Origin of the sequence: Nocardioides kribbensis, from assembly GCF_015070375.1 — a bacterium.
Classification (GTDB): Bacteria; Actinomycetota; Actinomycetes; order Propionibacteriales; family Nocardioidaceae; genus Nocardioides; species Nocardioides kribbensis.
Genome location: NZ_JADCLL010000006.1, coordinates 55,953 through 112,719, shown reverse-complemented (window position 1 = coordinate 112,719; position 56,767 = coordinate 55,953). Strand labels below are relative to the sequence as shown.

At 73.2% G+C, this 56,767-nt stretch carries 52 protein-coding genes (2 of these 52 only partly in view); 32 read left to right on the top strand and 20 right to left on the bottom strand.

Annotated elements, in window-relative coordinates; genetic code table 11:
- Positions 1-175, bottom strand: partial view of a hypothetical protein gene (locus tag IR170_RS13760; protein ID WP_193664936.1) — the 5' end (the start) only. It extends 857 nt beyond the left edge of the window; 175 of the gene's 1,032 nt are visible here — the first part of the coding sequence; it begins with the start codon at positions 173-175; the stop codon falls past the left edge of the window.
- A gap of 145 nt (positions 176-320) precedes the next feature.
- Here IR170_RS13760 and IR170_RS13755 point away from each other — a divergent pair, with 145 nt between their 5' ends.
- The 3 genes from IR170_RS13755 (at position 321) to IR170_RS13745 (ending at position 3,978) form a co-directional block, all read left to right on the top strand.
- A complete protein-coding gene (locus IR170_RS13755; RefSeq protein ID WP_193664934.1) occupies positions 321-2,102 on the top strand; it encodes a proline--tRNA ligase in 1,782 nt (593 codons plus the stop codon).
- A gap of 14 nt (positions 2,103-2,116) precedes the next feature.
- Complete coding sequence (locus IR170_RS13750; RefSeq protein WP_193664932.1) at positions 2,117-2,830, top strand: HAD family hydrolase; 714 nt, start codon at positions 2,117-2,119, stop codon at positions 2,828-2,830.
- Positions 2,831-2,997: 167 nt separating this feature from the next.
- The gene (locus tag IR170_RS13745; RefSeq protein ID WP_193664930.1) at positions 2,998-3,978 is read left to right on the top strand and encodes a zinc metalloprotease; all 981 of its coding nucleotides are present in this window, start codon (positions 2,998-3,000) and stop codon (positions 3,976-3,978) included.
- 402 nt (positions 3,979-4,380) lie between these two features.
- Here the strand turns inward: IR170_RS13745 and IR170_RS13740 are convergent, their stop codons facing one another.
- Both IR170_RS13740 and IR170_RS13735 read right to left on the bottom strand, forming a co-directional pair.
- A complete protein-coding gene (locus IR170_RS13740) occupies positions 4,381-4,854 on the bottom strand; it encodes a DUF4439 domain-containing protein (protein WP_193664928.1) in 474 nt (157 codons plus the stop codon).
- Positions 4,851-5,438, bottom strand: a complete 588-nt coding sequence (locus IR170_RS13735; protein ID WP_193664926.1) for a hypothetical protein — start codon at positions 5,436-5,438, stop codon at positions 4,851-4,853. Before IR170_RS13735 ends, IR170_RS13740 begins: the two co-directional genes overlap by 4 nt.
- Before the next feature lie 160 nt (positions 5,439-5,598).
- On the opposite strand from IR170_RS13735, the gene rimP reads away from it, so the two are divergent.
- The 8 genes from rimP (at position 5,599) to IR170_RS13695 (ending at position 14,123) form a co-directional block, all read left to right on the top strand.
- Positions 5,599-6,177: a ribosome maturation factor RimP gene (gene rimP, locus IR170_RS13730; RefSeq protein ID WP_193664924.1), complete on the top strand. Its 579-nt coding sequence runs from the start codon at positions 5,599-5,601 to the stop codon at positions 6,175-6,177.
- The gene (gene nusA / locus IR170_RS13725) at positions 6,177-7,169 is read left to right on the top strand and encodes a transcription termination factor NusA (RefSeq protein ID WP_056904576.1); all 993 of its coding nucleotides are present in this window, start codon (positions 6,177-6,179) and stop codon (positions 7,167-7,169) included. The genes rimP and nusA overlap by 1 nt, the downstream gene beginning before the upstream one ends.
- A gap of 57 nt (positions 7,170-7,226) precedes the next feature.
- Entirely contained in the window at positions 7,227-7,661 is a 435-nt protein-coding gene (locus tag IR170_RS13720; RefSeq protein ID WP_308196082.1) for a YlxR family protein, read from the top strand.
- A gap of 90 nt (positions 7,662-7,751) precedes the next feature.
- A complete protein-coding gene (infB, locus tag IR170_RS13715; RefSeq protein ID WP_193664922.1) occupies positions 7,752-10,643 on the top strand; it encodes a translation initiation factor IF-2 in 2,892 nt (963 codons plus the stop codon).
- Positions 10,644-10,715: 72 nt separating this feature from the next.
- Complete coding sequence (gene rbfA, locus IR170_RS13710; RefSeq protein WP_193664920.1) at positions 10,716-11,252, top strand: 30S ribosome-binding factor RbfA; 537 nt, start codon at positions 10,716-10,718, stop codon at positions 11,250-11,252.
- Complete coding sequence (gene truB, locus IR170_RS13705) at positions 11,249-12,166, top strand: tRNA pseudouridine(55) synthase TruB (protein ID WP_193664918.1); 918 nt, start codon at positions 11,249-11,251, stop codon at positions 12,164-12,166. Before rbfA ends, truB begins: the two co-directional genes overlap by 4 nt.
- A 23-nt stretch (positions 12,167-12,189) precedes the next feature.
- Positions 12,190-13,122: a bifunctional riboflavin kinase/FAD synthetase gene (locus IR170_RS13700; RefSeq protein WP_193664916.1), complete on the top strand. Its 933-nt coding sequence runs from the start codon at positions 12,190-12,192 to the stop codon at positions 13,120-13,122.
- Positions 13,122-14,123 carry a hypothetical protein gene (locus tag IR170_RS13695; protein ID WP_193664914.1) on the top strand — a complete coding sequence of 334 codons (1,002 nt, stop codon included), beginning with the start codon at positions 13,122-13,124 and terminating at the stop codon, positions 14,121-14,123. Before IR170_RS13700 ends, IR170_RS13695 begins: the two co-directional genes overlap by 1 nt.
- A gap of 143 nt (positions 14,124-14,266) precedes the next feature.
- On the opposite strand, the gene IR170_RS13690 is transcribed toward IR170_RS13695, so the two are convergent.
- Genes IR170_RS13690 through IR170_RS13675 form a run of 4 tightly spaced genes read right to left on the bottom strand, consistent with a single transcriptional unit; the run spans position 14,267 to position 18,418 of the window.
- Positions 14,267-14,524 carry an HPr family phosphocarrier protein gene (locus tag IR170_RS13690; protein WP_056862421.1) on the bottom strand — a complete coding sequence of 86 codons (258 nt, stop codon included), beginning with the start codon at positions 14,522-14,524 and terminating at the stop codon, positions 14,267-14,269.
- A 45-nt stretch (positions 14,525-14,569) separates the two neighbouring features.
- Entirely contained in the window at positions 14,570-16,693 is a 2,124-nt protein-coding gene (locus IR170_RS13685) for a PTS fructose transporter subunit IIABC (RefSeq protein WP_193664912.1), read from the bottom strand.
- Complete coding sequence (locus IR170_RS13680) at positions 16,686-17,654, bottom strand: 1-phosphofructokinase family hexose kinase (protein WP_193664910.1); 969 nt, start codon at positions 17,652-17,654, stop codon at positions 16,686-16,688. Before IR170_RS13680 ends, IR170_RS13685 begins: the two co-directional genes overlap by 8 nt.
- On the bottom strand, positions 17,651-18,418 hold the full coding sequence (locus IR170_RS13675) for a DeoR/GlpR family DNA-binding transcription regulator (RefSeq protein WP_056862424.1): 768 nt from the start codon (positions 18,416-18,418) through the stop codon (positions 17,651-17,653). The genes IR170_RS13680 and IR170_RS13675 overlap by 4 nt, the downstream gene beginning before the upstream one ends.
- Before the next feature lie 138 nt (positions 18,419-18,556).
- Between IR170_RS13675 and ptsP the strand changes: the two genes are divergently transcribed.
- From ptsP to IR170_RS13650, 5 genes are all read left to right on the top strand, one after another.
- The gene (gene ptsP, locus IR170_RS13670) at positions 18,557-20,239 is read left to right on the top strand and encodes a phosphoenolpyruvate--protein phosphotransferase (RefSeq protein ID WP_193664908.1); all 1,683 of its coding nucleotides are present in this window, start codon (positions 18,557-18,559) and stop codon (positions 20,237-20,239) included.
- Between the two features lie 100 nt (positions 20,240-20,339).
- Positions 20,340-23,312 (top strand): NHL repeat-containing protein, encoded by a 2,973-nt coding sequence (locus IR170_RS13665; protein WP_193664907.1) that lies wholly within the window; start codon positions 20,340-20,342, stop codon positions 23,310-23,312.
- Positions 23,313-23,520: 208 nt separating this feature from the next.
- Complete coding sequence (gene rpsO / locus IR170_RS13660) at positions 23,521-23,796, top strand: 30S ribosomal protein S15 (RefSeq protein WP_056862426.1); 276 nt, start codon at positions 23,521-23,523, stop codon at positions 23,794-23,796.
- A 325-nt stretch (positions 23,797-24,121) separates the two neighbouring features.
- Positions 24,122-26,368: a polyribonucleotide nucleotidyltransferase gene (locus tag IR170_RS13655; protein WP_193664904.1), complete on the top strand. Its 2,247-nt coding sequence runs from the start codon at positions 24,122-24,124 to the stop codon at positions 26,366-26,368.
- Positions 26,369-26,374: 6 nt separating this feature from the next.
- Positions 26,375-27,811, top strand: coding sequence for a M16 family metallopeptidase (locus IR170_RS13650; protein WP_193664902.1), 1,437 nt, complete (start codon positions 26,375-26,377; stop codon positions 27,809-27,811).
- A gap of 52 nt (positions 27,812-27,863) precedes the next feature.
- Here IR170_RS13650 and IR170_RS13645 read toward each other — a convergent pair whose 3' ends face one another.
- Entirely contained in the window at positions 27,864-28,379 is a 516-nt protein-coding gene (locus IR170_RS13645; protein ID WP_056862428.1) for a class I SAM-dependent methyltransferase, read from the bottom strand.
- A 102-nt stretch (positions 28,380-28,481) separates the two neighbouring features.
- On the opposite strand from IR170_RS13645, the gene dapB reads away from it, so the two are divergent.
- Together dapB and IR170_RS13635 are read left to right on the top strand one after the other, a co-directional pair.
- Positions 28,482-29,225: a 4-hydroxy-tetrahydrodipicolinate reductase gene (gene dapB / locus IR170_RS13640; RefSeq protein WP_193665218.1), complete on the top strand. Its 744-nt coding sequence runs from the start codon at positions 28,482-28,484 to the stop codon at positions 29,223-29,225.
- 231 nt (positions 29,226-29,456) lie between these two features.
- Positions 29,457-31,115, top strand: coding sequence for a M4 family metallopeptidase (locus IR170_RS13635; RefSeq protein ID WP_193664900.1), 1,659 nt, complete (start codon positions 29,457-29,459; stop codon positions 31,113-31,115).
- A gap of 178 nt (positions 31,116-31,293) precedes the next feature.
- On the opposite strand, the gene IR170_RS13630 is transcribed toward IR170_RS13635, so the two are convergent.
- Positions 31,294-32,352: a zinc-dependent dehydrogenase gene (locus tag IR170_RS13630; RefSeq protein WP_056862430.1), complete on the bottom strand. Its 1,059-nt coding sequence runs from the start codon at positions 32,350-32,352 to the stop codon at positions 31,294-31,296.
- 264 nt (positions 32,353-32,616) lie between these two features.
- Here IR170_RS13630 and IR170_RS13625 point away from each other — a divergent pair, with 264 nt between their 5' ends.
- Positions 32,617-34,611 carry a PTS mannitol transporter subunit IICBA gene (locus IR170_RS13625; protein ID WP_193664898.1) on the top strand — a complete coding sequence of 665 codons (1,995 nt, stop codon included), beginning with the start codon at positions 32,617-32,619 and terminating at the stop codon, positions 34,609-34,611.
- Between the two features lie 99 nt (positions 34,612-34,710).
- On the opposite strand, the gene IR170_RS13620 is transcribed toward IR170_RS13625, so the two are convergent.
- The 3 genes from IR170_RS13620 to IR170_RS13610 are packed head-to-tail and all read right to left on the bottom strand — an operon-like array spanning position 34,711 to position 36,351.
- A complete protein-coding gene (locus IR170_RS13620; RefSeq protein ID WP_056862432.1) occupies positions 34,711-35,019 on the bottom strand; it encodes an AzlD domain-containing protein in 309 nt (102 codons plus the stop codon).
- Positions 35,016-35,786 carry an AzlC family ABC transporter permease gene (locus IR170_RS13615; RefSeq protein ID WP_319805078.1) on the bottom strand — a complete coding sequence of 257 codons (771 nt, stop codon included), beginning with the start codon at positions 35,784-35,786 and terminating at the stop codon, positions 35,016-35,018. The genes IR170_RS13620 and IR170_RS13615 overlap by 4 nt, the downstream gene beginning before the upstream one ends.
- 10 nt (positions 35,787-35,796) lie before the next feature.
- Complete coding sequence (locus IR170_RS13610) at positions 35,797-36,351, bottom strand: GNAT family N-acetyltransferase (RefSeq protein WP_193664895.1); 555 nt, start codon at positions 36,349-36,351, stop codon at positions 35,797-35,799.
- A gap of 63 nt (positions 36,352-36,414) precedes the next feature.
- Here IR170_RS13610 and IR170_RS13605 point away from each other — a divergent pair, with 63 nt between their 5' ends.
- Positions 36,415-37,428, top strand: a complete 1,014-nt coding sequence (locus IR170_RS13605) for an aldo/keto reductase family protein (protein WP_193664893.1) — start codon at positions 36,415-36,417, stop codon at positions 37,426-37,428.
- A 117-nt stretch (positions 37,429-37,545) separates the two neighbouring features.
- On the opposite strand, the gene IR170_RS13600 is transcribed toward IR170_RS13605, so the two are convergent.
- Positions 37,546-38,130, bottom strand: a complete 585-nt coding sequence (locus tag IR170_RS13600; protein WP_056862435.1) for a DUF3043 domain-containing protein — start codon at positions 38,128-38,130, stop codon at positions 37,546-37,548.
- Positions 38,131-38,397: 267 nt separating this feature from the next.
- Here IR170_RS13600 and IR170_RS13595 point away from each other — a divergent pair, with 267 nt between their 5' ends.
- From IR170_RS13595 to IR170_RS13575, 5 genes are all read left to right on the top strand, one after another.
- Positions 38,398-39,192: a PspA/IM30 family protein gene (locus IR170_RS13595; RefSeq protein WP_193664891.1), complete on the top strand. Its 795-nt coding sequence runs from the start codon at positions 38,398-38,400 to the stop codon at positions 39,190-39,192.
- A complete protein-coding gene (gene pspAA, locus IR170_RS13590) occupies positions 39,189-39,467 on the top strand; it encodes a PspA-associated protein PspAA (protein ID WP_056862437.1) in 279 nt (92 codons plus the stop codon). Before IR170_RS13595 ends, pspAA begins: the two co-directional genes overlap by 4 nt.
- Positions 39,468-39,542: 75 nt before the next feature.
- Positions 39,543-40,460 (top strand): zinc metalloprotease HtpX, encoded by a 918-nt coding sequence (htpX, locus tag IR170_RS13585; RefSeq protein ID WP_193664889.1) that lies wholly within the window; start codon positions 39,543-39,545, stop codon positions 40,458-40,460.
- Positions 40,460-41,032 carry a PspA-associated protein PspAB gene (gene pspAB / locus IR170_RS13580; RefSeq protein WP_193664887.1) on the top strand — a complete coding sequence of 191 codons (573 nt, stop codon included), beginning with the start codon at positions 40,460-40,462 and terminating at the stop codon, positions 41,030-41,032. Before htpX ends, pspAB begins: the two co-directional genes overlap by 1 nt.
- Positions 41,033-41,156: 124 nt before the next feature.
- The gene (locus tag IR170_RS13575; protein WP_319805077.1) at positions 41,157-42,461 is read left to right on the top strand and encodes a sensor histidine kinase; all 1,305 of its coding nucleotides are present in this window, start codon (positions 41,157-41,159) and stop codon (positions 42,459-42,461) included.
- A gap of 64 nt (positions 42,462-42,525) precedes the next feature.
- On the opposite strand, the gene nadA is transcribed toward IR170_RS13575, so the two are convergent.
- The gene (gene nadA / locus IR170_RS13570; RefSeq protein WP_193664884.1) at positions 42,526-43,710 is read right to left on the bottom strand and encodes a quinolinate synthase NadA; all 1,185 of its coding nucleotides are present in this window, start codon (positions 43,708-43,710) and stop codon (positions 42,526-42,528) included.
- Positions 43,711-43,801: 91 nt separating this feature from the next.
- Positions 43,802-44,560, bottom strand: a complete 759-nt coding sequence (locus IR170_RS13565; protein WP_193664883.1) for a GNAT family N-acetyltransferase — start codon at positions 44,558-44,560, stop codon at positions 43,802-43,804.
- Positions 44,561-44,753: 193 nt separating this feature from the next.
- On the opposite strand from IR170_RS13565, the gene IR170_RS13560 reads away from it, so the two are divergent.
- Positions 44,754-45,839, top strand: a complete 1,086-nt coding sequence (locus tag IR170_RS13560) for a glycerate kinase family protein (RefSeq protein ID WP_193664881.1) — start codon at positions 44,754-44,756, stop codon at positions 45,837-45,839.
- Positions 45,840-45,951: 112 nt separating this feature from the next.
- On the top strand, positions 45,952-46,314 hold the full coding sequence (erpA, locus tag IR170_RS13555; RefSeq protein ID WP_056862443.1) for an iron-sulfur cluster insertion protein ErpA: 363 nt from the start codon (positions 45,952-45,954) through the stop codon (positions 46,312-46,314).
- Between the two features lie 515 nt (positions 46,315-46,829).
- On the opposite strand, the gene IR170_RS13550 is transcribed toward erpA, so the two are convergent.
- Positions 46,830-47,072, bottom strand: a complete 243-nt coding sequence (locus IR170_RS13550; RefSeq protein WP_193664879.1) for a hypothetical protein — start codon at positions 47,070-47,072, stop codon at positions 46,830-46,832.
- 145 nt (positions 47,073-47,217) lie between these two features.
- Between IR170_RS13550 and IR170_RS13545 the strand changes: the two genes are divergently transcribed.
- Entirely contained in the window at positions 47,218-48,159 is a 942-nt protein-coding gene (locus IR170_RS13545) for a carbohydrate kinase family protein (protein WP_193665213.1), read from the top strand.
- A gap of 33 nt (positions 48,160-48,192) precedes the next feature.
- Here IR170_RS13545 and IR170_RS20395 read toward each other — a convergent pair whose 3' ends face one another.
- Positions 48,193-48,492, bottom strand: coding sequence for a sulfurtransferase TusA family protein (locus IR170_RS20395; RefSeq protein ID WP_319805076.1), 300 nt, complete (start codon positions 48,490-48,492; stop codon positions 48,193-48,195).
- Positions 48,489-49,640, bottom strand: coding sequence for a cysteine desulfurase family protein (locus IR170_RS13535; RefSeq protein ID WP_193664877.1), 1,152 nt, complete (start codon positions 49,638-49,640; stop codon positions 48,489-48,491). The genes IR170_RS20395 and IR170_RS13535 overlap by 4 nt, the downstream gene beginning before the upstream one ends.
- Before the next feature lie 92 nt (positions 49,641-49,732).
- Here IR170_RS13535 and ctaC point away from each other — a divergent pair, with 92 nt between their 5' ends.
- From ctaC to IR170_RS13515, 4 genes are all read left to right on the top strand, one after another.
- Positions 49,733-50,629: an aa3-type cytochrome oxidase subunit II gene (ctaC, locus tag IR170_RS13530; RefSeq protein ID WP_056904559.1), complete on the top strand. Its 897-nt coding sequence runs from the start codon at positions 49,733-49,735 to the stop codon at positions 50,627-50,629.
- A 56-nt stretch (positions 50,630-50,685) separates the two neighbouring features.
- The gene (gene ctaD, locus IR170_RS13525; protein ID WP_374108185.1) at positions 50,686-52,416 is read left to right on the top strand and encodes an aa3-type cytochrome oxidase subunit I; all 1,731 of its coding nucleotides are present in this window, start codon (positions 50,686-50,688) and stop codon (positions 52,414-52,416) included.
- A complete protein-coding gene (locus tag IR170_RS13520) occupies positions 52,413-52,829 on the top strand; it encodes a cytochrome c oxidase subunit 4 (protein WP_056862448.1) in 417 nt (138 codons plus the stop codon). The genes ctaD and IR170_RS13520 overlap by 4 nt, the downstream gene beginning before the upstream one ends.
- Positions 52,830-53,011: 182 nt before the next feature.
- Positions 53,012-54,241, top strand: coding sequence for a L,D-transpeptidase (locus IR170_RS13515; protein WP_193664874.1), 1,230 nt, complete (start codon positions 53,012-53,014; stop codon positions 54,239-54,241).
- Positions 54,242-54,501: 260 nt separating this feature from the next.
- On the opposite strand, the gene qcrB is transcribed toward IR170_RS13515, so the two are convergent.
- Together qcrB and qcrA are read right to left on the bottom strand one after the other, a co-directional pair.
- Positions 54,502-56,250 carry a cytochrome bc1 complex cytochrome b subunit gene (gene qcrB, locus IR170_RS13510; RefSeq protein ID WP_193664872.1) on the bottom strand — a complete coding sequence of 583 codons (1,749 nt, stop codon included), beginning with the start codon at positions 56,248-56,250 and terminating at the stop codon, positions 54,502-54,504.
- Positions 56,247-56,767 carry the 3' end of a cytochrome bc1 complex Rieske iron-sulfur subunit gene (qcrA, locus tag IR170_RS13505; protein ID WP_056862451.1) on the bottom strand. The gene runs 628 nt beyond the window's last position, so the window shows 521 of its 1,149 coding nt (coding positions 629-1,149); its start codon lies beyond the right edge, outside the window; it ends in the stop codon at positions 56,247-56,249. Before qcrA ends, qcrB begins: the two co-directional genes overlap by 4 nt.

Sequence of the window (56,767 nt, the reverse complement as noted above, 5' to 3'; positions counted from 1 at the left end):
GGTCGGCGCCGCGGGTCAGCGAGCCGGGCGCGACCGGCGTCGCCGCCTCGGCGCTCGCCGCGCCGGCGCCCGGCCCGACGAGGATCGAGCACGACAGGGTGGCCAGGGCGGCTGCTGCCGCGGCGAGCGCGGAGGGGAGCCGTCGGGTGCGGGTGCGGGTGCGGGTGCGGTCCATGGGTGGTCGGTCCTCCCGGGCTGGTGGCCCGGCGGGTCCGGGCTCCTGGTGGAGACGCGCGCCCGGCGTGATCGGTTGCGCCCGCTCCCGCGGGGAGCGGACAACTGGTTCGTGCCGTCGGCGGCACCACCCCTACGCTGAGCCCATGATCCTGCGGATGTCGACCCTGTTCGTGCGCACCCTGAGGGACGATCCCGCCGACGCGGAGGTGCCCAGCCACCGCCTGCTGGTGCGCGCGGGCTACATCCGTCGCGCCGCGCCCGGCATCTACTCCTGGCTGCCGCTGGGCCTGAAGGTGCTGCGCAAGGTCGAGGCCATCGTGCGCGAGGAGATGGACGCCATCGGCGCCCAGGAGCTCAGCTTCCCCGCACTGCTGCCCCGGGAGCCCTACGAGGCCACCAACCGCTGGACCGAGTACGGCGACGGCATCTTCCGCCTGAAGGACCGCAAGGGCGCCGACTACCTGCTCGGCCCGACGCACGAGGAGATGTTCACCCTCGTCGTCAAGGACCTGTACTCCTCCTACAAGGACCTGCCCCTCTCGATCTACCAGATCCAGACCAAGTACCGCGACGAGGCCCGTCCCCGCGCCGGCCTCCTGCGCGGACGCGAGTTCACGATGAAGGACTCCTACTCCTTCGACGTCGACGACGCCGGCCTCGACGCCAGCTACCAGGCCCACCGCGACGCCTACGTGCGCATCTTCGACCGTCTCGGCTTCGAGTACGTCGTGGTCAAGGCCACCTCGGGCGCGATGGGCGGCTCCCGCTCGGAGGAGTTCCTCGCCAAGGCCGACGTGGGGGAGGACACCTACGTCCGCTGCACGCGCTGCGACTACGCCGCCAACGTGGAGGCCGTCGAGGTGCTGACCCCGCCCGCCTCCGGATGGGAGGACGCGCCCGCCGCGCGCGCCGAGGCCACCCCCGGCACCCCCACCATCGACTCGCTGGTGGCCCACCTCGACGAGGCGTTCCCCCGCGAGGACCGCCCCTGGCACGCCGCCGACACCCTGAAGAACGTGCTGGTGGTGCTCAAGCACCCCGACGGCACGCGCGAGCCGCTCGCCATCGGCCTGCCCGGCGACCGCGAGGTCGACCAGAAGCGGCTCGAGGGCCAGCTCGAGCCGATCGAGGTCGAGCCCTTCGGCGAGGCCGAGTTCGCCGCCCACCCCGCGCTCGTCAAGGGCTACATCGGCCCCGGCGTGCTGGGCGAGGAGAGCGCCTCCGGCATCCGCTACGTCGTCGACCCCCGGGTCGTTGACGGCACCCGCTGGGTCACCGGCGCCGACGTCGACGGCAGCCACGTGCTCGACCTCGTGGCCGGCCGCGACTTCACCGCCGACGGCACCATCGAGGCCGCCGAGGTGCGCGACGGCGACCTGTGCCCCGCCTGCGGCGGCACCGACGGCGGCGTGCTGGAGACCGCGCGCGGCATCGAGATGGGCCACATCTTCCAGCTCGGACGCAAGTACGCCGACGCGCTCGACCTCAAGGTGCTCGACGAGAACGGCAAGCTGGTCACGGTCACGATGGGCTCCTACGGCATCGGGTGCACCCGCGCGGTGGCCGCGATCGCCGAGGGCACCCTCGACGGGAGCGGGCTGTCCTGGCCGCGCAACGTCGCGCCCGCCGACGTCCACCTGGTCGCGGCCGGCAAGGACGAGGCGGTCCTCGCCGCGGCCGAGCGCATCGCCCACGAGCTGTCGGGCCAGGGGCTCGACGTGCTCTACGACGACCGCACCGGCAAGGTCAGCCCCGGCGTGAAGTTCAAGGACGCCGAGCTGATCGGCGTGCCGACCGTCGTGGTCGTCGGCAAGAGCCTGGCCGAGACCGGCACGGTGGAGGTGCGCGACCGCGCCTCGGGCGAGCGTGAGGACGTCGCCGCCGACCACGTCGTCGGCCACCTCGTGCGGCTCGTCCGCGCCTGAGGGGAGCAGGCGCGATGGGCGGGACAGGCGGCGTCGAGGCGGTCCTCTTCGACTGGGGAGGCACGCTGACGCAGTGGCACGACGTCGACTTCCACGCCGAGTCGCTGGCCCTCGCTCGGGCGGTGGTGGAGTCGGAGCACGGCGACGACGTCCACGCCGCGCGCCTGCACGAGGCCGGTGCCGTGGTGTGGGGGCGCAGCCGCGACCACCAGCGCAGCGCCACCGTCGCCGACCTCTTCGACGAGGCCGGCCTGGCCCACGACCCCGAGCTGCTCGAGGCCTACCGCGCCTTCTGGGAGCCCCACACCGCCACCGACCCCGAGGTCCGACCGCTCCTCGAGGCGCTGCGCGCCGACGGGATCCTCGTCGGGGTGCTCTCCAACACGATCTGGCCGCGCGCCTGGCACCGCGGCTTCTTCGAGCGCGACGGCGTGCTCGACCTGCTCGACGGTGACGTCTACACCTCGGAGATCGCCTGGACCAAGCCGTCCCGCCACGCCTTCCGGGCCGCGATGGACGCCGTCGGGGCCAGCGACCCGACGCGGTGCGTCTACGTCGGCGACCGGCTCTTCGACGACGTGTGGGGCGCCCAGCAGGCCGGTCTGCGCGCCGTCCACGTGCCGCACAGCACCATCCCCGACGAGCAGCGCGGCCACACCGAGGGCGTGCCCGATGCGGTGGTGTCGAGCATCGGCGGGGTGCTCGACGTCGTGCGCGGCTGGGCCTGACCCCGGCGCCGCGCCGCGCGCCGGGGCGACGCGCTGCACGATCTCCTGCACGTTCCTGCATTGCACGAACGTGCAGCGCCCTGGGGCCGCTGCGGCCGGTGGTTCTGTTGCAGGATCGGCCCACCTGGCCGCGACGAACGCCGGCCCGCACGAAGGATCCCCACTCCATGGGCATGACCCGCCAGCTCCGCCGCTCCGCCGCCGTCCTCGGGCCGGGCGCGCTCCTCCTCACCACCCTGGCCCTCGGCTCGTTCGCGCCGGCCCAGGCCATGACCACCGGGGACGTCTCGCGCGACTGCGTCGTCGCCGACGCCCACGGCCACGACGAGGCGGCCGCCGCCCGCGGCGGCGAGCGCGTGCGCGACCACCGGGCCATCGACGCGCTCGAGCAGGAGCGGATCGAGCGGGACTTCCAGCGCCGCCTGGAGCAGGAGAGCCTGGAGCAGGAGCGCCTCGAGCAGGAGCGCCGCCCCGGCGCCCGCGCGGTGGGTGCGACCGTGCCCGTCTACGTCCACGTGATGCGCGACGCCAACGGCGGGGGCGACGTCACCAACAGCCAGATCGCCCAGCAGATCGCGGTCATGAACACCAGCTTCAGCGGCGGCAAGTCCACCGAGGCCGCCGACACCGGCTTCCAGTTCACCCTCGCCGGCGTCGACCGCTTCAACAACACCCAGTGGCACCAGGACAAGCAGAGCGCCACCTACCGCAAGCAGACCCGCAAGGGCGGGGCCAACGCGCTGAACATCTGGCTGGTCGACTTCGACTACCTCGGCATCGCGACCTTCCCGTGGGACTACAAGCGCAACCCCGGCATCGACGGCATCCGCGTGCAGTACACCTCGCTGCCGGGCGGCGCGGCCACCAACTACAACCTCGGCGAGACCGCCACCCACGAGGCCGGTCACTGGTTCGGGCTCTACCACACCTTCCAGGGCGGCTGCACGAGCACCAACGACGAGGTGGGCGACACCCCCGCGCAGTCGAGCTCGACCACGGGCTGCCCCGAGGGTCGCGACTCCTGCACGCTGCCGGGCCTCGACCCCATCCACAACTTCATGGACTACAGCTACGACTCCTGCTACACCATGTTCACCGCGGGCCAGGCGACCCGCAGCCAGCAGATGTGGACCGCCTACCGCGGCTGATCCACGCGCGCTCGCCGCAGCCCGTCACGCTCGGCCCTCACGCACGGCCCGTCCCGCACCGCGGGACGGGCCGTGCGCGCGTGTGGCAGGTAGGTGCCGCTTGCACGGACCTGCCGTTCTGCAGGTTTGTGCAATGCAACTTCCTGAGGAGCCGCGCGGCTCGCGGCGCTCCGGCGGCGCGTTGCATGATTCTGCACGTAGCGCGGGACGGACCCACACCGATCCGCGTGAGCACCGGCCACGTCCCCGGCCACGACGGTCCGCGGACTCGCGTCCTCGGGGGAGATCTCGGGACTTCCTCGACGACGCGAGTTCGCGGATCGTCGCATTTCCGGCCGGGTCGACGGGCGGTGCGCCCACCGGGCGGCCACGGCCGCCGCGGGTCGCACGCGGTGCTGCGGCTCAGGCGGTGCCGGGCAGCGCCTCCGGCGAGCCGCCCAGGTCCAGCAGCCCCACCGCCGTGACGCGCAGCGCGTCGACGGCCCACCGGCGTCGCGCCCCGGTGCTGCTCCCGACGAGCGCGGCGTAGGCCTGCGCGCACCGGGCCTCGACGCCGCGGGCGGTGTCCGTGACCGCGCCGGGTCCCTGCCCGGACGGCCCGGGCACGTCGTAGGCGACCGCGGCCCCGACCGGGTCCTCGCCGAGGGAGAGCAGGGCGCCGCTGAGGTCGTCGCGACGCGCGCGGTGCGCGGCGTAGAGCCCCTGGAGGCGCGCGTAGAGCTCGGGGGAGGCCGATGCGGAGGTGCGGGCGCCGAGCACGCCGAGGACGTAGACGGCCGCGTGCTCGCCCTCGAGCGTGGCCTGGAGCGCGGCGACGAGCGCGGCTCGGCCGGCGCCGTCCTGCGCCGTGGTGTCCGAGGTCGCGGGGCCGCTCATGCCGCACCCCCGCGAGGTGGCGTCGCCGGGAGGACGGCCAGGCGCTGCGCGGTGCCCGCCGCCATCGCGGCCAGCGCCTGGGCCAGCTCGCCGCTCTCGGCCGCCACGGCCCAGGTCGTGAGCCGCCGCACCAGCCGCTCCTCGCCCCGTCGTACGCCGAGCAGCGCCGCACCGGCCCCGGGGGCCACGGGGGAGTCGTCCCGGCGCGCGTCGTCGGCGGGCGCACCTCCGAGCAGGTCGAGGTGGGTCGTGTGCAGTCCCGCCACGGGGCGCAGCGACGACCGCAGGCCCGGGTGGCGGCGCACGGTCCTCTCCGCGAGGGCGCGGGCGGCGGCGAGGTCGCCGACGACCGTCGTGACGAGGTCGCCGTCGGCGCCGGGGGCGGACCCGTCCTGCTCCCCGGCGCTGCCGGGTGGGCGTGGGTCGGCCGGGGTCGGAGCGGTGCGGGCCGGGTCGCCGCCGCTGCACCCGCCGACCGCCGGCAGGACCACGGCGGCGCCGGCGAGGCCGGTCAGCACCGAGCGCCGCGACGCACCGGCCGACGCGGCCGGTCCGGTGGTGGTTCGACGGAGCGGCGCAGGCACCGCACGACCCTAGCGCGACCCGGTGCCGGGCCGCGGCCGCGCGGTCGCCCGCGATGGGCGGAGGGGTCGGCCCACGGGCTATCGTGGACCGCCCGACCCGGTGGGTCTCCACCGTGGGCCGGACGGCAGTGCACACAAGAGAAGAGGGAGGCTGCGACCCGTGAGCAGCACACGACAGGACAGCGAGCGGATCGAGGCGGAGCTCACCGGCCCCCTCGCCGCTCTCGGGCTCGACGTGGAGGCGGTGGAGATCACCCCCGCCGGCAAGCGTCGGGTCCTGCGGGTCGCGGTCGACCAGGACGGCGGGGTCACCCTCGACGACGTCGCCGAGGCCACCCGTGAGGTCAACCGGGTGCTCGACGAGTCCGACGTGATGGGCGAGCACCCCTACACCCTCGAGGTCACCTCCCGCGGCGTCGACCGCCCGCTCACGCTCCCGCGCCACTGGCGCCGCAACACCGACCGCCTGGTCAAGGTCACCCTCGCCGACGGCACGAGCATGACCGGTCGCATCACCGACACCGGCCAGGAGACCGCCACGCTCGACGTCGCGGGCCAGCAGCAGCTGGTCACCTACGCCGAGGTCGCCAAGGCGTTGGTGCAGGTGGAGTTCAACCGCCCGGGCGGCGGCCGGGCCGGCTCCGAGGAGCCCGACGGGGCCGGGGACGCCGAGGACGACACCGAGCACGACACCGAGCACGACACCGAGCACGGGGACGACGAGGGGGAGGACGCCTGATGGACATCGACATGAGCATCCTGCGGATGCTGGAGCGCGAGAAGGAGATCTCCTTCGAGGTGCTGGTGGAGGCGATCGAGCAGGCCCTGCTCACGGCCTACCACAAGTCCCCGGGGGCCAGCGAGCAGGCGCGGGTCGAGCTCGACCGCAAGAGCGGCCACGTCACGGTGCTCGCCGCCGAGCTCGACGACGACGGCGTCAAGGTCGGGGAGTTCGAGGACACCCCGGCCGGGTTCGGCCGGATCGCGGCGACGACGGCGAAGCAGATCATGCTCCAGCGCCTGCGCGACGCCGAGGACGACATCCGCTTCGGGGAGTTCGCCGGCAAGGAGGGCGACATCATCTCCGGGGTCGTCCAGCAGGGACGCAACCCCGACGACGTGATGGTCGACCTGGGCAAGCTCGAGGCCCTGCTGCCGGTGGGCGAGCGGGTCCCGGGCGAGCAGTACACCCACGGCAGCCGCATCAAGTGCCTGGTGGTGTCGGTGCGCAAGGGCATGCGCGGCCCGCAGATCACGCTCTCGCGCAGCCACCCCAACCTGGTCAAGAAGCTCTTCGCCCTCGAGGTGCCCGAGATCGCCAGCGGTCAGGTCGAGATCGCCGCGATCGCGCGCGAGGCCGGTCACCGCACCAAGATGGCCGTGCACGCCCGCCCCGGCACCACCGGCATCAACCCCAAGGGGGCGTGCATCGGGCCCATGGGGCAGCGCGTGCGCAGCGTGATGGCCGAGCTGAACGGCGAGAAGATCGACATCGTCGACTGGTCGGAGGACCCCGCGACCCTCGTCGCCAGCGCGCTGTCCCCGGCCCGGGTGACGTCGGTGGAGATCGTGGACCTCGCCGCCCGCTCGGCGCGCGTGGTCGTGCCCGACTTCCAGCTCTCCCTGGCCATCGGCAAGGAGGGGCAGAACGCCCGCCTGGCCGCCCGCCTGACGGGGTGGCGCATCGACATCCGCTCCGACGAGGCGCCGACCGAGCGACCGGGCGACTGACCGGTCGGGCGACCGGCGGGACCCGGTGCCGTCCGGGGGCTCCGGCGGCGCCGCACCGTGGCGCCGGTTCGGAAAGGTCGGGCGTGTCGGGCTAGGATCGTCACAGTGGCTCGACCAGACAGCTCCCGCACCTCCCCGGACGACCGGCCCCTCGAGGGCCCCGTCCGGACCTGCGTGGGTTGTCGGACCCGGGCCGCGAAGCGCGAGTTGTTGCGGGTGACCGCCGGCTCGGACGCGCACGGCCGCTCGGTCGTCGTGCCCGATCCCGACGGCACCGCGCCCGGCCGGGGAGCACACCTGCACCCCACCACCGGTTGCTACGACCTCGCGGTGCGACGCAAGGCGTTCGGGCGGGCCCTCCGGCTCACCGACGGCCCGGGCAGCGCGCCGGTGGGGGAGTGGGTCGCAGCCCGCGAGCACGACGACCGATCACGATCGACCAGCAGATCCACTTCCGGATCGAACGACCAGGACTGGAGCAGCAGCTCATGAGCACTCGATGAGTTCTTTCCGATGAGTTTGCACCACCACCACCGCCTCTCGTAGACACCCGACCGGGTCGAGGGGCCGATTAGGAGAATTGTGGCCAAGACCCGCGTTCACGAGCTCGCCAAGGAGTTCGGTGTCGAGAGCAAGTTCGTTCTCGAGAAGTTCAAGGAGATGGGGGAGTTCGTCAAGTCGGCGAGCTCGACCGTCGAGCTCCCTGCGGAGATGCGTTTCCGCAAGGAGGTCGGACCCCAGCTGAAGAGCGACGGCCCCGCCGCCGCCCCCGCACCCAGCGCCCCCGCCGCCAAGCCCGGCCCCGCCGCTGCGGCGAAGCCCGCCGCCCCGGCGCCCGCCGCCCCGGCCCAGCCGGCGGCGTCGACGCCTCCGGCCGCCGCGCCGGCCGCCGCCGCACCGAGCGCGCCCGCCCCGTCGGGCCCGCGCCCGGGCCCCAAGCCGGCCCCGCGCAAGCAGGCGCCCGCGGCTCCGGAGGCTCCGGCCGCCCCCGCGGCGCCGGCTGCACCCGCGGCCAAGGCCACCCCCGCAGCACCCGCCGCTCCCGCCGCGAAGGCGGCCCCCGCTCCGGGTGCCCCCAAGTCGCCGGCACCCCGTCCGGTCGGCCGCCCCGGCGCGCCGCGCCCGGGCAACAACCCCTTCTCGTCCAACCAGGGCATGGGCCGTCGGCCCTCCGCCCCGGCCCCCGGCGGCGACCGCGGTCCCGCCGCGCCCGCTCCCGGCGGTGCCGGTGGCGGCGCGAGCGCCGGTGACCAGCGTCCGCCGCGTCCGCCGGCCGGTCGCGACGGGGGTGCGCCGGGTCGCTCGGGCATGCCCCGTCCCAACCCCGCGATGATGCCCAAGTCCCCGGCCGCGTTCGGCCAGGGTCCGGGCGGTCGTCCCGGCGCTCCGGGTCGCCCGGGTGCCCCCGGTCGCGGCGGTGCCCCGGGTCGTCCCGGCGCCCCCGGTCGCGGTGGCCCCGGCGGCGGCGGTGCCCCGGGTCGTCCCGGCGGCTTCGGCCCCACCGGTGGCGGTCGTCCCGGCGGCGGTCGTCCCGGCCAGCGCGGTCAGACGCAGGGTGCCTTCGGTCGCCCCGGCGGTCCCTCGCGTCGTGGTCGCAAGTCGAAGCGGGCGCGTCGCCAGGAGTTCGAGGCGATGCAGGCGCCGACCATCGGCGGCGTGCGCGTCCGCAAGGGCGACGGCGAGACCGTCAAGCTGCCCCGCGGCGCCTCGCTGACCGACTTCGCCGAGCGCATCGGCGTCGACGTGTCCTCCCTCGTGCAGATGCTCTTCAGCCTCGGCGAGATGGTCACGGCCACCGAGTCGGTCAACGACGAGACCTTCGAGCTGCTCGGCGAGGAGCTCAACTACGTCGTCCAGGTCGTCTCCCCCGAGGACGAGGACCGCGAGCTGCTCGAGTCCTTCGACCTGGAGTTCGGCGAGGACGAGGGCGACGAGAGCGACCTGGTCATCCGGCCGCCGGTCGTGACCGTCATGGGTCACGTCGACCACGGAAAGACCAAGCTGCTCGACGCGCTGCGCAACGCCAACGTCGTGGCCAAGGAGGCCGGCGGCATCACGCAGCACATCGGTGCCTACCAGGTCGCGGCGGAGGTCGACGGCGACGAGCGTCGCATCACCTTCATCGACACCCCCGGTCACGAGGCGTTCACCGCCATGCGTGCCCGTGGTGCCCAGGCGACCGACATCGCGATCCTCGTGGTCGCGGCCGACGACGGCGTCATGCCGCAGACGGTCGAGGCGCTCAACCACGCCAAGGCCGCCGGTGTGCCGATCGTGGTCGCGGTCAACAAGATCGACAAGCCCGACGCCGACCCGACCAAGGTCCGCGGCCAGCTCACCGAGTACGGCCTCGTGCCCGAGGAGTACGGCGGCGACTCGATGTTCGTCGACGTCTCGGCCAAGTCCGAGCTCAACCTCGACAAGCTCCTCGAGGCCGTCGTCCTCACCGCCGACGCCTCGCTCGACCTGCGGGCCAACCCCACGCAGGACGCGCAGGGCCTCGTGGTCGAGGCGCACCTGGACCGCGGCCGCGGCCCGGTCGCCACGGTGCTGGTCCAGCGCGGCACGCTGCGCGTGGGCGACTCGATCGTCGCCGGCGCCGGCTACGGCCGCGTGCGGGCCATGCTCGACGAGCACGGCGAGAACATCACCGAGGCCGACCCGTCGCGCCCCGCGATGGTGCTGGGTCTGACCGCCGTGCCCGGCGCGGGTCAGAACTTCATCGTCGTCGAGGACGACCGGATGGCCCGCCAGATCGCCGAGAAGCGCGAGTCGCGCGAGCGGGCGGCCATGCAGGCCAAGCGCCGCGTGCGTCGCACCCTCGAGGACTTCATGGCCTCCATGGAGAAGGGCGAGAGCCAGGAGCTCAACCTCATCCTCAAGGGCGACGTGTCCGGCTCGGTCGAGGCGCTCGAGGACGCCCTGTCGCACATCGACGTGGGCGACGAGGTCAGCCTGCGGGTCATCGACCGCGGTGTCGGTGCGATCACCGAGACCAACGTCGACCTGGCCGCCGCCTCCGACGCCATCATCATCGGCTTCAACGTCCGGCCCCAGGGCAAGGCGACCGAGATGGCGGACAAGGAAGGCGTCGAGATCCGCTACTACTCGATCATCTACCAGGCGATCGAGGAGATCGAGGCGGCCCTCAAGGGCATGCTCAAGCCGGTCTACGAGGAGTCGGTGCTCGGCCAGGCGGAGATCCGCGAGATCTTCCGCTCGTCGAAGATCGGCAACATCGCGGGCTGCATGATCACCAGCGGTGTCGTGCGACGCAACGCCAAGGCGCGCGTGCTGCGCGACAACGCCGTGGTCGCCGACAACCTCGACCTGTCCTCCCTGCGCCGGGAGAAGGACGACGCCTCCGAGGTCCGCGAGGGCTTCGAGTGCGGTCTGGTGCTGCGCAACTTCCAGGACATCAAGATCGGCGATGTCGTGGAGTCCTTCGAGATGCGCGAGATCCCGCGCTCCTGATCGACCTTCCGAGCCGGTCCGCGAGGCCACCGCCAGCCAGCGCCCCAGCCGGGCGTGCGAGAGAGTGAGAACATGAGCAGCCCCCGAGTCCGCAAGATCGCCGACCGGATCCAGGTCATCGTCGCCGAGATGCTCGAGCGTCGCGTCAAGGACCCGCGCCTCGGCTTCGTCACCGTCACCGACGTGCGCGTCACCGGCGACACCCAGCAGGCCACGATCTTCTACACCGTGCTCGGCGCCGACGGCGACGACGAGGCCGCCCGGGCCGGCACCGCCGCCGCGCTGGAGTCGGCCAAGGGCCTGATCCGCTCCGAGGTCGGCAAGCAGCTCGGCATGCGCCACGTGCCCACGCTGACCTTCGTCGCCGACGCGCTCCCCGACACCGCCCGGCAGCTCGACGAGGTCCTCGCGCGCGCCCGGGCCCAGGACGAGGCCGTGGCCGCTGCGCGCGGTGCGACGTACGCCGGCGGGGAGGACCCGTACAAGAAACCCCGCGAGGCCGACGACGAGGCCGACGACGAGGCCGACGAGGCAGACGACGTGGACGGGGTCGCCGCGGACGGCGTGCCGGCGGCGGAGCCCGACGCCGGGGGCGACGAGCTCCGGTGACCGACCTCGCCGGCCTGCTGGTCGTCGACAAGCCCGGCGGCATCACGTCGCACGACGTGGTGTCCCGGGCGCGCCGGGCGCTCGGCACGCGCAAGGTCGGCCACGCCGGCACGCTCGACCCGATGGCCACCGGCGTGCTCGTGCTCGGCGCCAACCGGGCGACCCGGCTGCTGGGCCACCTCATGCTCACCGAGAAGGCCTACGCCGCCACCGTGCGCCTCGGGGTCGCCACGACCACCGACGACGCCGAGGGCGAGGTCGTCTCGACCACGCCGGCCGGTCACCTCGACGAGGCGGCGGTGCGCGAGAGCCTCGCGGGCTTCGTCGGCGACATCGAGCAGGTGCCGACCGCGGTCTCGGCCATCAAGGTGGACGGCAAGCGCGCCTACCAGCGCGTGCGCGACGGCGAGGACGTGCAGCTCGCCGCCCGCCCGGTCACGGTCCACGAGCTCACGGTCCTCGACGTGCGCCGGGTGCCCGGCGGTGCGGTGACGGGGGATGGCGCCGGCGCGTCCCCGACCACCGACGTGGTCGACGTCGACGTCGCGCTGCGCTGCTCCAGCGGCACCTACGTGCGCGCCATCGCCCGTGACGCGGGTCGCGTGCTGGGCGTGGGCGGCCACCTGACCGCCCTTCGCCGCACGGCCGTCGGGCCCTACGACCTCACGGTCGCCACCCCCCTGGAGCAGCTGGTCGAGCAGGGTGCCGGCGCACTGCTGCCGGTCGCCGCCGCCGCGCGCGCGGCGTTCGCGTCCCTCGACCTCGACGCGCGTCAGGCCGGTGACGTGCGCATCGGGCGCCCGCTCGGCCTGGCGCTCGACGGCCTCACCGCGCTCTTCGACCCGGCGGGGGAGTTCCTGGCCCTCTACGAGCCCCGCGACGACCGGGCGCGGGCGGTCGCCGTCTTCGTCTGAGGGCCCGGGTCTAGGGTTTGACCGTGCAGATCTGGCGCTCCCTCGACGACGTCCCCCCGGACCAGCCGCGCTCGGTCGTGGTGGTCGGCAACTTCGACGGCGTCCACCTCGGTCACCGTCGCGTGCTGGCGAGGGCGCGCTCGCTCGCCGGCGACCGCCCCGTCGTCGCGGTCACCTTCGACCCGCACCCGATGGCCGTGCTGCGTCCCGAGCACGCGCCGACGACGCTCACCACGATGGAGGCACGCGCCGCGCTGCTCGACGAGGCCGGCGCCGACGCCGTGCTGGCCCTGCCCTTCGACCGCGCCGTGGCGGCCTGGACGCCCGAGGAGTTCGTGGTCAAGGTCCTCGTCGACGCGCTGCACGCCGCGAGCGTCGTGGTCGGGGCCAACTTCCGCTTCGGCCACAAGGCCGCCGGCGACGTGACCACGCTGGTCGAGGAGGGGCTGCGCCACGACTTCGCCGCCGAGGGCATCCCGCTCGACGGCGGCCCGATGGTGTGGTCGTCGACCTACGTGCGCACGTGCCTGGCCGCCGGCGACGTGGCCGGCGCGGCCGAGGCGCTCGGTCGGCCCTACGCCGTGCGCGGCGTCGTGGTGCAGGGGGACCAGCGCGGGCGCGAGCTCGGCTACCCCACGGCCAACGTGCCGATCGACGCGAGCGTCGCGGCCCCGGCCGACGGCGTCTACGCCGGCTGGCTGCGCCGCGTCGGCGCGACGGGCGACCCGCTGCCCGCCGCGATCAGCGTCGGCACCAACCCGACCTTCGCCGGGGAGCGCGACCGGCGCGTGGAGAGCTACGTGCTCGACCGCACCGACCTCGAGCTCTACGGCGTCGAGGTCGAGGTCTCCTTCGTCGAGCGCCTGCGCGGCATGACCGCCTTCGCCTCGGTCGAGGAGTTGCTGGTGCAGATGGCCGACGACGTCGCGCGGGCCCGCGACCTGCTGCTCGGCTGATGGGGGAGTCGTCGACCCCGACCGACCTCGCGGCCGCGGAGACGTGGTTCGCCCGCAACGGCCTGACCTACTTCGTGCCCTCCGAGCGTGCGGCGGCGCGCCAGGCCCTCAAGCCCGGCCGCACCGCACCCCTGCTGCTGGTCGTCGCGGTCGTGGCCGGCACCCTGGGCGGTCTGCTGGCGTGGCTGGTGGGTGAGCTCAGCGCGGCGCCGGCGCTGCTCGTCTCGCTCGGGCTGGCGGCCCTCGGCTGGTACGCCCTCACGGCGCTGCGACTGCGCCCGATCCTCGCCTGGGCGCTGGGCCGGACGTTCGGCAGCCTGCGGCTGCTGCTGCCGATGGCCACCCGGGCGCTGCCGCTGCTGCTGCTCTTCATGACCTTCCTCTTCATCAACGCCGAGGTGTGGCAGCTCTCGGCCAGCCTCGCCCCCGGCGTGCTGTGGCTGCTGGTGCTGCTGCTCGGCGGCCTGGCCGTGGCCTTCCTGCTGGTGCGGCTGCCCGAGGAGGTCGACCGCGCCGACGACGCGGTCGACGACGCGTTCCTGCGGCGCGCCTGCCGGGGCACACCGCTGGAGGCCGCCTGCGAGGAGCTGCTCGCCGACGCGACGGCCGATCCTGCGTCCCGCGCCGAGGTCACCGGCTTCGAGCGGTGGAACCTCGTGCTCGTGCTCCTGGTCATCCAGGCCGTGCAGGTGCTGCTGCTGGTGGCGATGGTCTTCGCCTTCTTCCTGCTCTTCGGCTCCCTGGCCATGGGGGAGCAGGTGCAGCTGGCCTGGACCGCCCGCGAGAGCATCACGAGCCTCACCTGGCTGCCGAGCGTCTCGGTGGAGCTGGTGAAGGTCGCGCTCTTCCTCGCCGCCTTCTCCGGTCTCTACTTCACGGTCTCGGCGGTCACCGACGAGACCTACCGTGAGCAGTTCTTCTCCGGCGTCACCCGTCACGTCGAGCGGGCCGTGGGGATGCGCGCGGTCTACCTCGCGCTGCGCGCCCGCACCGCGGCCTGACCCCCTCCCGCTCGCGGCGGACCCCGGCGCCGCCCCCGGACCCCCTGGCACCCGCCGCTGGCCCCGCACCGTCCGGGACGCGGACCGGCCCGGCACCCCCGTGGGGGCACCGGGCCGGTCTGGTCGCGCGGGGTGGGACGACGTCAGGCGTCGAGGTCCTTCTCGACGAGGGCCGCGATGGCCTCGACGTCGGCCTCGGAGTCACCGGAGACGGTGACCGAGTCGCCCTTGCCGGCGCCCAGGGTCATGATCAGCAGCGCGGAGCTGGCCTCGACCGGCTCCTCGCCCTCGACGGCGAGCATGACCTCGGAGTCGAGCTCACCGGCCGCCTCGGAGATGATCGCGGCGGGGCGGGCGTGCAGGCCGACGGCGGAGCCGACGGTGACGGTCTTGCTGGGCATGGTGCTCCTTCGGAGGGGGTGGGTGCGGGCGGGTGTGTGGCGGGGTCAGGCGACGGGGGCGACAGCGGGGTTCTTGGCCGTGGACTTCAGTGCGATGACCGCGGCCGCGCCGACGAGCACGCCGGCGACCAGGGCGATGATGAAGCCCAGCACGCCGTCGACGGCGAAGAGCACGAAGATGCCGCCGTGCGGTGCCCGGACGCTGACGTCGAGGGCCTGCGAGAGGCCGCCGGTGACGGCGCTGCCGAGCATGATCGAGGGGATCACGCGCAGCGGGTCGGCCGCCGCGAACGGGATGGCGCCCTCAGTGATGAACGAGGCGCCCAGGAGCCAGCCGGCCTTGCCGTTCTCCCGCTCGGGCTGGGTGAAGAGCTTCGGCCGCACGACGGTGGCCAGGGCCAGCGCGATCGGGGGCACCATGCCGGCGAGCATGACCGAGGCCATGATCTTGAGCTCGGGGGCGTCGGCCGCGAGGGCCGCGCCGCCGACGCCGGTGGCGGCGAAGGCGTAGGCGACCTTGTTGAGCGGGCCGCCCATGTCGAAGGCCATCATCAGGCCGAGCACGACACCGAGCAGGATGGCGTAGCTGCCGCTCATCGAGTTCAGACCGTCGTTGAGCTGGTCCATCAGCCAGCCGATCGGGCGGCCGAGGACGACCAGCATCAGCAGGCCGGCGATGATCGAGGTCAGCAGCGGGATGACCAGCACGGGCATCAGGCCGCGCGCCCAGGAGGGCACCTTCCACGAGCCGATCCAGTGGGCGATGACGCCGGCGAGCACACCGCCGACGATGGCCCCGAGGAAGCCGGTGGCCGGCACCCCGACGCCGTCGCCGTCGACGACGCCGAAGATGTTGGCGGCCAGACCGCCGACGATGAAGCCGGGCGCGATGCCGGGACGGTCGGCGATGGCGTAGGCGATGTAGCCGGCCAGGGCGGGGATGAAGAACATGAACGCGGTCTTGCCGATGATGAAGAAGAGCGCGCCGATGTAGGCCATGAGGCCGGAGCCGAAGAGGGCGTGGTCGAGGCCGAGGGCGTCGACGTCGGGCAGGTTGAACAGCGTGTTGTTGACCGCGATCTCGCCGTAGGGCCCGACGATCTCGTAGCCGCCGAAGAGGAACGACAGGGCGATCAGCAGACCGCCGGCGGCCACGAACGGGATCATGTAGGACACGCCGGTCATGAGGACCCGCCGCGTGCGGCCGCCCCACGTCTCGCCGCCGCCGGTGCCGGCACCCGAGTCGGCGCCCGCGTCGGAGCCGGAGCCCTCGACGCGCGGAGCGCCGGGGTCGTCGGCGTTGCGCAGCGCCTCCGCGATCATGGCGTCGGCGGCGTCGATCGGCCGCTTGACGCCCGAGGAGACCAGCGGCTTGCCGGCGAAGCGGGCCCGGTCGCGCACCCCCACGTCGACGGCGAAGATGACGGCCTCGGCCTGGCGGATCACGTCGGCGCCCAGCGGCGTCGAGCCGGCCGAGCCCTGGGTCTCGACGGCGAGGTCGACCCCGGCCCGCTCGGCGGCGGCCTCGAGGGCCTCCGCGGCCATGTAGGTGTGGGCGATGCCGGTGGGGCACGCGGTGACCGCGACCAGGCGGCGCCGGGTCGCGGTGGCGGCGGCTGGGGTGGCGGCGGCGGGCGCGGTGGCGGTGGCGGTGGCGGCGGACGCCGACGCGCTCGCGGCGGCCGGGGCCGCGGCGGCGGCCGGCTTGGCCGCGGGGGCCGTGCCGAGCACGTCGGCGACGATCTCCACGACCTCCTCGCGCGTCTCGGCGGCGCGCAGGGCGTCGGTGAAGGCCGGCTTCACCAGGGCGCGGGCCAGCTTGGTCAGCAGCTGCAGGTGGGTGGCGTCGCCGCTCGCGGGAGCGCTGATGAGGAAGGCGAGGTCGGCGGGCCCGTCCTTGGCGCCGAAGTCGACCGGCGGCGAGAGCCGGGCGAAGGCGAGCGTCGGCTCCTCCACGCCGGCGGTGCGGCAGTGGGGGATGGCGATGCCGCCGGGCAGGCCGGTGGGCGACGTGCCCTCGCGGGCGATCGCGTCGTCGGCGAGCTGCGCGACGTCGGTGGCGCGGCCGGCCTCACCGACCGTCGCCGCCAGCGCACGGATCACGTCGTGCTTCTCCGAGCCGAGGTCCGCGTCGAGGCGGACCAGGTCGGCAGTGATGAGGTCAGACACGTTCACCCTCCTGGGTGTCGAGCAGGTCGCGCACCGCGACCAGGTCCGGGCGGACCTGGGCGGGCAGCGGGATGGTGGTGCCGGGGAGTCCGGCGGCCGCGCTGCCGTAGGCGACGGCGAGCGCGAGTCGTTGGGCGGGCGAGTGCTTGCGCAGGTCGCCCAGCAGGTAGCCGAAGAGGCTGGAGTCGCCCGCACCGACCGTGGAGACCACGGTGGTGGGCGGGGGAGAGGCGTGCCACGCGCCGTCGGCGGTCACGAGCACGGCGCCGTTGCCGCCGAGGGTGGCGAGCACCGTGGAGACCCCGCGGTCGACCAGCAGCCGGGCGGCGCGGGCCGCGGCGTGCGGGTCGCGCTCGAGCTCCTCGGCGTCGCCGCCGGTGAAGGAGGCCAGCTCGTCGCCGTTGGGCTTCATCAGGTACGGCGCCGCCCCGGGCAGGGCGTCGACGAGGGCGCGCAGCGGGGCGTCGCTGGTGTCGACCGCCACCCGGGCGGGGGTGTCGCGCAGGGCGGTGACGACCTCGGCGTACCAGGAGCTGGGCGCGCCGGGGGGCAGCGAGCCGGCCAGGACGATCCAGTCGGCGCTGCCCGCCCGGCGGCGCAGCGAGTCCACCAGCGCCCGCAGCACCTCGGGGGTCACGTCGGGCCCGGGGCTGTTCAGCTTGGTCGTCGTGCCGTCGGGCTCGGTGATGGTGATGTTGACCCGCGGGCTGCCCGTGCCGTCGACGGGGCGGCAGTCGATCCCGGCGGCCAGCAGCTCCAGCACGAAGGGGTCGTCGGAGGGTGCGGGCAGCACCGCGATCGACGGCACTCCCGCGGCCACGGAGGCGCGCGAGATGTTCACGCCCTTGCCACCGGCCTGCGAGAGCACCGAGGCCGCGCGCTGCACCGCGCCGCGCTCGAGCGGGGCGTCGAGCGTGACCGTCCGGTCGTGGCTGGGGTTGGGCGTCAGGGTGACGATCATGCGATGACGACCTCCACGTCGTGGTCCTTGAGCTCGACGGCGTGCTCGGGGTCGATGGCGTCGTCGGTGACGAGCAGGTCGACGTCCTCCAGCGACGCGAACCGCACCAGGGCCTCCTGCCCCACCTTGGCGGCGTCGGCGAGGACGACGACCTGGCGTGCGGCGGCGACCATGGCCCGCTTGGTGGCGGCCTCGTCGTGGTCGGGGGTGCTGAGGCCGTGGCCCACGGTGATGCCGTTGGTGCCGACGAAGGCGACGTCGGCGCGCACCAGCTCGAGGGCGGCCACCGTGTCGGCGCCGACGGCGGCCTGCGTCGTCGTGCGCACGCGTCCGGGCAGCAGGTGGAGCTCGATGTGGGGCACGGTCGCGAGGCGGGCCGCGATCGGCACCGAGTGGGTGAGCACGATCAGCTGGTGGTCGCGGGGCAGCAGGCTGGCCAGGCGGGCGGTGGTGGTGCCGGCGTCGAAGAGCACGACCGAGCCGGGCGCGGGCAGCAGGTCGAGCGCGGCCTGGGCGATGCGGTCCTTCTGCGCGACGTTGGCCTGGTCGCGCTCGAGCAGGCCGGACTCGATGGCGGCGAGGGTGTGGGCCGGGATCGCCCCGCCGTGGACACGCCGCACGAGGCCCATCCGCTCGAGCGCCGACAGGTCGCGGCGGACGGTCTCCGTGGTGACCTCGAAGGTCTCGGCGAGCGCGGTCACCGACAGCCGGCCGCGGTCGGCGACGAGCTGGGCCATGGCCTGCTGGCGTTCCTCTGCGTACATTGCCCTCGTCCCCCCTCTCGGTTGCCGGCTCCTGCCGGTCTGGTCGGTCACCGGCTCGGCCGGCGTGGTTCTGCGTTCATGTTGTTTTATCCCCGTTTCTGTTTGACTGTCAAGTGATTCCGGGGATAAGTTGTGGCCATGGTCACCCAGACGTCCACCGACCAGCTCCTCGGCACCCCGGTGGTGCCCGGGCTGGCGACCGGGCCCGCGCTCGTGGTCCGCTCCGAGATCAGCCCCGCCGCCATCGAGGCCTTCGACGGCGCCTCCCTCGACGAGGAGGCCGCCCTGCGGGCCTACGACGACGCCGCGGGCGCGGTCGCGGCCGGCTTCGAGCGCCGCGCGGGCAGCGCCCACGGCGCGGCCGCGGAGGTGCTCACCGCCAGCGCGGGCCTGGCCCGTGACAAGGGCCTGCGCATCGCCGTGCGCAAGCACCTGCGCTCCGGTGAGGACCTGCTGAGCGCCCTAACCGCCGGTGTCGAGCAGTTCGTGGGTGTCTTCACGCAGATGGGCGGGCTGATGGCCGAGCGGGTCACCGACCTGCGCGACATCGAGCGCCGGGTGCTGGCGCACCTCGTGGGCGAGCCCGAGCCGGGCGTGCCCACGCCGCAGGAGCCGTCGGTGCTGGTGGCCGAGGACCTCGCGCCCTCCGACACGGCGGGGCTCGACCCCACGGTGGTCGTCGCGCTGGTGACCGAGCGCGGCGGGCCCACGAGCCACACCGCGATCATCGCGCGCCAGCTCGGCATCCCCTGCGTGGTCGGCACGGCGGGCGCCATGGGCCTGCGCTCGGGCACCCGCCTGCTGGTCGACGGGTCCACCGGCGTCGTCGAGCTCGACCCCGACGAGGCCGACACGGCCCGCCGGGTCGCGGCCGACCGCGAGGTCCGCGCGGCGGTCGAGGGCTGGACCGGCCCGGGGCGCACCACCGACGGCACGAGCGTGAAGATCCTGGCCAACGTCGCCGACGGCGAGAGCGCCGCGGGCGCGGCCACCGGCCCCGTCGAGGGTGTCGGGCTCTTCCGCACCGAGCTTTGCTTCCTCAACCGCACCGAGGAGCCCTCGGTCGAGGAGCAGGCCGACATCTACTCCGACGTCCTGTCGCCCTTCTCCGGTGAGCGCTACGTCGTCGTGCGCACCCTCGACGCCGGCTCCGACAAGCCGGTCGCCTTCGCGACCCACGACGGGGAGGAGAACCCCGCCCTGGGCGTGCGCGGGCTGCGGCTCTCCTTCGACAACCCCGGCCTCCTGGAGCGTCAGCTCGACGGCATTGCCGCTGCCGCGGAGCGCACCGGCACCGAGACCTGGGTGATGGCGCCCATGGTCGCCACGGTCGCCGAGGCGGCCGGGTTCGCGGAGGCGGTGCGCTCCCGCGGGCTCAAGGCCGGGGTCATGGTCGAGGTGCCCTCCGCCGCCCTGCTCGCCCACCGGATGCTCGAGGTGGTCGACTTCCTCTCGATCGGCACCAACGACCTCACGCAGTACGCCATGGCGGCCGACCGCATGGCCACCGACCTGGCGCACCTCACCGACCCGTGGCAGCCCGCGGTGCTGCAGCTGATCGCCATCACCGCCCACGCGGGCCAGGAGGCCGGCAAGCCCGTGGGCGTGTGCGGCGAGGCCGCGGCCGACCCGCTGCTGGCCTGCGCGCTGGTCGGCATGGGGGTCACCTCGCTGTCGATGGCCTCGGCCGCGGTGCGGTCGGTCGGCGCCCGCCTCGGCACCGTGTCGATGGCCACGTGCGAGGAGGCCGCGGAGGCCGCGCTCTCGGCGCCCGACCCGCAGGCCGCGCGCGCCGCGGTGCTCGCGCTGCTGGAGGGCTGAGCGGGTCCGGGCCTGGGGAGCCCGGCCGGACCGGCTCCGCCGGGACCGGCTCCCCACAATGGGGGTCGCGGGTGCGGCGGCGCGCTCGCAGACTCGCTGGGTGAAGCCTGTCGCGCGCCGTGCGGTGACCGGGGCGCTCGTCGCGCTCCTCGCCCTCGCCCTGCCCCTCCTCCCCCTCCTCCCGGCGCCGGGCCCGCACCGGGCCGGGATCGGCCCCGGCGCGGCGGCGGCGGCCGAGCCGTGGAAGCCTCCCGCGCTGGTGCGCACCATCGGCGGCACCGGTCGCGCCAGCCTCTTCCCCTGGGGCCTGGCGTGGAACCCCGTCTCGCAGCGCTGGATCGTCGGCGACTACTTCAACTACCAGGTGCGCACCTTCGACGCCGACTGGCGCTCCACCGGCGTGCTCCCGCAGCCCAGCGCGGCCTCGGGCGACCCCGAGTCGGTCCTGGCCTCGGTGGCCGTCGACCCGCGCACCGGCGAGACCTACGTCGGCAAGCCCAAGCCCGACACCCTGGCCCACTACGCCGCCGACGGCACGCGGCTGCCCGACGTCGTGGTCGACCCGACGTCCGGCTCCCAGACCTACACCGCGTGGGTCACCGTGGACGACGAGGGCTACGTGTGGGTGCTCGACAGCCACCTGTGGAACACCGACGCCGACCCCTCGCGGCTGATCCGCCTGGCCCCCGGCGGGGGCGCCCAGGTCTCCTCCTGGGACCTGTCCTTCCCGGGTCAGAAGCCGGGCCAGTTCTACGGCATCGACGTGGGCTCCGACGGACGGGTGTACCTCGCCGACGCCGTCAACCGTCGGGTCCAGGTGCTCTCGCCCGACGGCACCCTGATCCGCTCGATCGGCACCTCCGGCGAGGCCGACGTGCCCGGCGCGCTCTCGGGCGACCTGCGCAGCGTGGTGGTCGACGACGAGGCCGGGCGCCTCTACGTCGTCGACGCGGTGCAGGACCAGGTCGAGGTCTTCGACCTCGACGGCCGACCGCTGCTGCAGATCGGCGGCCACGGCACCGAGCCGGGGCGCCTCGTCGCCCCGCGCCAGCTCGCCTTCGGGCCCGAGGGTGACCTGTGGGTCAGCGAGTACGGCAACTACCGCATCCAGGCCTTCGATCCCCTGACCGGCGCCTCGCGCGGGGTCGAGCCGACCCCGCTGCCCGAGCGCCCCGGCGGGCAGCTGGGCCAGCCGCGCGACGTCGGCGTCGACCCCGCGACCGGCGCGGTCTGGGTGGCGGACTCCTGGAACCAGCGCTTCTGCCGCTACGCCGCCGACGGCACGTGGACCGGCTGCTGGGGCGGGCGCGGCAACACCCCGCCCTACGGCGTGAAGTACCCCCGCGGCATCGCCGTCGACGCCGCGCGCGACCGCGTCTGGGTGAGCAACAACGCCGGCGGCACGATCTTCGTCTACGACGACGAGGCCGGCTTCCTCTTCCAGGTCGGCGAGGAGGGCAACCGCCGCAACAACGAGCCCGGCATGCTCGAGAAGCCCTTCGGGATGGCCTTCGGCAGCGGCTACGCCTACGTCGCCGACCCCGGGTCGACCTACGAGAACAGCAGCGCCCAGGTCAAGGTGCTCGACGCCGACACCGGCGCGCAGGTCGCCACCATCGCGCGCAACGCGCGGACGGTGGCCGTCGACGAGGCCACCGGTCTGGTCTACGTCGCCGACACGGGCACCAACCAGCAGAAGATCTACGTCTACGGCCCCACCGGCGGTCCGGCGCTGCGCAGCTTCGGCGGCAGGGGCACCGCGGCCGGCAAGTTCACCGGCCTGTGGGGCGTCACCGTCTCCGACGGCGTCGTCTACGCCACCGACGAGGCGCAGTCGAGGGTGCAGGCCTTCACGACCGGCGGGGCCTTCCTCGGGCGCTGGGGCTCGGTGGGCTCGGGTCCGCTGCAGCTGCGCAACCCCGCCGGCATCACCCACGACGCGGCGGGCCTGCTCTACGTCGCGGACTCCTCCAACGACCGGGTCGTCGTGCTCGACCCGGGCCGCGCGCGCCCGGCGTACCTCTTCTCACGGCCCACGCTGACCCTGACCTCGCCGGCCACGGGCTCGGTCACGCCCGGCCCGGTGGTGGTCGAGGGCCTGGCGGGAGACGACCGGTCGCTGGCCTCGGTGGAGGTGTCGGTGCGCGACCGGTCCACGGGCCTGTGGTGGGACCCGACCACGGCCACCTGGGCGACCGCGCAGACCTGGGGTCTGGCCCCGTGGTCGGGGAGCACCACCTCGGCCCGGTGGCGCTGGGTCTTCCCCGGCGCCGAGACCGACCACGACTACCACCTCGAGGCCCGGGCCCGCGACGCCGACGGCACGGTCTCGGCGCCGGTGCGCAGCACCGAGGTCTCGGTGCGCGAGCCCGACCCGGTGGCGCCGAGCACCACCGTGACCCCGCCCGGCACCACCCTCCTGCCCGGCACGGTCGCCCTCTCCGGCGACGCGGGCGACGACCGCGGCGTGGCCGCGGTGCGCTGGGCGGTGCAGCACGTGCGCAGCGGACGCTGGTGGACCGGCAGCGCGTGGGCCGTCGACCCCACCTGGTCGACCGCGACGCTGGCGGCCCCCGGCGCCACCTCCACCGGCTGGAGCGCGACCTGGACCCCGCCGGCCGCGGAGCAGTACGTCGTGGTCGCCCGCGCGGTCGACACCGGCGGGGGAGAGGACCCCGTCGGCGCCTCGGCCTCCTTCGTCGTCGACCTCGCCGAGCCCGACCGGACCGGTGCCGAGACCCGGGTGACGTCGCCGACCGCGGGGCAGGTGCTCCCGCCGGGCGACGTCGTCCTCGCCGGCCGGGCCACCGACCTCTCGGGGGTGGGCTGGGTCGACGTGGCGCTGCAGGACCGGGCCACGGGGCGGTGGTGGGACGCCGCGACCGGGGCGTGGGGGCCCTTCACCTGGAACGACGGCGCCTCGACGCCCGCCGCGCGCTTCGCCAGCCCCACCACCTGGTCGTGGACCTGGCCGGCGCTGGCGCCGGGGGCCTACCGGATGGGCGCCCGGGCGCGCGACGGCGGCGGTCGCGCCGACGCGACCCCCGCCTGGGTCGACGTGAGCGTCGGCTGACGCCCTTTTGGGGGCCCCGGTGTGCGCGCGGTAGCCTTCACCGGTTGCCCGCAGCACGTCGCACGACGTGGCCACGGGCAGCGGCACCACCTCGCACGACCCTCACACGAACACCGCCGTCCAACGGCCGCGGAACGAGAGTGCCCGGGAGAACAGGCCCCGGCGCGCCGCGCAGCGAACGCCCACCTCGGGCACGGAAGGAGACCGCATGTCGATCGGTACCGACGCGGAGACCAAGAAGAAGATCATCGCCGAGTACGCCACGACCGAGGGCGACACCGGCTCGCCCGAGGTGCAGATCGCGCTGCTGAGCCACCGCATCAGCCACCTCACCGAGCACCTCAAGCAGCACAAGCACGACCACCACAGCCGTCGTGGTCTGCTGCTGCTCGTCGGCCAGCGCCGTCGCCTGCTGAACTACCTGCAGAAGACGGAGATCGCCCGCTACCGCTCGATCGTCGAGCGTCTCGGCCTGCGTCGCTGACACCGCGTTGACGGGCGGAGCGGCTGCCCCTCGTGGGCAGCCGCTCCCTCGCATTTACGGCTCCGGGCACTACGCTCGGAGACGGAACAACTGAATCTCCACACCATCTCCACCCACCAGGAGCGACCCGCATCGTCGGCCCGGTCCTCGGTAGTGGCCCTCAGACCCGCCAGGAGGCGGACGCGCTGCGGGCCTCGATCGAAGACCGGCCCCCTCCCAGCAGCTATCGGGAGGGTCACCCACGCGGGATCCTCGTCGCAAGACGCCCGCCACCTCGAGCGGGGACGCCGCGGTCCGCTCCGCGAGCACAGAACAAGGACACCCCTTGACCGAGAACACCACGGCTGAGCCCGTGATCTCCGCCGTCGAGACCGTCATCGACAACGGTCCCTTCGGCACCCGCACCGTCAAGTTCGAGACCGGGCTGCTGGCCCGCCAGGCCGCCGGCTCCGTCACGGCCTACCTCGACGACGACACGATGCTGCTCTCCGCGACCACCGCGGGCAAGCACCCCAAGGACCACTTCGACTTCTTCCCCCTGACGATCGACGTCGAGGAGCGGATGTACGCCGCGGGCCAGATCCCCGGCTCCTTCTTCCGCTCCGAGGGTCGCCCGGGCGAGGACGCCATCCTCACCTGCCGCCTCATCGACCGCCCGCTGCGCCCGACCTTCAAGAAGGGCCTGCGCAACGAGGTCCAGGTCGTCATCACGGTGATGGCGCTCAACCCCGACACCCCCTACGACGTGCTGGCCATCAACGCCGCGTCGATCTCCACCCAGCTCTCCGGCCTGCCCTTCTCCGGCCCGGTCGGCGGCGTGCGCGTCGCCCTCATCGACGGCCGCTGGGTCGCCTTCCCGAAGCACTCCGAGCTCGAGCGCGCCGTCTTCGACATGGTCGTCGCCGGCCGCGTCACCGAGACCGGCGACGTCGCCATCATGATGGTCGAGGCCGAGGCCACCGAGCAGACCTGGACCCTGGTCCAGGGCGGCGTGCAGGCCCCGACCGAGGAGATCGTCGCCGGCGGTCTCGACGCGGCCAAGCCCTTCATCAAGCAGCTGGTCGAGGCGCAGGTCGAGCTGGCCAACGTGGCCGCCAAGCCCGTGCAGGAGTTCCCGATCTTCCTCGACTACGAGGACGACGTCTACGCCGCCGTCGAGGCCGCCGCGCAGTCCGACGTGGCCGCCGCGATGACCATCGGCGACAAGCAGGAGCGCGAGGCCAAGACCGACGAGGTCAAGGCCGCCGTCCTGGAGAAGCTCGCCGGCCAGTTCGAGGGTCGCGAGAAGGAGCTCGGCGCCGCCTTCCGCTCGCTGACCAAGGCGCTCGTGCGCGAGCGCGTCCTGCGCGACAAGGTCCGCATCGACGGTCGTGGCCTGGCCGACATCCGCCCGCTGCACGCCGAGGTCGGCGTGATCCCGCGCGTGCACGGCTCCTCGCTCTTCGAGCGCGGCGAGACCCAGATCCTGGGTGTCACCACCCTCGACATGCTCAAGATGGAGCAGCAGCTCGACACCCTCTCCCCGGAGAAGTCGCGCCGCTACATGCACAAGTACGTCTTCCCGCCGTTCTCCACCGGCGAGACCGGCCGCGTGGGCTCGCCCAAGCGCCGCGAGGTCGGCCACGGTGCGCTCGCGCGCCGCGCCCTGCTGCCCGTGCTGCCCACCCGCGAGGAGTTCCCCTACGCGATCCGCCAGCTCTCCGAGGCCATGGGCTCCAACGGCTCCACCTCGATGGGCTCGGTCTGCGCCTCGACGATGTCGCTGCTCCAGGCCGGCGTGCCGCTGCGCGCCGCCGTCGCCGGCATCGCGATGGGCCTCATCTCCGGCGAGGTCGACGGCTCGACGCAGTACGTCGCGCTGACCGACATCCTCGGCGCCGAGGACGCCTTCGGCGACATGGACTTCAAGGTCGCCGGCACGCGCGAGTTCGTCACCGCCCTGCAGCTCGACACCAAGCTCGACGGCATCCCCGCCGAGGTGCTCGCCGCGGCCCTGACCCAGGCCCGCGACGCGCGCCTGGCGATCCTCGACGTCATGGCCGAGGCCATCGACGAGCCCGAGGAGATGGCAGAGACCGCGCCGCGCATCATCACCGTGCGCGTGCCCGTCGACAAGATCGGCGAGGTCATCGGCCCGAAGGGCAAGATGATCAACCAGATCCAGGACGACACCGGCGCCTCGATCTCCATCGAGGACGACGGCACCGTCTACATCGGCGCCACCAGCGGTGCCGCCGCCGACGCCGCGAAGGCCGCGATCAACGCGATCGGCAACCCGACGATGCCCGAGGTCGGCGAGCGCTACCTCGGCACCGTCGTGAAGACGACCAACTTCGGCGCCTTCGTGTCGCTGATGCCGGGCAAGGACGGGCTGCTGCACATCAGCAAGCTGCGCGGCCTGGCCGGCGGCAAGCGCGTCGACGCCGTCGAGGACGTCGTCGCGGTGGGCCAGAAGGTCCAGGTCCAGATCGCCGAGATCGACGACCGCGGCAAGCTCTCCCTGATCCCCGTGGTCGAGGAGACCGAGGGCGGCGACGACGCCGCCGCGGAGACCGCCCCCGAGGAGGCCTGACCCTTCGTGGTTGCTGCACCCCGGTCGACCCGCCCGAGCACCTCGGGCGGGTCGACCGCTTCCCAGGCCGGTGCGTCCGGCCCCTCCGCCCCGTCCGACCGCGGGCTCGCCGCCCGCGGCACGGGCACGGCCCACACGCTGCAGACCGTCACCGACGCCGCGGGCGCCGTGGTGTCGCTGGTGCGGCGTACGGTCCTGCCCGGGGGGCTGCGGGTCATCACCGAGCACATGGCCGGGGTCCGCTCGGCCAGCATCGGGGTGTGGGTCGGCGTCGGCTCCCGCGACGAGGACGACACCCTGCACGGCTGCTCGCACTTCCTCGAGCACCTGCTCTTCAAGGGCACCGCGGAGCGCTCGGCGCTGGACATCTCCATCGCGCTCGACGCGGTGGGCGGTGAGTTCAACGCCTTCACCGCCAAGGAGTACACCTGCTTCCACGCCCGGGTGCTCGACGACGACCTGCCGCTGGCCGTCGACGTGCTCGGCGACATGATCACCGCCAGCCGCATCGACGCCGACGACGTCGAGGCCGAGCGCGACGTCATCCTCGACGAGATCGCGATGCACGACGACGACCCCGACGACGTGGTGCACAACCTCTTCGCCGAGCAGGCGTGGGGCTCCACCTCACCGCTGGGCCGCTCGATCGCGGGCACCGAGGAGTCGATCACCGCGATGACGCGCGAGCGCATCGTGGCCTTCTACCGGCGCCACTACCGCCCCGCCACCATGGTGGTCGCGGTGGCCGGCAACGTCGACCACGACGTGGTCGTGGCGCAGGTCGAGGCCGCCTTCGGCCGCGGGGGCTTCCTCGACGGCGACGAGGAGCCGGTGACCCTGGCCCCGGGTGGCGCGGACGACGCGGCCGGCGGGCGGGCGCTGCTGCCCGTGCGCCCCGGCACGGTCGCCACCACCCGCCCCTTCGAGCAGGTCAACGTCGTGCTCGGCATGGAGGGCATCACCCGCAACGACCCGCGCCGCTTCGCGCTCGGGGTCATCAACACCGCCCTCGGTGGCGGCACCTCCAGCCGGCTCTTCCAGGAGGTCCGCGAGCGTCGCGGACTGGCCTACTCGGTCTACTCCTTCGAGAGCCACCACCTCGACTCCGGCCTGGTCGGGGTCTCGGTGGGCTGCCTGCCGGCCAGGCTCGACGACGTGCTCGCCGTGGTGCGCGCCGAGCTGGCCCGGGTGGCCGCCGACGGCATCACCGCCGAGGAGCTCGAGCGCGGCAAGGGCATGCTCCGCGGCGGCCTCGTGCTGGGCCTGGAGGACTCCGGCTCGCGGATGTCGCGGCTGGGCAAGGCCGAGCTGGTCTACGACGAGCTGCTCGGCATCGACGAGGTCATCGAGCGCATCGACGCGGTGACCCTGGAGGAGACCCGGCGGATCGCGGCCGAGATCTTCGCCCGCCCCGAGATCCTCGCGGTGGTCGGGCCGGCCTGAGCCGGCCCCGTCCCGCGCGCCCTGCAGCGGGCGTCGTCGTCGGGCGGCGCGCTCAGCGCCGTCCGACGATGCCGACGACCGAGGGCACCTTGCGCTGCACGACCTGCACGCGGAAGCCGCCCTCGGCGAGCGCGGCGGAGCACTTCTCGACGATGGTCGGGACCTCCTCGGGGCGCGTGGCCTCGAAGAAGAGGTAGACCGCGCCGCCCGGCACGACCCGCTCGTGCAGCAGCGCGATCTCGTCGGCGCAGTCGCGCACCCAGAAGAGGTTGACGTTGAAGGCGTAGACCTTGTTCAGGCGCTTGACCGGCACCCGCAGCGTGGCCAGGTCGATCTGGCGCACGGTGAGGCGCCCCGACTCGACGTAGCGCGCGCAGCGGCGCTTGGTGCGGTCGACGCCGGACTCCGAGCGGTCGATCGCGAAGAGCTTGCCGGTCTCCAGCCGGCTGCAGATCAGCTCCGCGCCCGCGCCGGGTCCGCAGCCGATCTCGAGCACGTGGTCACCCGGCTGGACGTCCATGAGGTCGACCGACCAGCGGATCCGGGCCGGGATCGTCTGCAGCACCATGGGGGCAAGACTGCCAGAAGTCCGCGAGCGCGTGGCCGGTAGGTTGGCGCCGTGGAAGCAGCGCAGTCGCAGGACGGTCGGCAGGGGCACGCCCCGGGAGCCCTGAGGGTCGGTGTGCTCGGCGCGCGCGGCAAGGTCGGCAGCGCCGTCTGCGCCGCGGTGCGCGGGGCCGAGGGCCTCGAGCTCGTCGCGCAGGTCGACGCCGGCGACTCCCTCGACGTGCTGGCCGAGCAGCGGGTCGAGGCCGTCGTCGACTTCACCCACCCCGACGTGGTCATGGGCAACCTCGAGCGCTGCGTCGCCGAGGGCGTCCACGCCGTCGTCGGCACCACCGGCTTCGACGAGGAGCGCCTGGCCACGCTGCGCGGCTGGCTGGAGGACTCCCCGGGCACCGGGGTGCTCATCGCCCCCAACTTCTCCATCGGCGCGGTGCTGATGATGCGCTTCGCGGCGCTGGCGGCGCCCCACTACGAGTCGGTGGAGATCGTCGAGCTCCACCACCCCGACAAGGCCGACGCACCCTCCGGCACGGCCCGTCGTACGGCGGAGCTCGTCGCCGCCGCCCGCCGCGAGGCGGGGCTGGGCCCTGCGCCCGACGCGACGTCGACCGCGCTCGACGGGGCCCGCGGGGCCGACGTCGACGGCGTGCCGGTCCACGCCCTGCGGGTGCGCGGTCTCGTGGCCCACCAGGAGGTCGTGCTCGGCGGCGTGGGGGAGACCCTCACCATCCGCCACGACTCCCTCGACCGGGCCTCCTTCACCCCCGGGGTGCTGGCCTCCCTGCGCGTGATCGGGTCGCGCCCGGGCCTCACGGTGGGGCTGGAGCACCTGCTCGACCTGGGCTGAGGGTCGACGGGGGTCGACCGGTCCCGGGGCCGGACCGGGACCCGAGGCGCCGGTAGCCGCTGGCCGGCGATCCGTCCCCAGGTCCTGCGCTGACGCGGCGTCGCGGACATCTGCAGGTTCGTGCGATGCACGAACCTGAGGTGCGGCGCCGGTTCCAACGCCCGCCCCCCGCTTGGCAGGGTCGTCCCCGACGCCGTCCCTCCGGACGGCGCAGGCGAGAGGGATGCACGCATGAGAAGGACCACGGGGATCGCGGCGGCCGCAGTGCTGGCGCTGGGGGCGCTCGGCGCCCAGACCACCGGCGCGCTCGCGGGCCCCGGGGAGGGCCGGTCCGCCGGCCCCGCCGCGGGCGGCACGGTGCAGCAGCTCGACGGCGCCACCGGCGCGGCGCGCGACGCGGTCGCGGCGCTCGCCGCCCACCCCCGCGCCGCGCTCGACGCCCCGGGCCAGCAGGTGCGCGCCACCCAGACGATGCTCGACCCCAGCGGCGCCACCCACGTGCGCATGGAGCGCACCTACCGCGGCCTGCCCGTGCTGGGCGGTGACCTGGTGGTCCACCAGGGGGCCTCCGACGCCTGGCGCGGCGTGAGCCAGTCGCTCGACACCCCCCTCGACCTGTCGGTCACGCCCGCCGTCGCGGCCTCCCGTGCCGCCGCGCGGGCCACCGCCCCGGCGGCCGACACCCGCTCGATCGCCCGCATGGAGGTCTCCGCCGACCAGGCTCCCCGCCTGGTCGTCGACGCCCTCGCCGGCACGCCCCGCCTCGCGTGGGAGGTCGTCACGACCGGTCGCCAGGACGACGGCACCCCCAGCCGTCTGGCCAGCTACGTCGACGCCCGCACCGGGCAGGTGCTGCGGCGCGAGGAGCAGATCCAGACCGTCGACGGCTCCGGCCAGTCGCTCTACGGCGGCACGGTGCCGCTGCAGGTCGCCCCCGCGGGGTCGGCGTACGAGCTGCGCGACGTGACCCGCGGCGGCACCTACACCGTCGACCTCGCGGGCAAGCAGGACTCCGCCCTGTGCGGTGTGCTCGGCGTCGGCTGCGCCACCGGCAAGGTCGTCTCCAGCCCCACGACGAGCTTCGGCAACGGCACGACCAGCGACCCCGACTCCGCCGGCGTCGACGCGCAGTACGGCACCGACGTCACGTGGGACTACTACTCCGACGTGCACGGTCGCGAGGGCATCTTCGGTGACGGCTCCGGCTCCTACAACCGGGTCCACTACGGCAAGAACTACGTCAACGCCTTCTGGGACGGCGAGAAGATGACCTACGGCGACGGTGACGGCACCAACTTCGGTCCGCTCGTCTCCCTCGACGTCGCGGGCCACGAGATGTCGCACGGCGTCACCGAGAACACCGCCGGCCTGACCTACTCGGGGGAGTCGGGCGGTCTCAACGAGGCCACCTCCGACATCTTCGGCACCATGGTCGAGTTCTACGCCGCCAACCCCGCCGACCCGGGCGACTACCTGATCGGCGAGGAGTTCGACCTGAAGGAGAAGGTCGGCTTCCGGCGCATGGACGACCCCATCGCCGACGGCAGCTCGCCCAACTGCTACTCCGCCGACACCAAGAACCTCGACGTCCACTACTCCTCGGGCGTGGGCAACCACTTCTTCTACCTGCTCGCCGAGGGCTCGGGCGCCAAGACGATCGGCGGGGTCGCGCACCGCTCGACGACCTGCGACGGCTCCACGGTCACCGGCATCGGCCGCGACCAGGCCGACGCGATCTGGTTCCGCGCGCTGACGGTCTACATGACCTCCGGCACCACCTACTCGCAGGCCCGGGCGGCGACGCTGTCCGCCGCCCGCGACCTCTACGGCGCCGGGAGCGCCCAGGAGTCGGCGGTGGCCGCGGCCTGGACCGCCGTGAGCGTGGCCTGACCCGGCGCGCCCCTTGACCGTGGGCTCGTGCCGGACGGAAACGGCACGGTCCCACCTGGTCGCGGACCCGGTCCTCCGTGGGGGAGGGACCGGACGCGACGAAGGCCCGCACCCCTCGGGGTGCGGGCCTTCATCTGTCCCTGGCCCGCTGTGCGGGCTTCGCTGTCGGCGGGGCCGCTCAGGGCTCGACGGTGACCTTGATGGCCTCGCCGGCCTTGACGATCGCGAAGGCGTCGAGGGCGCGCTCGAGCGGCACGTGCTCGGTGATGAGGTCCTTGACCGGCACCTGGCCGGTGGAGATGTACTCCAGCGCGCGCTTGTTGTGCTCGGGGGCCGAGCCGTTGGCGCCGTGGATGTGCAGCTGGCGGTAGTGCACGACGTTGGAGTCGCAGGTGATGGTCGGGTCGGTCTTGGGCAGCCCGCCGAAGAAGGAGATGCGGCCGTTGCGCGCGGCCATGGCGATGGCCTGCTCCTGGGTGACGTTGGCCGCGGTGGCGGTGATGATGACGTCGGCGCCGCGACCGTCGGTGAGCTCCATGACCCGCTCGACCACGTCGACCTCGGCGCCGTTGATGACCTCGTCGGGCTGCACCGCGTCGGCCGACATCGCCAGGCGGGCGGCGTTGACGTCGACGAGGAAGACCTTGCCGACCTTGTGCACGCCGCGGGCGATGCGGATGTGCATGCAGCCGATCGGGCCGGCGCCGAAGACCACGAGGGTGTCGCCCTCCTCGATGTCGAGCAGCTCCTGGGCGTTGATCGCGCAGGCGAAGGGCTCGGCGGCCGAGGCCTCGTCGTAGCCGACGTTGTCGGGGATCCGGTTGAGCCCGTCGACCTTGAGCACCTGCTGCGGCACGATCATGTACTCGGCGAAGCCGCCGTCGTACTGGTAGCCGACCGAGGTCTGGTTCTGGCAGACCGCCATCCACCCCTTGCGGCACTCGTGGCACTCCCCGCACGGCACGGCGGCGATGACCTGGGCCCGGTCTCCGACGGCCCAGCTGCTGCCGTAGGTGGCGTTGACGTCGGCACCGACCTCGACGACCTCGCCGGCGATCTCGTGGCCGATGGTGCGCGGGGGAGTGAGGTTCTGGTGGCCGTTGTGGAAGATCTTCACGTCGGTGCCGCAGGTGGAGCAGTTCTTCACCTTGAGCTTGACCTCGCCGGGCCCGCACTCGGGCTCGGGCACGTCCTCGAGCCGGACGTCCTCGGGGGCGTAGAACCGCAGGGCCTTCATGTGTCTCCTCCAGGGGTGCTGTCGACGGGAGTGACCGCGGTCACCCACGGATCACCCTAGACCTCGGCCGCGGGGCCGGGGCTCGCGCCGACCCTACCCGCGTTTGTGTGGAAACGCACCCGCTTGTGTTGGTTTGTTGCTTGACGACCCCCCATGGTGGGGGATATAAACAGCGAAACGAAGGTGGGTGACCGCGGTCACAGATCGTCCGACCCGCCTCGACACGGGATCCCGGCTCTGCCGGGCTGTTCGAGAGAAGGCGCCATGGCCAGCACCACCCACACAGCACCCGGAAGGTCGGGGGCACGCGTCCACGTCCAGCGGTTCGGCACGTTCCTGTCCAACATGGTCCTGCCCAACATCGGGGCGTTCATCGCCTGGGGCCTGATCACGGCCCTGTTCATCGAGACCGGCTGGATCACCCTGATCGGCGACAAGCTGGGCTACGCGGGGGGATACGGCTTCGTCGAGGACCTCGGCGCCTGGGGGTCCGGCGCCGACGGCACCGGGATCGTCGGCCCGATGATCACGTACCTGCTGCCGCTGCTCATCGGCTACACCGGCGGCAAGATGATGTACGACGGCAACATGCGCGGCGGCGTGGTCGGCGCCATCGCCACCATGGGTGCCATCACCGGCGCCAGCGTGCCGATGTTCCTCGGGGCCATGGTGATGGGCCCGCTCGGCGGCTGGTCGATGCGCAAGCTCGACGCGCTGTGGGACGGCAAGATCCGCCCCGGCTTCGAGATGCTCGTCAACAACTTCTCCGCCGGTATCTGGGGCGGCTTCCTCGCGGTCATCGGCTTCGTCGTGGCCGGACCCTTCGTGGAGGCCTTCAGCGACGCGGCCTCCAACGTCATCGACACCCTGGTCGAGAACAACCTGCTCCCGCTGACGTCGATCTTCATCGAGCCGGCCAAGATCCTCTTCCTCAACAACGCCGTCAACCAGGGCATCCTCACCCCGCTCGGCACGTCCGAGGCCGCCGAGAACGGCAAGTCGATCCTCTTCCTGCTCGAGGCCAACCCCGGCCCGGGCCTCGGTCTGCTGCTGGCCTTCATGTTCTTCGGCAAGGGTGCGGCCAAGGCCTCGGCCCCCGGCGCCATCGTCATCCAGTTCATCGGCGGCATCCACGAGATCTACTTCCCCTACGTGCTGATGAAGCCGATCCTGGTGCTCGCGGTGATCTCCGGCGGCATGGCCGGCATCGCCACCAACCTGATCTTCGACTCCGGCCTGCGCTCGCCGGCCTCGCCCGGCTCGATCATCGCGGTGTGGGCGGCAGCCCCGCCCAGCAGCCTGCTCGGGGTCACGGCCTCGGTCGTCGTGGCCGCGGGCGTGTCGTTCCTCGTCGCCTCCTTCCTGCTCAAGCTCGACCGCTCCGAGGACGCCGGCGACCTCGCCGCGGCCACCGCGGACATGGAGGCCCGCAAGGGCAAGAAGTCGTCGGTGTCCTCCGCGCTGACCGGTGCGGGCGCGGGCACCGGGGCGATCCACTCGATCGTCTTCGCCTGCGACGCCGGCATGGGCTCCTCCGCGATGGGCGCCTCGGTGCTGCGCAAGAAGGTCCAGGCCGCCGGCTTCTCCGACGTCAGCGTCACCAACAAGGCGATCTCCAACCTGCGCGACGACGTCGACCTCGTGGTCTCCCACCAGGACCTCACCGACCGGGCCCGGCAGCGCAGCGGCTCGGCCCTCCACGTCTCGGTCGACAACTTCATGCAGAGCCCCGCCTACGACGAGATCGTCGACCTGCTGCGCCAGCGCAACGGCGCGGGCGGTGCCCCGACCCCGGCGTCGGCGGAGGAGGAGGGCGCCCTCGGCGGCGCGCTCCTGGCGCGCGAGTCGATCGTGCTCGACGGCACGGCCCGCACCCGCGACGACGCCATCACCGAGGCCGGCCGTCTGCTCGTCGCCGCCGGGGCCGCGGAGCCGGCGTACGTGGAGGCGATGCACGAGCGCGAGGCGTCGGTGTCCACCTTCATGGGCAACGGCCTGGCCATCCCGCACGGCACCAACGAGGCCAAGTCCTCGGTGCACCGCACCGCGATCTCGCTCGTGCGCTACTCCGACGGGCTGGACTGGAAGGGCAAGCAGGTGCGCTTCGTCGTGGGCATCGCCGCCGTCGGCAAGGACCACCTCAAGCTGCTGGGTCGCATCGCCGAGGTGTTCCTCGACGACGACCAGGTCGCCCGGCTGGAGCGGGCCTCCACCACTGACGAGGTGCTCGAGGTGCTCGGCCAGGTCCAGCCCGCCTGACCCGGCCCGGGCGCGCCCCTGCCCGACCACGCACGGCCCCCGGCTCCGGCCGGGGGCCGTCGTGCGTCGCGGCGCCCGGCGACCAGGTGCGGCGGGCGGTCAGACGGCCAGGCGCAGGAGTGCTGCGGTCGCCGCGGCCCCGACCACGACGACGAGGAAGGGCGCCCGGGCCAGGAGCAGCAGCACCGCCGCGCCCAGACCGGCCAGGCGGGCATCGACCTCGAGCCGCCGGTCGCCGGCCAGCACCTGCACGGCGACGAGCGCGGCCAGCAGCGCCACCGGCAGCAGGTCGGCCACCCGCCGCACGACCGGACGCTCCAGCACCCGCTCGGGCACCGAGAGCCCGGCCAGCTTGAGCAGGTAGCAGCCCACGCCCGCGCCCAGCACGGCGAGCCACGTCGCGCTCACGCGACCGGACCGCCCGGGTCGGGCCGGTCACGGCGCAGCACGCCGACCAGCAGCGCCACCCCGCCCGCGACGAGCACGGGCACGCCCGCGGCCGTGAGGGGTACGGCGCCCAGCGCCACACCGGCCGCGGCGAGCGCCACCAGGCGGGTCGGCAGGTCGCGCAGCCGCGGCCAGAGCAGGGCCAGGAACGCCGCACCCACCGCGGCGTCGAGGCCGAGGGCGCGGGGGTCGCCGAGCGACCCGCCGGCGAGGGCGCCGAGGAGGGTGGCGAGGTTCCACAGCGCGAAGACGGCCAGGCCGGTCGACAGGAACCCCAGACGGGCGAGCGCGGTCGTGGGGCGCGCCACCGCCATCGCGGTCGACTCGTCGATCAGCAGGTGGGCGGCCAGCGCCCGGCGACGCCCGCGCCAGGCCAGCAGCGGGGCGAGGCGCAGCCCGTAGAGGGTGTTGCGGGTGCCGAGCAGCAGCGCGGTGACCGCACCCGAGGCGGGGCTGCCGCCGACGGCGAGCACGCCGACGAGCGCGAACTGCGAGGCCCCGGTGAACATCAGCAGCGACAGGACGCAGGTCTGGGCCACGTCCAGTCCCGACGAGACCGACACCGCGCCGAAGGAGAGGCCGTAGGCGCCGGTGGCGAGCCCGATGCCGAGGCCGTCGCGCACGATCGCGCGCCGCTGCACACGCTCACGGCCCGGGCCTCCGCCCGGCTCCCCGGTGGGCTCCTGGGCCGCGGGACGCTGTGCGCCGTCGCCGGGTGGGGTGGTCACGGTGGCCGCGTCAGACCAGGGAGGTGTGCAGCCGCACCTGCGAGACCACGGTGGTGCCGTCACCGGTGAGGTCGAGGCGACGGTGGGCGCCGTCGGCGGCCCAGCCCGCGCCCACCAGGAAGGCCCGCAGGGCGTCGTCGGCCGCGATCGACCACAGCACGGCCCGGGTGAAGCGGTCGGCCTGCAGGGTCTCGGCCGCCGCCTGCAGCAGCCGCGACCCGTGGCCGCGCCCGCGGTCGGCCGCGGCCACGACGAGCTCGACGACCTCCGCGTCGGCCACCGGGTCGCAGTCGGGGTCGGCGGCGGGGGTGAGCACCACGAAGCCGGTGGGCCGGTTGCGCTCGAGGGCGACGAGCACGCGGTTGCGGGCGTCGGCGGGCCGGGCCAGCGACCGGGCCCAGGTCTCGGCCGCGGCCGCCTCCGCCTCGGGGCCGCTCGGCAGCGCGTCGACCGGCACGGACCCGGCGTACAGGTCGGGCCAGGCGCGCAGCTGGAGGGCGGCGATGGCGGCGGCGTCGTCGGCCCACGCCACCCGCACGGACACGTCGGGGCCGGCAGAGGTCATGGCGCGATCCTCGCAGCACCCGGCGGCCCCGGGCCGTTGCCCCCCGGGTCTAGGGTCGGAGGCATGGAGATTCGTAACCTCGGAAAGAGCGGCCTGAAGATCTCGGCCATCTCGTACGGCAACTGGCTCACCCACGGCTCGCAGGTCGAGGAGGACGCCGCCCTGGCCTGTGTGCGGCAGGCGCTGGAGGAGGGCATCACGACCTTCGACACCGCCGACGTCTACGCCAACACCGCCGCGGAGAGCGTGCTCGGCCGGGCGCTCGCCGGCGAGCGGCGCGAGGGCCTGGAGATCTTCACCAAGGTCTACTGGCCCACCGGCCCAGGCGCCCACAACGACCACGGCCTGTCGCGCAAGCACATCATGGAGTCGATCGACGGCTCGCTCTCGCGCCTCGGCACCGACTACGTCGACCTCTACCAGGCCCACCGCTACGACTACGAGACCCCGCTCGAGGAGACGATGGAGGCCTTCGCCGACGTCGTCCACTCCGGCAAGGCGCTCTACATCGGCGTCTCGGAGTGGCGCGCGGAGGAGATCCGCGCCGCCCACGCGCTGGCCCGCGAGCTGCGCATCCCCTTCGTCTCCAACCAGCCGCAGTACAACATGCTGTGGCGCGTCATCGAGTCGGAGGTCGTGCCGACCTCGGAGGAGCTCGGCATCGGCCAGGTCGTCTGGTCGCCGATCGCGCAGGGCGTGCTCACCGGCAAGTACAAGCCCGGCCAGGACGCCCCCGCCGGCTCGCGCGCCACCGACAGCAAGGGCGGCGCCGACATGATCAGCCGCTGGATGAAGGACGACGTGCTCGAGCGCGTGCAGCAGCTGCAGCCCATCGCCGACGAGGCCGGCCTGACCCTGGCCCAGCTGGCGATCGCCTGGGTGCTGCACAACCCCAACGTCTCCTCCGCGATCATCGGCGCCAGCCGCCCCGAGCAGGTCACCGACAACGTCAAGGCCGCCGGCGTGAGGCTGGAGGACGAGGCGCTGAGCCGCATCGACGAGGTGCTCGACCCCGTCGTCGAGCGCGACCCGGCCAAGACCCAGTCGCCGAGGACCCGGGACTTCTCCGACCGCTGAGCCTCGACACCGAGCCTCGACGACGCCGGGGCGCCGCCGCCCCTGACGCACACCGCCCCCCGACCGAGACGGTCGGGGGGCGGTGTCGTGCCGGGACGTGGTGCCTGGGCTGCCGGGTCAGCGGTAGTGCTCGGGCAGGCTCTGGCCGAGCTTGACCTTCGCCTTGGGCAGCCGCATGAACTTCATCTGCAGCGCCCGGGTGAGCGCGTAGTACGTCGTGCCCTTGAGTGCGGTGTCGGGGAAGCGCCGCTTGAGCTCGCGTCGCATCTTGAAGCGCAGGAAGACCATGTCGAGCACGACGAGCAGCAGCGTGCCGAAGAGGATGGTGTTGCCGATGCCGGCCAGCGTCGCGTTGCCGGAGTAGGTGAGGATCATCGTGATGATCAGCAGCGGGATCATCAGCTCGATGAAGGAGAAGCGCACGTCGACGAAGTCGCGGATGAAGCTGCGCACCGGCCCCCGGTCGCGGGCCAGGAAGTAGCGCTCGTCGCCCTCCTTCATCGCCTTGCGGACCTTCTGGCTCGACTCCACGCGGGCGGCGCGCTGGGCCTGGGCCTGCTCGCGCCGCGTGCGCGGCACCTTGGCGCGGGCCCGGGCGGCGGCCTCGGCCTCCTTGCGGGTGGGCGTCGGGCGCCCCTTGCCGCCGGGCTTGACGACCGGCGGCGCCTCGGTGGTGGTGTCGGACTTGCTGCGACCAAACAACGCGGTGACCTCGTGACGGGCGGGGAGCGGACGGAGAGGGTGCTGAGCGTGAGGGCGGCCCCGCGCACCTGCCCGGTGCCAGCCTACCGGCGTCGTGGCGCCGTCGGCGGTGCGGTGGCAGTGCGGTGACGGTGCGGTGACGGTGCGCCGGAGGTGCCGCCCGGCCGCCCGTGCGTGCCCGTGCCCCGGTGGCCGTGGCCGGTGTTGCCGCGCGGCCGTAGGGTGAGCACCACAGCCGCACCCGTCCGGAAGAGGGACCAGCACCCCATGAGCCTCATGAAGCGCATCAGCCTGATCTTCAGGTCGAAGGCCAACACCGCCCTCGACCGTGCGGAGGACCCCCGCGAGACGCTGGACTACAGCTACCAGCGCCAGCTCGACCTGCTCTCGAAGGTCCGCCGCGGCGTGGCCGACGTCGCCACCAGCCGCAAGCGGGTCGAGCTGCAGGTCAACCAGCTCGAGCAGCAGGGCGCCAAGCTCCAGGGCCAGGCCCAGAAGGCCATCGACATGGGCCGCGAGGACCTCGCCCGCGAGGCACTGACGCGCAAGTCGGCCCTCAACGGCCAGATCGACGACCTCAAGGCCCAGCACGCGCAGCTCCAGGGCGAGGAGGAGAAGCTGACCCTCGCCCAGCAGCGCCTGCAGGCCAAGGTCGAGTCCTTCCGCACGCGCAAGGAGACGATCAAGGCCACCTACACCGCCGCGGAGGCCCAGACCCGCATCAACGAGGCGATGTCGGGCATCGGCGAGGAGATGGGCGACATCGGCCTGGCCATGCAGCGTGCCGAGGACAAGACCGCGCAGATGCAGGCCCGCGCGGGTGCCATCGACGAGCTGATCGCCTCCGGTGCGCTCGACGACGCCAGCTCCCTCAACCGCGGCGACGACATCAGCCGCGAGCTCGACGCGATGAGCTCGCAGTCCGACGTCGAGGCCGAGCTCGCCCGCCTCAAGGGCGTCTCCGCCCCCGCGCAGCCGCAGGCCATCGAGGGTGGCGACGGCGGCGACATCCTCGCCGCCGAGCCGCAGAAGGCCGAGCAGCCCCGGGACGGCCAGGCATGATCGTGCGCATCCTCGGCGAGGGGCAGTACGACGTCGCCGACAACGCCCTCGACCGTCTCAACGCGCTCGACGCCGCGGTCGAGACCGCCGTCGAGGCCGGCGACGAGGACGCCTTCGCCCCGGCGCTGCACGCCCTGCTCGAGGGCGTGCGCACCGTCGGCGTGGCCCACGCCCTCGACAGCCTCGACGAGTCCGACCTCATCCTCCCGCCCGCCGACGCCAGCCTGGCCGAGGTGCGCGAGATGCTCGCTGACGACGGGCTCATCCCCGGCTGACCCTCCGTCGGGCCCCGCCCTCCCGCCCCAGGCCGCTCACAGGGTCCTCTTGGGCAGGTCGGGGACACTGGGTCCATGGCCCACTCCCGCTTCGTCAAGGACCGCGGCCTCACCGCGCGGATGACCCTCGTGATGTTCCTCCTCGGGCTGCTCTTCGTGGTGCTCGTCGTCGGGCTGATGGCGGTCTTCCGCAGCCCGGGCCTCGGTCTGCTCATCGGCGTGGCCGGCCTCGGCTTGGTGTGGTGGCAGTGGTACTCCTCCGACACCGTGGCGATGAAGGCCATGCGTGCGCGCGAGGTGACCCCGCAGCAGGCCCCCGAGCTGCACGGCATGATTGACCGGCTGTGCGCCCTGGCCGACATGCCCAAGCCGCGGGTCGGCATCGCCGACAATCGGCTGCCCAACGCCTTCGCCACCGGGCGCTCCCCGGAGCGCGCCGTCGTCGTCGTCACCACCGGCATCATGCAGACCCTCAACGCCGAGGAGCTGGAGGGCGTGCTCGCCCACGAGCTCTCCCACGTCGCGCACCGCGACGTGCTGGTGATGACCGCGGCCTCCTCGGCCGGCATCCTCGCCGGCACGCTCACCCAGGGTGCGCAGTACGGCGCGATCTTCGGCGGCGGGCGCCGCGACAACAACAACGGGCTCCCGGTGTGGCTGCTCGTGCTGCTGGTCAGCGTGGTCACCTACGCCGTGAGCTTCGTGCTCATCAAGGTCCTCTCGCGCTATCGCGAGCTCTCGGCCGACCGCTCGGGGGCCTACCTCACGATGAACCCCCAGGGACTGGCCTCCGCGCTGCAGAAGATCACCGGCGAGATCAACACGATCCCGCAGAAGGACCTGCGCGCCACGCAGTCGATGAACGCCTTCTTCATCGCCCCCGCCGTGCGCGGTGCCTCGCTGAAGACCCTCACCAGCACCCACCCCTCGCTCGAGCAGCGCCTCGAGCAGCTGGCCCGCATCCAGGCCGAGCTCGGACGGCCGGCGCTCTGATGGGCTTCCTCGACGCGTTTCTGGGGCGCACCACCCCCAAGCAGGCCAACCTCGACGCGCTCTTCCTCGTGCCCAGCGCGGCGATCACCCTGCAGGCCTCGGCCGGTCTGCGGCCCACCGGCTCCGGGGCGGTGTGCTACCGCGCCGCCGGCGGCGCCGCCTTCGGGCAGGTCGAGGCCGACATCCTCGCGCTGCTGCGCGACGCCCCCGACGCGCCCGAGGTGCGCACCAGCCGCGACGAGTTCGGCTTCACCTGGCTCGTCGTCGACGACGACCCCGACGACGTCGCGGGTCTGTGCACCGACCTCCACGCGGTCAACACGACCCTGGAGGCCCACGGGTTCGGTCCCGGGCTGCTGTGCTCCCTGGTGCCCTTCCAGGACGCTTCCGGGCGTCGGGTGGGGCTGGTCTACCTCTACAAGCAGGGCACCTTCTACCCCTTCGCCCCGTCGGGTCCGCAGCAGCGCGACAACCTCACCGAGATCTCCCTGCGCGAGACCCTGGCCGGCGAGCTGCCCGTGGAGAGGGACATGTCGCGCTGGCTCGCGGTCTGGGGCGCACCGGGCCTGTGACCCCGCCGCCTGGACCGGCCGTACGGCGCACACGCGTGCTCCCAGGCACTAGGGTCTGACGAAGGAGCCATCCACCGCGCCCACGTCCCCCCGCGGGGGTCGCGGTCCCACCCCCAGGAGCGTCGTGTCCCTCTCGGAGCAGTCACGGACCCAGCCCGCGCCGCCGATGGCGCCGCACGGCGACGGCTCGGCCCTCGACCGCCAGCGCGTGGTGGAGATCGACCGCTACCAGGTGCTCGTCGACCCGCCGCGCGACGACCTGGTCGCCCTGGTCGAGGTGGCCGCCCAGGTCGCCGACGTGCCGATGGCCACCATCAACCTCATCTCCGACACCTCCCAGCACCAGATCGCCACCAAGGGCTTCGACGCCTCGGTGTGCAGCCGGGAGGACTCGATGTGCGCCGCGGTCCTCCACGAGGACGAGCCGGTCATCGTGCCCGACGCCTCCCAGGACGAGCGCTTCCGGGACAACCCGTTCGTCACCGGGGTGCTCGGCGACGTGCGCTTCTACGCCACCCACCAGCTGACCACCCCGGGCGGAGTGGTCATCGGCACGCTGTGCGTCTTCGACACCGTGCCGCGGCAGCTCTCCGCCGCGCAGGAGGACTCCCTGCAGAAGCTGGCCGACCGCGTGGTCGACCTCCTGGAGCTCGAGCTGCGCAGCCGTGAGCTCGCGGCCTCCGTCGTCGAGCTCGAGCAGGCCCGGGTCGAGCTGGAGCGCTCCAACCAGCAGCTGGCCGCCTTCGCCGGCCAGGTCAGCCACGACCTGCGCAACCCGCTCACCGCCGTCGCCATGTCGCTGAGCATGATCGAGGAGGAGGTCGACCCGGAGTCCGACGACCTCCAGTTCCTCGTGCGCCGTGCCCGCGGCGGCGCGACGCGCATGCAGTCGATGATCGACGACCTGCTCGCCTTCGCGCGCGTGGGGGCCGAGCTGACACGAGAGCCGGTGGACCTCGACGAGGTCGCCGCCGAGGTCCACGAGGACCTCGAGACCGCGTTGGTCGGCGCCGAGCTGACCATCGACCCGCTGCCCACCGTGCCGGGCGACCACGTGCAGCTGCGTGCCGTCCTGCAGAACCTCGTGGCCAACGCCGCGAAGTTCACCCGGCCCGGGCAGCCGGCCCGCATCGAGGTCCGCGCCCGACCGACCGTGGTCCTCGGCCCCGGGGTGGCCGACCCGCTCGACCCCGAGGCGGGCCAGGGCGTCGACGGCTGGCGCGTGGAGGTCGTCGACCACGGCATCGGCATCCCCGCCGAGCAGCGCGACCGCGTCTTCGAGCCCCTGGCCCGCGTCGCGACGGAGGTGCCGGGCTTCGGCATCGGCCTGGCCACGGTGCGCCGCATCGTCGAGGCCCACGGCGGCGACGTCGGTGTCACGGAGACCGCTGGCGGCGGGGCCACCGTCTGGTTCGCCCTGCCGCTCTGACCTGGCGACCCGTCGGCCCGGCCCACGGCCGGGACCGCGGGGCGGCCCCGGCGTACGGGTCGGGTCAGTCCTTGGCGGTGCGTCCGGGCAGGGCGAGCATCCGCTCGAGCGCCACGAGCGCCCACTTCTCGGTCTCGGGGTCGACCTCGATGCGGTTGACCACGGTGCCCGCGACGAGCGACTCCATGGCCCACACGAAGTGGGGCAGGTCGATGCGGTTCATCGTGGAGCAGTAGCACACGGTCTTGTCGAGGAACGTGATGCGCTTGTCGGGGTGGGCGGCGGCCAGCCGCTTGACGAGGTTGAGCTCGGTGCCGATGGCCCAGCTCGAGCCTGCCGGTGCGGCCTCGATGGTCTTGATGATGAACTCGGTGGAGCCCACCAGGTCGGCCTTCAGCACGACCTCGTGGGTGCACTCGGGGTGCACGAGGATCTGCACGTCGGGGATCGTGGCGCGCAGCTGGTCGACGACCTCGGCGGAGAAGCGGCCGTGCACCGAGCAGTGGCCCTTCCACAGGATCATGGTCGCGTCGGAGAGCTGCTCGGGGCTCAGGCCGCCGTCGGGGCGGTGGGGGTCGTAGACGACGCAGTCGTCGAGGCCCAGGCCCATCTGCAGCACGGCGGTGTTGCGGCCGAGGTGCTGGTCGGGCAGGAACAGGACCTTCGCACCGCCGGCGACGCCGCCCTTCTGCTCGAAGGCCCACTCGAGGGCGACCTCGGCGTTGCTCGAGGTGCACACCACCCCGCCGTGGCGACCGCAGAAGGCCTTGATGTCGGCCGAGGAGTTCATGTAGGTCACCGGCACGACCGAGTCGGCGACGCCGGCGGCCTCGAGGGCGGCCCACGCGGCCTCGACCTGGGTCAGGCGCGCCATGTCGGCCATGGAGCAGCCGGCGGCGAGGTCGGGGAGGATGACCTGCTGGTCGGGGCCGGTGAGGATGTCGGCCGACTCGGCCATGAAGTGCACGCCGCAGAAGACGATGTACTCCGCGTCGGGGCGGGCCGCGGCGTCGCGGGCCAGCTTGAAGGAGTCGCCGGTGACGTCGGCGAAGGCGATGACCTCGTCGCGCTGGTAGTGGTGGCCGAGCACGAAGACCTTGTCGCCCAGCGCCTCCTTCGCCGCCCGGGCGCGTGCGACCAGGTCGGGGTCGGAGGCCGGGGGGAGGTCGCCCGGGCACTCGACGCCGCGCTCGGCGGACAGGTCGGTGCCGCGGCCCAGCGGCAGCAGCGGGAGGTCGACGGTCGTCATGCCCCGATCGTATTCCTGCCACCCGCGCTCCGGCGCATCCCCCGTGCGGCGCCGGACGCCCCGCGGCGTGCCCCGGCCCCGCCCGGCGGCCTCAGAGCAGGGCGCCGTTGTGGACGTACGGCGTGGGCGGGGCCATGCCGCGCACCGCCAGGTGGCCCTGCGTGTCGAGCGCGAGCCGCAGCCCGAGGGCCACGTCGACGGCCCAGGCGTTGAGGCTCGTGACGTGGCCGACCTGCACCGAGGAGCCCGCGCGGTCCTCCACCCGGGCCAGGCACTCGACCAGCAGGTCGCGGGCGGTGGCCTCGTCTCGAGCGGCGAGCAGGGCGGGGCCCGCGGGGCCGGCGTAGGCGTACCCGGAGCGGTCGCCGGCCACGACCAGCGGCGCCATCTCCGACAGGGAGACGTGGTCGGGCCCGTGCGGTCCGCCGCGCAGCACGCGGTCGAGGTCGTCCATCCAGGTGCGGTCCGCCGCGGTGCCCTCCCGCAGCCCGCTCACCGACGGCAGCAGGGACCGGTCGAGGCGCCCGTGGAGCAGCAGCTGGGGGTGCAGGCTGAAGCCCGCCGCCCAGTAGCGGCGCAGTGCCCCCTGGTCCTCCGAGGCCGACAGCATCGCGCGGTCGCACCCGGCTCCGTGCGTCTCGGCGCGGGCGAGCAGGGCCGCACCGACGCCGCGACCCTGCGAGCCCGGGCGCACCGCGAAGGTGACCAGCACCCACAGCCGCTCCCGCCTCACCGAGGTGGCGAACCCCACCAGCCCCGCGGCGTCCTCGGCCACCCAGCAGCCGCCCAGGTCGGTGTCGAGGAAGCGTGCGGTGCGGCTGACCCATCGTGCGTTCCCGCTCGGGCCCACGGCGGCCCGGCTCGGGCCGACCGGGCCTCCGGGTGGCGGTGTCGACGGCCTCGAAGGCCGCGCCGCTGAGCGCCTCGGCCGCCGCCACGTCACCGAGCTCCATCGGCCTCAGCACCCAGCCGTCCACGTCTGCGCCCATGACCGGGACCCTAGGTCCCCCGGGCCGCACGTCGCAGGGTGTGAGGATGGTCGCATGCGCATCCTCGTGGCTCCCGACAAGTTCGCCGGCACGCTCTCCGCGGTCGAGGCCGCCGAGGCGGTCGCGCTCGGCTGGCGCCGGCAGGCGCCCGACGACGAGGTCGACCTGGCGCCCATGTCCGACGGCGGGCCCGGCTTCGTCGACGTCCTCCACGCCGCCCGGGGCGGCGACCTGCTGGCGGTGACCGTCACCGGCCCGACCGGTGCGCCCACGCCGGCCACGGTGCTGGTGCTCGACGGCACGGCGTACGTCGAGACCGCGCAGGCCTGCGGACTGCACCTCACCGGCGCCTCCGGGGCCGAGAGCGCCACCACGCGCGGGGTGGGGGAGCTGCTCGAGGCCGCGCTGGGCACCGGCGTCTCCACCGTGGTCCTCGGCCTGGGCGGCAGCGGCACCAACGACGGGGGAGCCGGCCTCCTCGCCGCCCTGGGGGCCACCGCCGACGTCGCCCTCGACGCCGGGCCCGCGGGCCTGGCCGGCGTCACGCAGGTCGACCTGGACGCTGCCCGCGAGCGGGTCGGCGACGTGCGGCTGGTCGCCGCATCCGACGTCGACAACCCGCTGACCGGTCTCTTCGGGGCCACCAAGGTCTTCGGTCCGCAGAAGGGCGTCGGCGAGGACCGGCTGCCGGTCCTCGACGGCTGGCTCGAGGAGTGGGCGGGGGCCACCGACCGACGCACGTCGCTGGAGAAGGGCGCCGGGGCCGCCGGGGGCCTCGGTCACGCGCTGCTGCTGCTCGGGGCCACCCGGGAGCCCGGCATCGCCCTGGTCGTCGACGCCGTGGGGCTCGCCGAGCGGGCCCGCGCCGCCGACCTCGTGCTGACGGGCGAGGGCGCCTTCGACTTCTCCAGCCGCGCGGGCAAGGTGCCCTCCGGGGTGGCCGACGTCGCCCAGCAGGCGCTGCGGCCCTGCGTCGCGCTGGCCGGGCAGGTGCTGGTCGGCTCGCGCGAGATGCGGGCCCTCGGCGTGGAGTCGGCGTACTCCCTGGTCGACCTGGTGGGCGAGGAGCGCGCCTTCGCCGACCCCGCCGGGGCCTTGGCGGAGCTCGCTGAGCGGGTCGCCCGCACCTGGTCGCGCTGAGGCGCCGACCGGCGGGGGAATAGCCGCAGGTGTGCGACCATTGAGGAGAACGTAGACGTCGCTCCTCCCCGGGGCGACACCCTCGCACCCTCGACGATCGGGAGCCACAGACATGACCGAGCAGGTGGAGACCACCACGGAGCGCCGCACCGACAGCATCAACCTCAGTCCGGTGGCGGCTGCGAAGGTGAACAGCCTCCTCGAGCAGGAGGGCCGCGACGACCTCGCGCTGCGCATCTCCGTGCAGCCCGGTGGCTGCTCGGGCCTGCGCTACCAGCTGTTCTTCGACGAGCGCAGCCTCGACGGCGACGTCGTCACCGACTTCGACGGCGTGTCCGTCGTGGTCGACCGCATGAGCGTGCCCTACCTCAACGGCGCGATGATCGACTTCGTCGACAGCATCGAGAAGCAGGGCTTCACCATCGACAACCCCAACGCGACGGGTTCGTGCGCCTGCGGCGACTCCTTCCACTGAGCCGCACCGCGGCAGCAGACGCGCCGGACGGCCCCTGAGGGCCGCCACCGGCTGCGGGACGATGAACGCCCCCGACCTCTGGTCGGGGGCGTTCGTCGTCGGATCAGCCGTGGTCAGCGCCGGGCCCGGGGCCCGTGGTCGTGGTCTCCGTCGTGGGGCTCGTCGAGGCGGGCAGCCCTCGGCGAGACGGCGTCCGACAGGTCACCGCACCGCCGACCGCCTCGACCCGAGGGATGGTCCCGGGCGTGCGACGTCAGCCCGTGGCCCCGGGCCTCGGGCCCCAGTCGCAGGGCCGGTGGTGCTGCTCGGTCCCACGAAGTGGCGGCAGACGGCAGGTCGACGGACCGCCGGTGTGTCGTTCGCCGCCACTCCGACGGGCCGCCGTCGCCGCACCCGCGCCGGCCGCTGCCGGCGGGGGCGGCCGCGACCCGCAGGCGGCCCACCGCCGGAGGTCCGACGGCACCGTCGGCGAGCGGACCCGGTCCGACGACGGGGCCGGGCGACCCGTCCGCAGGTCAGTCGAGGTGTAGGTGCAGCGCGTTGGCCAGCCGCTGGGCGGCCTCGGAGATCGCGATCTCACGCTTGGGGAGATCGGTGGGGTAGCGGTCGTAGGTGAGGCCCGGGGCGGGGGTGCCGACCCGGTCGAGGGCGTCGGCCAGGCCCAGGTTGCGGCCGACCTCGATGCAGTCGCGGCGCATGTCGACGGGGCTGGCGAGGTCGGCGTGGGCGAGCCGGTCGGCGCGGGCGTCAGCAGTCATGCGAACGACGCTAGGGGCTACCAACGGGTACTCCCAGGAGTACCCGCGGGTAGTGTTCGCCGACGTGCCTCCCACCTCTGCCGACGCCCCCGTCGACGCTCCCGCCGCGCTCCTCATCGCCGGCTCGATCGCCACCGACCACCTGATGGGCTTCGGCGGCCGGTTCGCCGACTCGCTGGTCGTGGACCAGCTCGACAAGCTCTCGGTGTCCTTCCTGGTCGACGACCTCGAGATCCGTCGCGGGGGAGTGGCCGCCAACATGAGCTTCGGCCTGGGCCGCCTCGGCCTGCGCCCGGTGCTGGTCGGAGCGGCCGGCGAGGACTTCGCGGGCTACCGCTCCTGGCTGGAACGCCACGGCGTCGACTGCGACCACGTGCGCATCTCCGAGAGCAAGCACACCGCCCGCTTCGTGTGCACCACCGACACGACCGGCGCCCAGTTCGCGTCGTTCTACCCCGGCGCGATGAGCGAGGCCCGCCTGCTGGAGCTCGCCCCGATCGTGGCGAAGGTCGGCGCCCCGGCCTACGTCCTCATCGGCGCCGACGACCCCGACGGCATGCTGCGCCACACCGAGGAGTGCCGTCAGCGCGGCTACCCCTTCATCGCCGACCCCAGCCAGCAGCTGGCCTTCGCCGAGGGTGGCGTGATCCGCGACCTCATCGACGGCGCGACCATCCTGTTCTCCAACGAGTACGAGTCGGCGATGATCGAGCAGAAGACCGGCTGGTCGGGCGCCGAGGTGCTCGACCGCGTCGGCACCCAGGTCACCACGCTGGGCGCCGAGGGCGTGCGGATCCTGCGGGCGGGCGAGGAGCCGATCGAGCTCCACGCGGCCCGTGGCGTGACCGCCGTCGAGCCCACGGGGGTCGGCGACGCCTTCCGTGCGGGCTACCTCGCCGCCGCGGCCTGGGGGCTCGGCCTCGAGCGCTCCGCGCAGGTCGGCTGCGTGCTCGCGGCCTACGTCGTCGAGACCGTCGGCACGCAGGAGTACTCCTTCACCTCCGAGCAGTTCCTGGGCCGCCTCGGGGACTCCTACGGCGCGGAGGCGGCCGCCGACGTCGCTCCGCACCTGGCCCGCCTGGCCTGAGGTGCCGGCGGGCCCGCCCGCCGTCGGCCGGGCTCAGGCCCGGCGCACCCGCAGCCGCACCGCGCCGTCGCCGAGGTCGTCGGCGCCGACGTAGTGGTGCCCGCGCATGCGGCACCACGCCGGCACGTCGACGCGGGCCGCGGCGTCGGTGGCGACCACCGCGACCACCTCGCCGGGCGCCACGTCGCCGACGTGGCGGGCCAGCTCGATCACCGGCGCGGGGCAGACCATGCCGCGGCAGTCGAGCTCGAGGGCGACCGCGGTCGGGTCCTCGCCCGGCACCTGGCCCGGCCCCTGGCCGGGCGCCTCGTCCGGGTCGGGGCCCCGCGTCACAGGCCGACCTCGGCCCGCAGGTCGGCGACGACCTCGGGCAGCGCGGCCACGAAGCGCTCGACCTCGTCCTCGGTGGTCGCGGCGGTCAGCGACACCCGGACGTTGCCGTGGGTGAGGGCGCCCATCGCGGCCAGCACGTGGCTCGGCTCGAGGGTCGAGGCCGTGCAGGCCGAGCCGCTGGCCACCCCGAAGCCCCGTCGGTCGAGCGCGGTGACCAGCGCCTCGCCGTCGAGGTAGAGGCAGGAGAACGTCACCAGGTGGGCCAGCCGGTCCTCGGGGTCGCCGACGACCTCGGTGTCGGGCACGGCCGCCGCGGCCGCCCGGATGCGGTCGACGAGCCGGCGCTGCCGCGCATCGACCTCGACCCTCTCGGCGACCACGGCGCGCAGTGCGGCGGCAGCGGCCAGCGCCGCCGGCACGTTCTCGAAGCCGGAGGTGCGCTCGTCGACGCGGTCGTCGGCGGGGAAGGGGCTCACCCAGCCAGTGCCGTGGCGCACCAGCAGCACTCCCACGCCCGCGGGACCGCCCCACAGGTGGGCCGAGGCGGCGGCGACGGCCCAGCCGGGCGGCAGGTCCTCGCGACCGGCCGAGGCCCGGGCGTCGACGAAGACGGGCACGTCGCTGCCGCCCGCGCGCAGGGCCGCGACGAGACCGGCCACGGGCTGGCGGGTGCCGACCTCGTGGTTGGCCGACTGCAGCGCCACCAGCGCGGTCCCGGGCGCCGAGGCCGCCGCGGCGAGCGCGGCCGGGTCGGCACGGCCGAGCCGGTCGACCTCGAGGGTCTCGGCGCTCGCCCCGGCCCACTTCAGGGCGTGCAGGACGGAGGAGTGCTCGACCCTGGGCAGCACGACCCGGTCGCCGCTGCGGGCGCGGGCCCGCAGCAGGCCCAGCAGCCCGCGGTGCACCGCGTCGGTGCCCGAGGCGGTGAAGCTGACCTCGTCGGCACGGACCCCGAGGCACTCGGCCACCACGGCGCGGGCGTTGTCGAGCAGCAGCCGGGCGTCGCGGGCGGGCCCGTGCAGGCGGCGCGGGTCGGCGTAGCCCCGCTCGAGCGCGGCGAGCACGACCTCGCGCGCGGCAGGATGGAGGGGCTCGCCGGACGCGGCGTCGAGGTAGGTCGCGGCCGGTCGCGGCGCGGAGTCGGTCACGGTGGCAACCGTAGGCCACCCTGCTCCCCCCGTGAGGGGGCGGTGAAGTACTCTGAGAACTACCCAAGATGGCTTGAGAGGAAGGCTCTTTCGTGAGTCTGTGGCTTCCCCAGCGCTCAGCTGTGAGTCGAGGCGGTGCACGCCGCCTCGGCCTGTCTGCCGCGCTCGGCCTCGGCGTGCTGCTGATGTCCGGTTGTTCCTCGGAGGCGCGGCGTCTGGCGATGCCCGAGCCCGTCACCGAGCAGGGTGAGCACACCCTCGACCTGTGGCAGGGCGCGTGGATCGCGGCCCTCGTCACCGGCGTCGTGGTGTGGGGGCTCATCTTCTGGGTCGTGGTGCGCTACCGCCGGCGCAGCGACGACGAGATCCCCGTGCAGACGCGCTACAACCTGCCGCTGGAGATCTTCTACACCGTCGCGCCGATCATGATGGTGATCGTGTTCTTCGCCCAGACCGTGCGTGTGCAGAACATCGTCCTCGACGAGGACACCCCGCCCGACCAGACCATCGGCGTCGTGGGCTTCCAGTGGTCGTGGGCGTTCAACTACGCCCTCGACGACGAGAACGGCGACGGCGTCTCCGAGACCGACCGCTACGTGTGGGAGGCCGGCACCGCCGGCTACATCCCGACTCTCTACGTGCCGGAGGGCTCCACCACGCGCTTCGAGCTCAGCTCGCCCGACGTCATCCACGACTTCGGTGTGCCGGGCTTCCTGATCAAGATGGACGTCATCCCCGGTCGCGACAACTCCTTCCAGGTGACGCCCAAGCGCCTCGGCGAGTTCGCCGGCAAGTGCTACGAGCTCTGCGGCACCTACCACTCGCGGATGCTCTTCAACGTCCAGGTGGTCCCGCAGGAGAAGTACGACGCCTACCTGCAGACCCTGGTCGACGCCGGTCGTGAGACCGACGCACCCATCACCGGCGGCGAGTTCGTCCGGACGCAGGCCGGAGCCCCCACCGACGAGACCGAGGGAGCAGCAGAGTGACCGCCACCGCAGCACAGCCGACCACGTCGGCGCCGCAGGGCCAGCCGCGCAAGCAGCTGGGCCAGCAGCTGGTCACGATCATGACCACGACCGATCACAAGCTGATCGGCAAGCTGTACCTCATCACCTCGTTCGCGTGGTTCCTGATCGGTGGCGTCATGGCGCTGCTGATCCGCTCCGAGCTGGCCTACCCCGGCCAGCAGGTCGTCAACGACGAGCTCTACAACCAGCTCTTCACCATGCACGGCACGATCATGCTGCTGCTCTTCGCGACCCCGCTGTTCTTCGGGTTCGCCAACGTGATCATGCCGCTGCAGATCGGTGCGCCCGACGTGGCGTTCCCGCGCCTGAACATGTTCAGCTACTGGCTGTTCCTCTTCGGCAGCCTCATCACCGCGTCGGGGTTCCTGACGCCCTCGGGCGCCGCCTCCTTCGGCTGGTTCGCCTACACCCCGCTCTCCGACGCGGTCCGCTCGCCCGGCGTGGGTGGCGACCTGTGGATCATGGGTCTGTGGATGGCCGGTCTCGGCACGATCCTCGGAGCGGTCAACTTCATCACCACGATCATCTGCATGCGCGCTCCGGGCATGACCATGTTCCGGATGCCGCTGTTCGTCTGGAACACCCTGATCACCAGCCTGCTGGTGCTCATCGCCTTCCCGGTGCTCGCCGGCGCGCTGCTCTCCCTCGAGGCCGACCGGCAGCTGGGTGCCCACGTCTTCGACACCGCCCACGGCGGCGCGATCCTGTGGCAGCACCTGTTCTGGTTCTTCGGCCACCCCGAGGTCTACATCATCGCGCTGCCGTTCTTCGGCATCGTGACCGAGATCCTGCCGGTCTTCAGCCGCAAGCCGCTCTTCGGCTACGTCGGCTTGGTCGGCGCCACCCTCGGCATCGCGATCCTCTCGGTGGCGGTGTGGGCGCACCACATGTTCGTGACCGGCGCGGTCGACCTGCCGTTCTTCTCCGGCATGACCTTCCTCATCGCCGTGCCGACCGGGGTGAAGTTCTTCAACTGGATCGGCACGATGTGGGGCGGCTCGCTGTCCTTCGACACCCCGATGCTGTGGTCGATCGGCTTCCTGACGACCTTCCTCTTCGGTGGTCTCACCGGCATCATCCTGGCCAGCCCGCCGCTGGACTTCCACGTCTCCGACTCCTACTTCGTGGTCGCGCACTTCCACTACGTCGTCTTCGGCACCGTCGTGTTCGCGATGTTCGCCGGCTTCTACTACTGGTGGCCCAAGATGACCGGCCGCATGCTCGACGAGCGGCTCGGCAAGCTCCACTTCTGGATCCTCTTCGTGGGCTTCCACCTCACCTTCCTCGTGCAGCACTGGCTCGGTGTCGAGGGCATGCCCCGTCGCTACGCCGACTACCTCCCCGAGGACGGCTTCACCACGCTGAACCAGATCTCGACCGTGGGCGCCTTCCTGCTCAGCGCCTCGATGATCCCCTTCTTCTACAACGTCTACGTCTCCCGCAACGCCCCGCTCGTCGAGACCGACGACCCGTGGGGCTGGGGCCGCTCGCTGGAGTGGGCCACCTCCTGCCCGCCGCCGCGCCACAACTTCGTGACGCTGCCGCGGATCCGCTCGGAGTCGCCCGCCTTCGACCTGCACCACCCGGAGATCGCGGCGATGGAGATGGAGCAGAACGCCGCCGCCGCCGACAGCGGCTCGTTCGCCGACGCACCCGACATGGAGGGCCGTGCCGACCTGCTGCGTGAGCGGCGCGGTCAGACCGGCACCGACGACCACGGCACCGACGGAGGTACCCAGCGATGAAGGCCGAGGCCTGGATCTTCGCGATCTGCACGATCTTCCTGGTGCTGGTCACCCCGGCCTACTGGTTCATCACCGAGGCCGGCAGCACCGGTGGCGACTGGACGGGCACCTCGGCGCTCACCATGACCACCCTGCTGACCCTCATGGTCACCATCTACCTCGGCTTCCACGCCAAGAAGATGGACGACCGGCCCGAGGACCGCAAGGACGGCGAGATCGCCGACGGCGCCGGCGAGCTGGGCTTCTTCCCGCCGTACTCGTGGTGGCCGCTGTGGGCCGCGCTGACCCTGGGCGTGATGGTGTTCGCAATCGCCATGGGCGCGTGGTGGCTCTTCATCATCGGCACCGTGCTCGGCGCCGTGGCCACCTGCGGCCTGATCTTCGAGTTCTACCGCGGGGAGCACGCCCACTGAGGCAGACCCCGTCGTGAGGTCCCGCACGGACCGCACCGCGCAGTGACCGACTCCGCACGCCGTCCGGCGTGCGGAGTCGGTCTTTTTACTCTGCGCGGTTACCCTGGAGGAGCGGCCCTGCCGGGCCCACGCCACCACCTGTCCCGGGGGAACCGGGACGTCGTCCTCCTGGAGTCGCCCGCATGTCGCTCAGCCTGCCCCGTCGCGCCCGCCGGTCGAGCGCGGCCGTCATGACCTCCCTGGCCCTGGCGGCCTGCGTGGGCCTGACCGCCTGCGACGCGGGACAGACCGACGCGGGCGCCGGCAGCGACACCGCGCCGGGACGGTCGGGCACCGACGAGACCTCGCAGGCGGCCCCCGCCTCGGTCTCGGCCAACGTGCGCAAGGCCGCCCAGGACGTGCCGGTCGACACCCTCGTCGCCGTGACCGTCGCCCACGCCGAGCTCGACTCGGTCAAGGTGACCTCCCCGGCCGGGCCGGTCGCCGGCGCCATGGCCGACGACGCCGCGTCCTGGAAGGCCTCCGAGCGGCTGGAGCCCGGCACCCCCTACACCGTCACCACGCTCGCCCACGACGGGGCGGGGGAGCCGGTCCGCGACGTCACGCGCTTCACGACGGCCGACCTCACCCTCGACCAGCAGACGTTCCCCTCGGTCGCACCGCTCGACGGCGAGACCGTCGGCGTCGGCATGCCCGTCGTGGTGACCTTCGATCTGCCCGTGACCGACCGCGCAGCGATCGAGCGGGCGATGTCGGTGACGGCGACCCCGGCGCAGCCGGGCACGTGGCACTGGCTCAGCGACTCCGAGGTGCACTACCGGCCGAAGACCTACTGGAAGGCCGGCACGCAGGTCAGCGTCGACGTCGACATCAACGGCGTCGACGCCGGCGGCGGCATCTACGGCCAGGAGGACCGCGACATCGACTTCACGGTCGGTGACGCCCACGTCTACAAGGTCGACGCCCGGACCCACCAGATGCAGGTCTTCAGCAACGGCGACCTGCTGCGCACCATCCCGATCACCACGGGCAAGGCCGGGTTCACCACCCGGTCGGGCACGAAGGTGATCATGGAGAAGTTCGAGAGCCGCCGCATGAACTCCGAGACCGTCGGCATCGCCGCGGGCAGCGCGGAGGCCTACGACATCGCCGACGTCCAGTACGCCATGCGGCTGACCTACTCGGGGGAGTTCATCCACGCCGCCCCGTGGTCGGTGTCGTCCCAGGGCTCGGCCAACGTCAGCCACGGCTGCACGGGCATGAGCACCGAGAACGCCGCCTGGCTCTACGCCATGACGCTGCGCGGCGACGTCGTCGAGTACACCGGCACCGACCGCCCGATGACGCTCGACAACGGCTACGGCGACTGGAACGCCTCCTACGCCGACTACCGGGCCGCCTCCGCCCTCTGAGGCCGCTCTGCGGCGCCCCGGGCGCCGTCTCCGGTGTCCCGTGTCCCGTGGTGCTGCGCGGACGGACTCCACGCCACACCCACCCTCTGAGGCCGGTGCCGCCCCTCGGTGCGCTGTCAGTGACGCCCGGGGGCTCACCCCGCGCACGAGGGAGGGCCTGGCACGCGTACACACGGTGGGCGCGGTGGGGGAGGGGAGCGGGTACGACGAAGGCCCCGGACCGATCGGTCCGGGGCCTTCCTCGTGGTGGTGCGGGTGGATCAGTGGTCGCCGCGGAGGGTCTCGCCCTCGACGGCGTGGTGACCGTCGAACTGGTGACCGTCGGCGGAGCGACCCTCCATCGCACCCTGGAGCTGGTGCTCGTGCTCCGCGTGGTGGTGGGCCTCCTCGAGCTCGGCCGCCGTCGGCTTCTGCACGTTGTCGGCGTACCACAGCGTGGAGAGGCGTCCGCGCAGCTTGGCCAGGCGACCGCCGGGGGCCGGCACGCCGTTGGCGTCGGTCTGCGCCTCGGGGTCGTAGACCTCCTCGCGGGAGCGAGCGGTGAGGGTGTAGGCCGCGCTCTCCGAGATGGGCAGGTGACGCTCGCTGTAGCCGCCCTCGGGGGAGCGCATGATGATGCCGGTCTCGTAGCCGTGCAGGAGCTTCTGCTCGTCGTGACGCTGCAGCGAGATGCACCAGCGACGCGTGATGAAGAAGGCCAGCAGCGGGCCGACGAAGACGGCCACCCGCATGAAGTAGCTGATCTGGTTGATGCTCAGGTTCAGCTTGATCGCGATGATGTCGTTGCCGCCCGCGGCCCACATGAGGCCGTAGAAGGTCATCAGCGCCACCATGATCGCGGTGCGCGTCGGGGCGTTGCGCGGGCGCTCCAGCAGGTGGTGGTCGCGCTTGTCGCCGGTGATCCACGACTCGATGAAGGGCAGCATCAGCAGGATCGTGAACATCAGGCCCGGCAGCACGATGATCGGCAGGAACACGTTCCACGCGATCGTGTAGCCGAAGATGTGCGACTCGATGCCCGGCATGATGCGCAGCGCGCCGTCGGGCCAGCCCATGTACCAGTCGGGCTGGGAGCCCGCAGTCACCTTCGTCGGGTCGTAGGGGCCGTACTTCCACACCGGGTTGATGGTCAGCAGGCCGCCCATCATGGCGCAGACGCCGAACACGATGAAGAAGAAGCCGCCGGCCTTCGCGGCGTAGACCGGGAGCATCGGGAAGCCGACGACGTTCTCCTCGGTGCGTCCGGGACCGGGCCACTGGGTGTGCTTGTGGTAGACGAGCAGCAGCATGTGGGCCGCGATCAGGGCCAGCAGCAGGCCGGGGATGAGCAGCACGTGGATGGTGTAGAGCCGCGGGATGATCGACTCACCCGGGAACTCGCCGCCGAAGAGGAAGAACGACAGGTAGGTGCCGACCACCGGGATGGACTTCATGAAGCCGTCCGCGGCCCGGATGCCGGTGCCGGAGAGCAGGTCGTCGGGCAGCGAGTAGCCGGTGAAGCCCTCCAGCGTGCCCAGGAGCAGCAGCAGCGAGCCGATGACCCAGTTGAGCTCGCGGGGCTTGCGGAACGCACCCGTGAAGTAGACGCGCAGCAGGTGGATCATCATCGACGCGATGAAGAGCATCGCGGCCCAGTGGTGCATCTGGCGCATCAGCAGGCCGCCGCGCACGTCGAAGGAGATGTGCAGCGTGGAGGCCAGGGCCTCCGACATCGCGATCCCGCGCAGCTGGTTGTAGGAGCCCTCGTAGTGGACCTCGCCCATGCTCGGGACGTACCAGAGCGTCAGGAAGACACCACTGAGGAGGAGGACCACGAAGCTCCACAGGGCGATCTCGCCCAGCATGAAGGACCAGTGGTCGGGGAAGACCTTGCGCAGGTTCTTCTTCGCGAGCGTGCCGAGGCCGAGGCGCTCGTCCGCCCAGTTCGCGACGGCGCCGGCCCGGTTGGGCTTGGCCGTCGCCGCGGCGCCGGAGGTGGTCGTCGCGACCTTGCTGGTGTCGATGCTCATAGGTCAGCCTCGCCTTGATCGCCGATGTCTTCGTGGGATCGCTCCCAGTAGCTGGGCCCGACGGGCTCAGTGAAGTCGCTCTGCGCCACCAGGTAGCCCTCGTCGTCGACCATGATCGGCAGCTGCGGCAGGTGCCGGGCGGCCGGGCCGAAGATGACGCGGCCGGAGTCGGCCAGGTCGAAGGTGGACTGGTGGCAGGGGCACAGCAGGTGGTGCGTGGTGCGCTCGTTCAGCGAGATCGGGCACCCGACGTGGGTGCAGATCTTGGAGTAGCAGGTGATGCCGTCGACGGTCCAGTTGTCCCGGCCCTCGCCGGGGATGATCTCGTCGGGGTCCATGCGGAGCAGGATGACCGCGGCCTTCGACTTCGCGACGTTGAGCTCGACGCCCTCGATCTCGGGGTAGCCGTTCTCCTCGGTCGGGAAGATGGCCTCGGGCTCGGCGTTGACGAGGTCACCGATCTCCAGGTCGGAGGCACGGATCGGGGTGCCGACGACGTCGCGCACGATGCGCATGC

What these genes read in the sequence shown, in the direction of transcription:
- IR170_RS13755 (WP_193664934.1), top strand. Translation starts at nt 321, where the DNA reads ATGATCCTGCGGATGTCGACCCTGTTCGTGCGCACCCTGAGGGACGAT.
- IR170_RS13750 (WP_193664932.1), top strand. Translation starts at nt 2,117, where the DNA reads ATGGGCGGGACAGGCGGCGTCGAGGCGGTCCTCTTCGACTGGGGAGGC.
- IR170_RS13745 (WP_193664930.1), top strand. Translation starts at nt 2,998, where the DNA reads ATGGGCATGACCCGCCAGCTCCGCCGCTCCGCCGCCGTCCTCGGGCCG.
- IR170_RS13740 (WP_193664928.1), bottom strand. Translation starts at nt 4,854, where the DNA reads ATGAGCGGCCCCGCGACCTCGGACACCACGGCGCAGGACGGCGCCGGC.
- nusA (WP_056904576.1), top strand. Translation starts at nt 6,177, where the DNA reads ATGGACATCGACATGAGCATCCTGCGGATGCTGGAGCGCGAGAAGGAG.
- rbfA (WP_193664920.1), top strand. Translation starts at nt 10,716, where the DNA reads ATGAGCAGCCCCCGAGTCCGCAAGATCGCCGACCGGATCCAGGTCATC.
- IR170_RS13695 (WP_193664914.1), top strand. Translation starts at nt 13,122, where the DNA reads ATGGGGGAGTCGTCGACCCCGACCGACCTCGCGGCCGCGGAGACGTGG.
- IR170_RS13690 (WP_056862421.1), bottom strand. Translation starts at nt 14,524, where the DNA reads ATGCCCAGCAAGACCGTCACCGTCGGCTCCGCCGTCGGCCTGCACGCC.
- IR170_RS13680 (WP_193664910.1), bottom strand. Translation starts at nt 17,654, where the DNA reads ATGATCGTCACCCTGACGCCCAACCCCAGCCACGACCGGACGGTCACG.
- IR170_RS13675 (WP_056862424.1), bottom strand. Translation starts at nt 18,418, where the DNA reads ATGTACGCAGAGGAACGCCAGCAGGCCATGGCCCAGCTCGTCGCCGAC.
- ptsP (WP_193664908.1), top strand. Translation starts at nt 18,557, where the DNA reads ATGGTCACCCAGACGTCCACCGACCAGCTCCTCGGCACCCCGGTGGTG.
- rpsO (WP_056862426.1), top strand. Translation starts at nt 23,521, where the DNA reads ATGTCGATCGGTACCGACGCGGAGACCAAGAAGAAGATCATCGCCGAG.
- IR170_RS13645 (WP_056862428.1), bottom strand. Translation starts at nt 28,379, where the DNA reads ATGGTGCTGCAGACGATCCCGGCCCGGATCCGCTGGTCGGTCGACCTC.
- IR170_RS13635 (WP_193664900.1), top strand. Translation starts at nt 29,457, where the DNA reads ATGAGAAGGACCACGGGGATCGCGGCGGCCGCAGTGCTGGCGCTGGGG.
- IR170_RS13630 (WP_056862430.1), bottom strand. Translation starts at nt 32,352, where the DNA reads ATGAAGGCCCTGCGGTTCTACGCCCCCGAGGACGTCCGGCTCGAGGAC.
- IR170_RS13625 (WP_193664898.1), top strand. Translation starts at nt 32,617, where the DNA reads ATGGCCAGCACCACCCACACAGCACCCGGAAGGTCGGGGGCACGCGTC.
- IR170_RS13610 (WP_193664895.1), bottom strand. Translation starts at nt 36,351, where the DNA reads ATGACCTCTGCCGGCCCCGACGTGTCCGTGCGGGTGGCGTGGGCCGAC.
- IR170_RS13605 (WP_193664893.1), top strand. Translation starts at nt 36,415, where the DNA reads ATGGAGATTCGTAACCTCGGAAAGAGCGGCCTGAAGATCTCGGCCATC.
- IR170_RS13595 (WP_193664891.1), top strand. Translation starts at nt 38,398, where the DNA reads ATGAGCCTCATGAAGCGCATCAGCCTGATCTTCAGGTCGAAGGCCAAC.
- pspAA (WP_056862437.1), top strand. Translation starts at nt 39,189, where the DNA reads ATGATCGTGCGCATCCTCGGCGAGGGGCAGTACGACGTCGCCGACAAC.
- htpX (WP_193664889.1), top strand. Translation starts at nt 39,543, where the DNA reads ATGGCCCACTCCCGCTTCGTCAAGGACCGCGGCCTCACCGCGCGGATG.
- pspAB (WP_193664887.1), top strand. Translation starts at nt 40,460, where the DNA reads ATGGGCTTCCTCGACGCGTTTCTGGGGCGCACCACCCCCAAGCAGGCC.
- nadA (WP_193664884.1), bottom strand. Translation starts at nt 43,710, where the DNA reads ATGACGACCGTCGACCTCCCGCTGCTGCCGCTGGGCCGCGGCACCGAC.
- IR170_RS13560 (WP_193664881.1), top strand. Translation starts at nt 44,754, where the DNA reads ATGCGCATCCTCGTGGCTCCCGACAAGTTCGCCGGCACGCTCTCCGCG.
- erpA (WP_056862443.1), top strand. Translation starts at nt 45,952, where the DNA reads ATGACCGAGCAGGTGGAGACCACCACGGAGCGCCGCACCGACAGCATC.
- IR170_RS13550 (WP_193664879.1), bottom strand. Translation starts at nt 47,072, where the DNA reads ATGACTGCTGACGCCCGCGCCGACCGGCTCGCCCACGCCGACCTCGCC.
- IR170_RS13545 (WP_193665213.1), top strand. Translation starts at nt 47,218, where the DNA reads ATGGGCTTCGGCGGCCGGTTCGCCGACTCGCTGGTCGTGGACCAGCTC.
- IR170_RS13520 (WP_056862448.1), top strand. Translation starts at nt 52,413, where the DNA reads ATGAAGGCCGAGGCCTGGATCTTCGCGATCTGCACGATCTTCCTGGTG.
- IR170_RS13515 (WP_193664874.1), top strand. Translation starts at nt 53,012, where the DNA reads ATGTCGCTCAGCCTGCCCCGTCGCGCCCGCCGGTCGAGCGCGGCCGTC.
- qcrB (WP_193664872.1), bottom strand. Translation starts at nt 56,250, where the DNA reads ATGAGCATCGACACCAGCAAGGTCGCGACGACCACCTCCGGCGCCGCG.